The sequence below is a fragment of the Mycolicibacterium brisbanense genome, from assembly GCF_001570425.1.
GTDB classification, from domain to species: Bacteria; Actinomycetota; Actinomycetes; order Mycobacteriales; family Mycobacteriaceae; genus Mycobacterium; species Mycobacterium brisbanense.
In genome coordinates this window covers 286,561-339,930 of the sequence record NZ_BCSX01000035.1, presented here as the reverse complement: position 1 = coordinate 339,930, position 53,370 = coordinate 286,561, and the positions used below count along the sequence as shown (strand labels likewise).

General features: G+C 67.5%; 49 protein-coding genes. 28 read left to right on the top strand and 21 right to left on the bottom strand.

Going from position 1 to position 53,370, the window contains the following annotated elements:
- On the top strand, window positions 1-1,708 hold a 1,708-nt coding region (locus RMCB_RS20555), incomplete at its 5' end, for an HNH endonuclease signature motif containing protein (RefSeq protein ID WP_084388566.1).
- 168 nt (window positions 1,709-1,876) lie between these two features.
- On the opposite strand, the gene RMCB_RS20550 is transcribed toward RMCB_RS20555, so the two are convergent.
- The gene (locus tag RMCB_RS20550) at window positions 1,877-3,112 is read right to left on the bottom strand and encodes a fatty acid desaturase family protein (protein ID WP_062830259.1); all 1,236 of its coding nucleotides are present in this window, start codon (window positions 3,110-3,112) and stop codon (window positions 1,877-1,879) included.
- A gap of 17 nt (window positions 3,113-3,129) precedes the next feature.
- Window positions 3,130-4,200, bottom strand: a complete 1,071-nt coding sequence (locus RMCB_RS20545; protein ID WP_062830258.1) for a ferredoxin reductase — start codon at window positions 4,198-4,200, stop codon at window positions 3,130-3,132.
- Between the two features lie 72 nt (window positions 4,201-4,272).
- Between RMCB_RS20545 and RMCB_RS20540 the strand changes: the two genes are divergently transcribed.
- Window positions 4,273-4,962, top strand: coding sequence for a TetR family transcriptional regulator (locus tag RMCB_RS20540; RefSeq protein WP_062830257.1), 690 nt, complete (start codon window positions 4,273-4,275; stop codon window positions 4,960-4,962).
- Window positions 4,963-5,000: 38 nt separating this feature from the next.
- Here RMCB_RS20540 and RMCB_RS20535 read toward each other — a convergent pair whose 3' ends face one another.
- Together RMCB_RS20535 and RMCB_RS20530 are read right to left on the bottom strand one after the other, a co-directional pair.
- Window positions 5,001-5,603, bottom strand: coding sequence for a hypothetical protein (locus tag RMCB_RS20535; RefSeq protein ID WP_062830256.1), 603 nt, complete (start codon window positions 5,601-5,603; stop codon window positions 5,001-5,003).
- Window positions 5,600-6,370 carry an SDR family NAD(P)-dependent oxidoreductase gene (locus RMCB_RS20530; RefSeq protein ID WP_062830255.1) on the bottom strand — a complete coding sequence of 257 codons (771 nt, stop codon included), beginning with the start codon at window positions 6,368-6,370 and terminating at the stop codon, window positions 5,600-5,602. Before RMCB_RS20530 ends, RMCB_RS20535 begins: the two co-directional genes overlap by 4 nt.
- Window positions 6,371-6,722: 352 nt before the next feature.
- Between RMCB_RS20530 and RMCB_RS20525 the strand changes: the two genes are divergently transcribed.
- Window positions 6,723-8,609, top strand: a complete 1,887-nt coding sequence (locus RMCB_RS20525) for a glycoside hydrolase family 2 protein (RefSeq protein ID WP_072278511.1) — start codon at window positions 6,723-6,725, stop codon at window positions 8,607-8,609.
- A 4-nt stretch (window positions 8,610-8,613) separates the two neighbouring features.
- Here the strand turns inward: RMCB_RS20525 and RMCB_RS20520 are convergent, their stop codons facing one another.
- From RMCB_RS20520 to RMCB_RS20510, 3 genes are all read right to left on the bottom strand, one after another.
- The gene (locus RMCB_RS20520) at window positions 8,614-9,465 is read right to left on the bottom strand and encodes a pseudouridine synthase (protein WP_062830254.1); all 852 of its coding nucleotides are present in this window, start codon (window positions 9,463-9,465) and stop codon (window positions 8,614-8,616) included.
- On the bottom strand, window positions 9,462-11,207 hold the full coding sequence (locus RMCB_RS20515) for a glycerol-3-phosphate dehydrogenase/oxidase (RefSeq protein WP_029371031.1): 1,746 nt from the start codon (window positions 11,205-11,207) through the stop codon (window positions 9,462-9,464). Before RMCB_RS20515 ends, RMCB_RS20520 begins: the two co-directional genes overlap by 4 nt.
- Before the next feature lie 74 nt (window positions 11,208-11,281).
- Window positions 11,282-12,697 carry an NAD(P)H-quinone dehydrogenase gene (locus tag RMCB_RS20510; protein ID WP_062830253.1) on the bottom strand — a complete coding sequence of 472 codons (1,416 nt, stop codon included), beginning with the start codon at window positions 12,695-12,697 and terminating at the stop codon, window positions 11,282-11,284.
- 41 nt (window positions 12,698-12,738) lie between these two features.
- Here RMCB_RS20510 and RMCB_RS20505 point away from each other — a divergent pair, with 41 nt between their 5' ends.
- Complete coding sequence (locus RMCB_RS20505) at window positions 12,739-13,206, top strand: gamma-glutamylcyclotransferase family protein (protein WP_029371029.1); 468 nt, start codon at window positions 12,739-12,741, stop codon at window positions 13,204-13,206.
- A 109-nt stretch (window positions 13,207-13,315) separates the two neighbouring features.
- Here RMCB_RS20505 and RMCB_RS20500 read toward each other — a convergent pair whose 3' ends face one another.
- The 3 genes from RMCB_RS20500 to RMCB_RS20490 all read right to left on the bottom strand — a co-directional run bounded on the left by RMCB_RS20500 (window position 13,316) and on the right by RMCB_RS20490 (window position 16,499).
- Window positions 13,316-14,203, bottom strand: a complete 888-nt coding sequence (locus RMCB_RS20500) for a type IV toxin-antitoxin system AbiEi family antitoxin (RefSeq protein WP_062830252.1) — start codon at window positions 14,201-14,203, stop codon at window positions 13,316-13,318.
- Between the two features lie 193 nt (window positions 14,204-14,396).
- Window positions 14,397-15,338, bottom strand: coding sequence for a hypothetical protein (locus tag RMCB_RS20495; protein ID WP_062830251.1), 942 nt, complete (start codon window positions 15,336-15,338; stop codon window positions 14,397-14,399).
- 105 nt (window positions 15,339-15,443) lie between these two features.
- The gene (locus RMCB_RS20490) at window positions 15,444-16,499 is read right to left on the bottom strand and encodes a pyridoxal-phosphate dependent enzyme (RefSeq protein ID WP_234792194.1); all 1,056 of its coding nucleotides are present in this window, start codon (window positions 16,497-16,499) and stop codon (window positions 15,444-15,446) included.
- A 106-nt stretch (window positions 16,500-16,605) separates the two neighbouring features.
- Between RMCB_RS20490 and RMCB_RS20485 the strand changes: the two genes are divergently transcribed.
- From RMCB_RS20485 to RMCB_RS20430, 12 genes are all read left to right on the top strand, one after another.
- Window positions 16,606-17,520, top strand: coding sequence for a LysR family transcriptional regulator (locus RMCB_RS20485; RefSeq protein ID WP_029371025.1), 915 nt, complete (start codon window positions 16,606-16,608; stop codon window positions 17,518-17,520).
- Between the two features lie 71 nt (window positions 17,521-17,591).
- Entirely contained in the window at window positions 17,592-18,353 is a 762-nt protein-coding gene (locus RMCB_RS20480; protein ID WP_036424850.1) for a LamB/YcsF family protein, read from the top strand.
- Window positions 18,350-18,979 carry a 5-oxoprolinase subunit B family protein gene (locus tag RMCB_RS20475; protein ID WP_062830250.1) on the top strand — a complete coding sequence of 210 codons (630 nt, stop codon included), beginning with the start codon at window positions 18,350-18,352 and terminating at the stop codon, window positions 18,977-18,979. The genes RMCB_RS20480 and RMCB_RS20475 overlap by 4 nt, the downstream gene beginning before the upstream one ends.
- Entirely contained in the window at window positions 18,976-19,857 is an 882-nt protein-coding gene (locus RMCB_RS20470) for a 5-oxoprolinase subunit C family protein (protein ID WP_062830249.1), read from the top strand. Before RMCB_RS20475 ends, RMCB_RS20470 begins: the two co-directional genes overlap by 4 nt.
- A gap of 119 nt (window positions 19,858-19,976) precedes the next feature.
- Window positions 19,977-20,930 (top strand): LLM class flavin-dependent oxidoreductase, encoded by a 954-nt coding sequence (locus RMCB_RS20465; RefSeq protein ID WP_062830248.1) that lies wholly within the window; start codon window positions 19,977-19,979, stop codon window positions 20,928-20,930.
- Window positions 20,927-21,892, top strand: coding sequence for a CoA transferase subunit A (locus RMCB_RS20460; protein WP_084388564.1), 966 nt, complete (start codon window positions 20,927-20,929; stop codon window positions 21,890-21,892). The genes RMCB_RS20465 and RMCB_RS20460 overlap by 4 nt, the downstream gene beginning before the upstream one ends.
- A complete protein-coding gene (locus RMCB_RS20455) occupies window positions 21,889-22,719 on the top strand; it encodes a CoA-transferase subunit beta (RefSeq protein WP_201028319.1) in 831 nt (276 codons plus the stop codon). The genes RMCB_RS20460 and RMCB_RS20455 overlap by 4 nt, the downstream gene beginning before the upstream one ends.
- Entirely contained in the window at window positions 22,716-23,609 is an 894-nt protein-coding gene (locus RMCB_RS20450; RefSeq protein WP_062830246.1) for an FAD binding domain-containing protein, read from the top strand. The genes RMCB_RS20455 and RMCB_RS20450 overlap by 4 nt, the downstream gene beginning before the upstream one ends.
- Window positions 23,606-24,109 (top strand): (2Fe-2S)-binding protein, encoded by a 504-nt coding sequence (locus RMCB_RS20445; protein ID WP_062830245.1) that lies wholly within the window; start codon window positions 23,606-23,608, stop codon window positions 24,107-24,109. The genes RMCB_RS20450 and RMCB_RS20445 overlap by 4 nt, the downstream gene beginning before the upstream one ends.
- The gene (locus RMCB_RS20440; protein ID WP_084388563.1) at window positions 24,106-26,493 is read left to right on the top strand and encodes a xanthine dehydrogenase family protein molybdopterin-binding subunit; all 2,388 of its coding nucleotides are present in this window, start codon (window positions 24,106-24,108) and stop codon (window positions 26,491-26,493) included. The genes RMCB_RS20445 and RMCB_RS20440 overlap by 4 nt, the downstream gene beginning before the upstream one ends.
- Window positions 26,490-27,110: an SRPBCC family protein gene (locus tag RMCB_RS20435; protein ID WP_062830244.1), complete on the top strand. Its 621-nt coding sequence runs from the start codon at window positions 26,490-26,492 to the stop codon at window positions 27,108-27,110. Before RMCB_RS20440 ends, RMCB_RS20435 begins: the two co-directional genes overlap by 4 nt.
- Before the next feature lie 15 nt (window positions 27,111-27,125).
- The gene (locus RMCB_RS20430; protein WP_062830243.1) at window positions 27,126-28,307 is read left to right on the top strand and encodes an XdhC family protein; all 1,182 of its coding nucleotides are present in this window, start codon (window positions 27,126-27,128) and stop codon (window positions 28,305-28,307) included.
- On the opposite strand, the gene RMCB_RS20425 is transcribed toward RMCB_RS20430, so the two are convergent.
- Window positions 28,267-29,925, bottom strand: a complete 1,659-nt coding sequence (locus tag RMCB_RS20425) for a PucR family transcriptional regulator (protein WP_063979644.1) — start codon at window positions 29,923-29,925, stop codon at window positions 28,267-28,269. The two genes, RMCB_RS20430 and RMCB_RS20425, sit on opposite strands and share 41 nt — an antisense overlap.
- 139 nt (window positions 29,926-30,064) lie before the next feature.
- On the opposite strand from RMCB_RS20425, the gene npdG reads away from it, so the two are divergent.
- Entirely contained in the window at window positions 30,065-30,790 is a 726-nt protein-coding gene (gene npdG / locus RMCB_RS20420) for an NADPH-dependent F420 reductase (protein WP_165606302.1), read from the top strand.
- Between the two features lie 6 nt (window positions 30,791-30,796).
- Here npdG and RMCB_RS20415 read toward each other — a convergent pair whose 3' ends face one another.
- From RMCB_RS20415 to RMCB_RS20405, 3 genes are read right to left on the bottom strand one after another with little or no spacing between them, the layout of a single operon-like run.
- Window positions 30,797-31,570: a GntR family transcriptional regulator gene (locus RMCB_RS20415; protein ID WP_131805559.1), complete on the bottom strand. Its 774-nt coding sequence runs from the start codon at window positions 31,568-31,570 to the stop codon at window positions 30,797-30,799.
- Window positions 31,525-32,496: a PDR/VanB family oxidoreductase gene (locus tag RMCB_RS20410; protein ID WP_062830239.1), complete on the bottom strand. Its 972-nt coding sequence runs from the start codon at window positions 32,494-32,496 to the stop codon at window positions 31,525-31,527. Before RMCB_RS20410 ends, RMCB_RS20415 begins: the two co-directional genes overlap by 46 nt.
- A gap of 26 nt (window positions 32,497-32,522) precedes the next feature.
- On the bottom strand, window positions 32,523-33,221 hold the full coding sequence (locus tag RMCB_RS20405; RefSeq protein WP_062830238.1) for a hypothetical protein: 699 nt from the start codon (window positions 33,219-33,221) through the stop codon (window positions 32,523-32,525).
- A gap of 243 nt (window positions 33,222-33,464) precedes the next feature.
- On the opposite strand from RMCB_RS20405, the gene RMCB_RS20400 reads away from it, so the two are divergent.
- Window positions 33,465-34,925, top strand: coding sequence for a purine-cytosine permease family protein (locus tag RMCB_RS20400; RefSeq protein ID WP_062830237.1), 1,461 nt, complete (start codon window positions 33,465-33,467; stop codon window positions 34,923-34,925).
- 14 nt (window positions 34,926-34,939) lie between these two features.
- Here the strand turns inward: RMCB_RS20400 and RMCB_RS20395 are convergent, their stop codons facing one another.
- The 3 genes from RMCB_RS20395 to RMCB_RS20385 form a co-directional block, all read right to left on the bottom strand.
- Window positions 34,940-35,881, bottom strand: coding sequence for a hypothetical protein (locus tag RMCB_RS20395; protein WP_131805558.1), 942 nt, complete (start codon window positions 35,879-35,881; stop codon window positions 34,940-34,942).
- 95 nt (window positions 35,882-35,976) lie between these two features.
- Window positions 35,977-37,152 carry a M20 family metallopeptidase gene (locus RMCB_RS20390; RefSeq protein WP_051243993.1) on the bottom strand — a complete coding sequence of 392 codons (1,176 nt, stop codon included), beginning with the start codon at window positions 37,150-37,152 and terminating at the stop codon, window positions 35,977-35,979.
- A complete protein-coding gene (locus RMCB_RS20385) occupies window positions 37,149-38,333 on the bottom strand; it encodes a M20 family metallopeptidase (protein WP_062830294.1) in 1,185 nt (394 codons plus the stop codon). The genes RMCB_RS20390 and RMCB_RS20385 overlap by 4 nt, the downstream gene beginning before the upstream one ends.
- A 47-nt stretch (window positions 38,334-38,380) precedes the next feature.
- Here RMCB_RS20385 and RMCB_RS20380 point away from each other — a divergent pair, with 47 nt between their 5' ends.
- A complete protein-coding gene (locus RMCB_RS20380) occupies window positions 38,381-39,178 on the top strand; it encodes a purine-nucleoside phosphorylase (RefSeq protein WP_062830235.1) in 798 nt (265 codons plus the stop codon).
- Here RMCB_RS20380 and RMCB_RS20375 read toward each other — a convergent pair.
- Complete coding sequence (locus RMCB_RS20375; protein WP_062830234.1) at window positions 39,124-40,224, bottom strand: AbrB family protein; 1,101 nt, start codon at window positions 40,222-40,224, stop codon at window positions 39,124-39,126. The two genes, RMCB_RS20380 and RMCB_RS20375, sit on opposite strands and share 55 nt — an antisense overlap.
- 104 nt (window positions 40,225-40,328) lie before the next feature.
- On the opposite strand from RMCB_RS20375, the gene RMCB_RS20370 reads away from it, so the two are divergent.
- Both RMCB_RS20370 and RMCB_RS20365 read left to right on the top strand, forming a co-directional pair.
- Window positions 40,329-40,805 carry a MarR family winged helix-turn-helix transcriptional regulator gene (locus RMCB_RS20370; protein ID WP_062830233.1) on the top strand — a complete coding sequence of 159 codons (477 nt, stop codon included), beginning with the start codon at window positions 40,329-40,331 and terminating at the stop codon, window positions 40,803-40,805.
- Window positions 40,802-42,448 (top strand): phospho-sugar mutase, encoded by a 1,647-nt coding sequence (locus RMCB_RS20365; RefSeq protein WP_062830232.1) that lies wholly within the window; start codon window positions 40,802-40,804, stop codon window positions 42,446-42,448. The genes RMCB_RS20370 and RMCB_RS20365 overlap by 4 nt, the downstream gene beginning before the upstream one ends.
- A 4-nt stretch (window positions 42,449-42,452) precedes the next feature.
- On the opposite strand, the gene upp is transcribed toward RMCB_RS20365, so the two are convergent.
- Both upp and RMCB_RS20355 read right to left on the bottom strand, forming a co-directional pair.
- Entirely contained in the window at window positions 42,453-43,076 is a 624-nt protein-coding gene (gene upp / locus RMCB_RS20360; RefSeq protein ID WP_062830231.1) for a uracil phosphoribosyltransferase, read from the bottom strand.
- A gap of 9 nt (window positions 43,077-43,085) precedes the next feature.
- A complete protein-coding gene (locus tag RMCB_RS20355; RefSeq protein WP_062830230.1) occupies window positions 43,086-43,979 on the bottom strand; it encodes an RNA polymerase sigma-70 factor in 894 nt (297 codons plus the stop codon).
- Between the two features lie 132 nt (window positions 43,980-44,111).
- On the opposite strand from RMCB_RS20355, the gene RMCB_RS20350 reads away from it, so the two are divergent.
- The 7 genes from RMCB_RS20350 (at window position 44,112) to RMCB_RS20320 (ending at window position 51,420) form a co-directional block, all read left to right on the top strand.
- The gene (locus RMCB_RS20350; RefSeq protein ID WP_062830229.1) at window positions 44,112-46,877 is read left to right on the top strand and encodes an ATP-binding protein; all 2,766 of its coding nucleotides are present in this window, start codon (window positions 44,112-44,114) and stop codon (window positions 46,875-46,877) included.
- A gap of 104 nt (window positions 46,878-46,981) precedes the next feature.
- Window positions 46,982-47,629, top strand: a complete 648-nt coding sequence (locus RMCB_RS20345; RefSeq protein ID WP_062830228.1) for a sigma-70 family RNA polymerase sigma factor — start codon at window positions 46,982-46,984, stop codon at window positions 47,627-47,629.
- A 48-nt stretch (window positions 47,630-47,677) separates the two neighbouring features.
- Entirely contained in the window at window positions 47,678-47,968 is a 291-nt protein-coding gene (locus RMCB_RS20340) for a hypothetical protein (protein WP_062830227.1), read from the top strand.
- Between the two features lie 2 nt (window positions 47,969-47,970).
- Window positions 47,971-49,089, top strand: a complete 1,119-nt coding sequence (locus RMCB_RS20335; protein WP_062830226.1) for a C40 family peptidase — start codon at window positions 47,971-47,973, stop codon at window positions 49,087-49,089.
- A complete protein-coding gene (locus tag RMCB_RS20330) occupies window positions 49,064-49,252 on the top strand; it encodes a hypothetical protein (RefSeq protein ID WP_062830225.1) in 189 nt (62 codons plus the stop codon). The genes RMCB_RS20335 and RMCB_RS20330 overlap by 26 nt, the downstream gene beginning before the upstream one ends.
- 35 nt (window positions 49,253-49,287) lie before the next feature.
- The gene (gene satS / locus RMCB_RS20325) at window positions 49,288-50,556 is read left to right on the top strand and encodes a protein export chaperone SatS (protein WP_062830224.1); all 1,269 of its coding nucleotides are present in this window, start codon (window positions 49,288-49,290) and stop codon (window positions 50,554-50,556) included.
- Between the two features lie 60 nt (window positions 50,557-50,616).
- A complete protein-coding gene (locus RMCB_RS20320; protein ID WP_062830223.1) occupies window positions 50,617-51,420 on the top strand; it encodes an alpha/beta fold hydrolase in 804 nt (267 codons plus the stop codon).
- 135 nt (window positions 51,421-51,555) lie between these two features.
- Here the strand turns inward: RMCB_RS20320 and RMCB_RS20315 are convergent, their stop codons facing one another.
- The gene (locus tag RMCB_RS20315) at window positions 51,556-53,151 is read right to left on the bottom strand and encodes a BamB-related PQQ repeat family beta-propellar protein (RefSeq protein WP_131805557.1); all 1,596 of its coding nucleotides are present in this window, start codon (window positions 53,149-53,151) and stop codon (window positions 51,556-51,558) included.
- Window positions 53,152-53,370 lie beyond the last annotated feature (219 nt).

Sequence of the window (53,370 nt, the reverse complement as noted above, 5' to 3'; positions counted from 1 at the left end):
CCAATCACGCACCACCGCCCGCGACATCGGCGGCAAAAACTGGGCCGACGTGCTGAGCATCCGGCTGCGGATCAGCCCCACCGAAGCCAAACGCCGCGTCACCGACACCGCCCTGCTCGGCCCGCGGGCCGCCGTATCGGGCGAACCCCTCGACCCAGTGCTGCCCGCGACGGCCGCCGCCCAAGCCGCCGGGCAGATCAACACCGACCACGTCGCCGTGATCAAGAAGTTCTTCGACACCTGCCCGCTGCCCCTCGACGCCACAACCCATGAGGAAATCGACTCGGATTTGGCCCGCATCGCCGCCACCAACTCCCCCGACATCCTGCGACGCTGCGCCGAGCGCATCACCTTCCTGCTCAACCAGGACGGCCCCGAACCCCCCGAGGACATCCAAGCCCGCCGCCGCGGCATCACCATCTCCCCACAGGGCGTCGACGGGACCAGCAAGATCCACGGCTACCTCGACGCCGAAACCACCGCGGTGCTCACCGCGATCACCGCGAAACTGGGCGCCCCGGGCATGTGCAACCGCGACGACGACCACCCCTGCCTGGCGGGCACCCCCAGCGCCGAGGCCATCGCCGCCGACACCCGCACCCACGCGCAACGCACCCACGACGCGTTCCTGGCCATGGGCCGCGCGCTACTGGCGTCGGGGAAATTAGGCCAGCACAACGGATTACCGGTATCAGTCGTGATCTCGACCACGGTTCGAGAGTTGGAATCGTTATCCGGGATCGCCACCACCGGCAGCGGCACCCGATTGTCCATCCCGCAAGTTATCGCCATGGCCGCCCGCGCGCGGCACTACCTGGCGGTGTTCGCCGACCACACAGAAGTCCCGCTGTATCTGGGGCGCTCCAAGCGGCTGGCCTCCGTCGGGCAACGCCTGGCGCTGCACGCCCGCGACGGGGGCTGCACCAAACCCGGATGCCCGCACCCCCCGGATCGCTGCCAAGGCCATCACGCCGATCGGGACTACGCCCGCGGCGGCCACACCGACATCACCGACCTGACCCTGGCCTGCCCGAAAGACAATCGCCTGGTCAGCGAACACGGCTGGACCACGCGGGTCCGCGACGACGGCCGCGTCGAATGGATCCCCCCACCCCTGCTCGACACCGGCCAAGACCGCCTCAACCACTACTGGCACCCCGAAGACCTCTTCCACACCAACACCGACAGCGACGTAGGAGACGTGGGCGACACCAACGTGGGAGACGGGGACGACAGCGACGTGGGCGACGGGGGCGAAGCGCCGGAAGACCACCGAGATCCTGAGGACCGGTGCTGTTCGGACGACGAGACCTTTGATGACGATTCACACAGTGTTACCGGTGAGGCCTCGCAAGACCATCGCGACCCAGAGAACCTGCACTGCCCGGACAATGAGCCACGCAGCGATATGGACGATGCCCCGGAAAGCGACCGGGAGCCTGAGGACCTGTACTACTTGGACGCCGAGGACCTTGCCGACGAGTCATACAGCGATATGGGTGACGCGACCGACCCGGCCCGGCAAGATGACCGGAAGCTTGAGAACCCCGAAAACCCAGACGCCGAGTCAGACAGCAGCGTGGGAGAGGCCGCAGACCCAGCCCCACAAGCCGACCGCGCCCCGGAGACCGCCGCCAACCAGCAGCGCGGCGCACACCCTCACCCCACACACAGCCCGAACAACCGCGACGGGCCCGACGACCCCTAGAGGCCGCGGCGGGCGGAGCGCAACGCCGCAACGGCGGGCATTCGAGCCGCGCCAGCTACAAACACGGGCCGGGGCTCTCGATACCGTGCGGTGCAGCGTGGGCCAAACACCGTGAAAGGCGGAGCCGGTTTCCCGGCCCCGCCCTTCATGGCGGTCAAGCTGTGAGTGTCAGGGCACGAGCACCAGTTCGCGCTCTGCCGTAGCCGAATCATCGTTGTTCACAGGCTCGGTCACGTCGACCACTGACTCGGCCACCGAGTCGATCACCTCAACCGGCTTGTCGGCGGCTTCAGAATCCTTGCCGCGGCCGCCCCACGGGAACGCCAGCCGGACGATCTTGCGCACAACGCTGGCGAACTGCTTGTGCAGCGGGCCGGTGTTGTAGGGCAGACCGTAACGTTCGCAGATCTCGCGGACCTCGACGGCGATCTCCGCATGCCGGTGGGCCGGGATGTCCGGGAACAGGTGATGCTCGATCTGGAAGGACAGGTTGCCGCTGAGGATGTGGAACCACCTGCCGCCGGTCAGGTTTGCCGAACCGAGCAGCTGTCGGAAGTACCACATGCCGCGGGACTCGTTTTCGGTCTCTTCGATGGAGAACTCCTGGGTGCCCTCGGGGAAGTGCCCGCAGAAGATGATCATGTACGACCACACGTTGCGCATCAGGTTGGCGGTCATGTTGCCGGTAAACACGAACGGCGCGAACGGCCCGGCAAGCAACGGGAAGGCCACGTAGTCCTTGAGCGTCTGGCGCTTGGTCTTGGCCCAGATGCCGCGCAGCACATCCTTCTTGTCCTTGATGCTGATCTCCCCGGACCGGATGCGTTCGGTCTCCAGTTCGTGCAGCGCCACGCCGTACTGGAAGAACACCATCAGCAGGAAGGCGTAGACCGGGTTGCCGAGGTAGTACGGCGACCACTTCTGATCCTCGCTCATCCGCAGGATGCCGTAGCCGATGTCGCGGTCCATGTCGACGATGTTGGTGTAGGTGTGGTGCATGTAGTTGTGGGAGTGCCGCCACTGATCGGCCGGGCACGCGGTATCCCACTCAAATGCCTTGCTTGAGATGGCCGGATCGCCCATCCAGTCGTACTGACCGTGCATGACGTTGTGGCCGATCTCCATGTTGTCGAGGATCTTGGCGATCCCCAGCATGGCGGTCCCGGCCAGCCAGAACGGCGGGAAGATCGAGGCGAACAGCAGCGCGCGGCCACCGACCTCCAGCTTGCGCTGGGTCTTGATGATGCTGCGGATGTAGGTGGCGTCGCGCTCACCGAGGTCGGCGATGACGCGCTCGCGGATGGCGTCGAGCTCGGCGCCGAACGCGTCGGCTTGTTCGGGGGTCAGGCTGTAGATCTTTTTCTGCTCGGGGCGAGCAGAGCGACGGAGATCGTTCTGGGACATGAGTTGGTCCTTTCGGGTCAGAGGTCGATGTCGACGTCGCCGACAGGAGCGGTGACGCAGATCTGGATGTCTTCGCAGTCGGCGCTCGATACCGCGCCGGTGATCAGGTTGCGCACGGCACCACGGGTTTTGAACCGCGTGCAGCTGTGGCAGATGCCCATGCGGCAACCGCTTTCCGGTGTCAGGCCTGCGGCCTCGGCCTGCGCGAGCAACGGTTGACCGTCATCGGTCACGGTGATGTTGCTGTTGGTGAAGGTCACAGCGCCTCCCGTCGCTTCGGCGGGCACCGTGAACGTCGGCGGCACGAAGCTCTCGGATTGCGCGTCGGGGCACAGCTCGCGCACGGCGTCGACGAGCGCCGCAGGCCCGCAGACGTAGACCGCATCCGGAGCGGCCCCAGGGAACGCCGCGGCCAGGTGTCCAGCGTCGAAGTGACCGGTCACGTCGCCCTGGCCACCGCGGGTGTAACCGTGCAACACCCGCACACCGCGCATCGCTGCGAGTTCCGACCGGTAGCAGGCCTCATCGGCGTTGCGTGCGTAATGGATGAAGGCCACCTCGCCGGTGAAACCCTCGGCGCGCAGCGTCCTGAGCATCGACAGCACCGGGGTGATGCCGCTGCCGCCGGAGACGAACAGGATGCGACGCGGCCGCACCTCCGGCATCACGAAGTCACCGCCGACGGAGTCCAGCCCCAGCACCATGCCCGGGTAGGCGTGATCGCACAGGTAGTTCGAGACCAGGCCACCGTCGTGGCGACCGATCGTCAGCTCGATGATGCCTGCGCCTTCGGCGCTCGCGGGCGAGTAGCACCGGGTGCGTCGCCGCCCGTTGATCTCGACGGACAGGTTGATGTGCTGGCCGGCCCGGAATCCGGTGAACGCGTCGTTCGGTTCCAGGGTCAGCGTGACGCTGCGCGGCGTCTGGCGCCGCACCGCGATCACCTTGGCGCGGGCGTCGCCGCGCGTCCAGGTTGGTTCCACCAGCTCGGTGTATCTGTCGACACCATGAGGTCCGGTAAGCAGGTTCACCAGCGACGAGCTGGATACCCGCCGGCGAACTCCTGCTGTCAAAGTTTGGGTGAACATGTGTACACAGTACCGCCGGTAACACGGGGTCTGTCAACGGCAAAATTGCTGGTTGTGGTACGCTTCACAACAGTGAACAACCGTACGCCCACTTCACGAACACCAAGGTCACGAACGCGAAGCTCAGAGCCGTCGCGGTCACGGGATGCGCTGACGCGTGAAGAACGCAAAGAAGCCACCCGGCGCGCGATCATCGCCGCCGCGCTCAAGCTGCTGGAGGAACAGAGCTTCAGCTCGCTGAGCCTGCGCGAGGTCACCCGCGAGGCCGGCATCGTGCCTGCCGCGTTCTACCGCCACTTCGACTCGATGGACGCGCTGGGCCTCGTCCTCATCGACGAGTCGTTCCGGTCCTTACGCGACATGCTGCGTGGCGCCCGCGCGGGCAAGCTCGATCCGCGCCACGTCATCGAATCCTCGGCCGAGATCCTCATCGGCAGCGTGAACGAGCGTCGCGAACACTGGCGGTTCATCTCCCGCGAACGCAACAGCGGCGTCTCGGTACTGCGCTACGCCATCCGCACCGAGATCCGGCTGATCACCTCGGAACTTGCGATCGACCTGGCCCGCTTCCCCGGTCTCACGGACTGGAGCAGTGAGGACCTCAACATCCTGGCCAACCTGTTCGTCAACGCGATGATCTCGATCGCCGAGGCCTTGGAAGATGCGGGCGACGCGCAATCCGTCGACGCGATCCACCGCACCGCGGTCAAGCAACTGCGCATGATCGCTGTCGGCGTACAGGGCTGGCACAGCGACCGTTAGGGCGGGCCGACGCCCCTAGGGCGCCGCGCTGGTGGGCGTCAAAACGGCAGTCCGAACTCGCCGATCAGCCACGCGATACCGGCCAGCAGCATGCAGCCGAACCCGATTGTCGCCGCGACGTTGCCGAAGATCTTGGTCTTGCGGGGCGAGCTGACCAACAGCAGGATGCCGCCCACGCAGGCCACGGTCCACAGCGCTGCCGACGAGAGCGACATGCCCCCGACCATCAGGACGACGATGCCGATCAGCGCCGCCGGCGCAAACACCCACGGATACATCCGCTGCGGGATGCCGAGCGGCAGCGTCGCACCGTCGGCAGGCAGGTCCAGATCGGGCCGGTAATGCGTCAGCCAGCGTCCGATCGGTCCGGTCGTCCATTGTTCGTCGAACTCGTACGGGTAGATCGGTTCGGCTGCTCCGCTGATGGCCCAAGCCTTGGCGAGGGCCGACAGGCGCCCTGTCATCACCTGGACCAGGTCGATACCGGTGATGTCGCGCCACGCGACGGAGACCGTCGTGCCGTCGCGCACCAACGTGATGCCGTCGGGCCCCAGTGTGAGCGCCTGCTGGGCGCGGCCGTTGCGTACCCGGGTGGTGTCCACCCCGCTCAGCTCGACCGGTGTCGCGAAGTCCTCGGTCATCGCGGGGTTCCGCCGCCGTCGACGATGATCACCTGGCCGGTCATATAGCTACCCGCGTCAGAACACAGCAGCAGGGCCGCGCCGACCATCTCGTCAGGCGTGGCCAGCCGGTTCATCAGCGTCCCGCCGACCATATGGTCGATGGCCTCCTGCGGGTTGTTGCGCATCATGTCGGTGTCGACCGGCCCGGGCGCGATGGCATTGACCCGGATGTTGAACGGGGTGAACTCTGCCGCCATCGACCGGGTCACCGACATCAGCGCGGCCTTGCCGGAAGCGTAGATCGACAGTGCGGGTGCGAAGTTGAACGCACCGACCGAGACCATGTTGAGCACCGCGGCGTGCGAACTCTCCTTCAGGTACGGCAGCGCGTGCTGCACCAGAAACACCGGGCCGCGCAGGTTGACCTCGTAGGACTTGGCCCACGCCTCCGGCGTCATCGACCCGAGCGGTTGTGCCAACGCATTGGCAGCGTTGTTGACCACCACGTCAACGCCGCCGAACTCGGACACGGTGCGGTCCACCAGTGCGCCCAGGTCGTCGATATTGCCGCTGTGGGTGGGCACACCGATGGCGTCGCCGCCCAACTCGCGCAGGTGCGCCGCTGCCGCCTCGCACGCGTCGGGTTTCCGGCTGGCCACCGCGACTTTCGCGCCCGCGAGCACGAACCCCTCGGCCAACGCCAAGCCGATGCCGCGAGTTCCGCCGGTCACGATGACGCTGCGGCCGGTCATGTCGAACAGCTGGTCAAATTTCTGACGGTCCACCCCGTCAGTAGAACACGTACCAGTTCGGCACCGGACGCATCTGCTGCCGCTGGTCGGAAGGTCGCAGTGCCGGCAAGCACCGTCACGCCGCCCAGCACGGGAATCCGCTTACCGGCCTTGATGATTGGCAGCTATGGGCCGTCACCTCCGGATGTGGCATTCGGTACGGTGGAGGTTGTAACGAACGGTGCTGTGCCGCCGATTCATGTATCGGCGGTCGAGCCGCGGGTGTTGTCCCGGTCTCACCATGGGTCGCTCGATTCGTTCGGTATGTGCGGCGGGGATCTGGCCGGCACTACACCAGCAGCGTTGCTGATGGGGACACTGAACGTCGATCTGTGGGGGAACGATCATGGACGCCGGCGCATGGGCGTGGCATCTGCGCGGGGCATGGCTGCTGCGGCTGCTCGTGGCGGTACTCGTGCTGTGTGCCTGCGTCGCCTTGCCGGTGCCCGCGCACGCGGTGGACAGCTGGCAGCACCGGCAATCGCCGTTGTCCACCCCGTGGACGCAACTGGTCGATCTCGCACACGCGCTGCCGGAATACCCACGCCCCCAGATGGTCCGCACGCACTGGCGGAACCTCAACGGCGGTTGGGACTACACCGGTTGGTCGGCGCCAAATCCCCCGGGGCCCAACGACTATCACGAGCGCATCCTGGTGCCCTATCCGACGGAGTCCGCGCTGTCCGGCATCCAGCGTCACGACGACCAGATGTGGTACCACAAGACTCTGAAAATCCCGCGCACCTGGTGGGGCCAGCGGGTGTTGTTGCACTTCGGTGCCGTCGATCAGGTCGCCACCGTGTGGGTCAACAATCATCAGGTCGGCTACCACGAGGGCGGCTACACCAGTTTCACCGTCGATATCACCGATGCCCTGCAATGGCCCGGCCCACAGAACCTGTCGGTCCGGGTCGAGGATCACAACGAGAACAGCCCTTACGCGGTCGGCAAGCAACGGAACCAGCCGCATGGGCTCACCTACACCGGCGCGTCGGGGATCTGGCAGACGGTGTGGATGGAGCCCGTGCGGGCGACGCACGTCAGCAAGCTGGACATCACACCGGACCTGACCAGTTTCGCCGTCACCCCCGCGATCACCGGTCCTGATCCCGGGCACGTGGTGGTGGCCGTCGCCACGCGCGACGGCCGAGAGGTTGCTCGCGCATCCGGCAAGCCCGGTGACACAATTCGGGTCCCGGTTCCCGCGCCGCACCTCTGGACCCCCGACGATCCCTACCTGTACGACATCAAGGTCTGGCTGATCAACCGGTCGGGGAAGATGGTCGACGAGATCTCCAGCTACGGCGGGCTGCGCACTATCGGCATCGTCAGGGACTCCCAGGGCCGTCCGCGCATCGCGCTGAACAACCAGATCGTCTTTCTGCAAGGCGTTCTGGATCAGGGCTACTGGCCCGACGGCATCTACACCGCGCCCACCGACGACGCACTGAAATCGGACCTCGAACAAGTGAAGAAGTTGGGGCTCAACACTGTTCGCAAACACGCCAAGGTCGAGCCGGCCCGCTGGTACTACTGGGCCGACAAGCTGGGCTTGATGGTGTTGCAGGACATGCCGTCTCTGGGCGTGCCGATCGGCGGCCCGTGGGGCCCTGACCCCGACCCGCCTGCCGACGCGAAAGTGCAGTTCGAGAAGGAGTTGTCGCAGATCGTCGATCAGTTGCACGACGTCACGTCGATCGTCGGCTGGGTGCCGTTCAACGAGGGCTGGGGCGAATACGACACCGCGCGAATTGCCAATCAGGTCAAGGCCCAAGACCCGACGCGGCTGGTGGACGCCGAGAGCGGGGTCAACTGCTGCAAGTCGCGCCCGGACAGTGGCGCCGGTGACATCTACGACGACCACACCTACGTCGGGCCGGGAGCTACCGCCGTGCACGACGCGCGGGCGGCCATGATCGGCGAGTACGGCGGCATTGGGCTGGTGCTGCCGGACAATCGGTGGCCGGGCCCGCCCGAGGCCTATGAGATGACCAGCGACCAAGCACAATTGACCAAGCGCTATCTCGACATCGGCCGCGATCTGGAACGGCAGGTCCGCGTCGGTGGCCTCTCGGGCGCAATCTACACGCAGACAACCGATGTCGAGAACGAGGTGAACGGCTACCTCAGCTACGACCGCAGGCTGGTCAAGGTCGACGTTGCCGCCGTTGCCGCTCAGAATCGTGCGGTGATCGCCGCCGGTGGCGCCGGGCCCGCACCGGGTCGCAGCTGAGCCGTCACAAGGTGCGGCCGCTGACGAACTCGCGCGGCCGGCCTGTCACCGGGTCGTCGAATTCCAGCCGCTGCGCCAGCAGCTGCAGCGGCGCGCTGAAGTCATCGGGCGCCACGTCGATCACCTTGGGGTACAAGGGATCACCGAGGATCGGCACACCCAGGGAGGCCATGTGCACACGCAGCTGGTGGGTGCGGCCGGTATGTGGGGTCAGTCGGTAGAGGCCGTCACCGAGCGCCTCTACGAGGGTCTCGGCGTTGGGCTCGCCGGGACCCTCGAAAGCCTGTAACCGCCCGCGCTCCTTGCTGATCCGACCGCGCAGCACGGCGGGAAGCGCGATGTTGGGTGTGCCGAGCGCGCGCGCCACGTAGGTCTTGCGTACCGCGCCCCTGGCGAACAGCGTCTGATACCGGCCCCGCAACTCACGGCGCGTGGTAAGTAGCAGCACCCCGGCGGTGAGGCGGTCCAGCCGGTGCGCGGGGCTCAGCTCCGGCAGGTTCAACTCCCGGCGCAGCCGCACGAGCGCGGTCTGCGCGACGTGTCCACCACGAGGCATCGTGGCCAGGAAGTGCGGCTTGTCGACGACGACGATGTCGTCGTCGCGGTACAGCACCGGGATGTCGAACGGCACGGGTATCTCGTCGGGCAGGTCGCGGTAGAAGTACACATGCGCCCCTGCAGGCAGCGTCGTCGTCGCATCGACGATCGTGCCGTCCGCGCACACCACTTCTCCGGCAACCACTTTCGCGCCGATCCCGAACCGCGTCTGCAGCTCGTCGAACACGTTGCCGCCCCACAACCGCAACCGGGCCGGGCCCAGACCGTCGCGCACCGGCAGCGGGGCGGGCCTCCTCAATTGAGCGGCACAGGCTCGAGAATCTCGGCGCGCGCCTCGGGTGCGGCCTGGCGCAGCGCATCGGCGGACTCGTCGTCGGGCTGCGTCTGCGACAACACCTCGGCTTCCACCCGCGCGAGATACGTGGCGACCTCGCGGTCGACGTCCTCGGCGCTCCAACCCAGCACCGGCGCAACGACTTCGGCGACCTCGCGAGCACAGTCCACCCCGCGGTGCGGGTATTCGATCGAGATCCGCATGCGCCGGGCCAGAATGTCCTCCAGGTGCAGCGCACCTTCAGCGGCCGCGGCGTACCAGGCTTCCACCTTCAGATACACCGGCGCCGCGGAGATCGGTTCGAGCAGGTGGGGCCGTCCCTCGGCCATCTTGAGCACCTCACCGATCAGCGAGCCGTACCGGTCGAGCAGATGCCGCACCCGGTACGGGTGCAGGCCATAGTGCGCGCCGACATGCTCGGTCTGGTTGATGAGCGCGAAATATCCGTCGGCGCCCATGAGAGGAACCTTCTCGGTGATCGATGTCGCCACCCGGGTCGGGACGAATTCGGCCGCCGCATCGATGGCGTCCTCCCCCATCACCCGATAGGTGGTGTACTTGCCGCCGGCGATCGCCACCAGCCCGGGTGCGGGCACCGCGACGGCGTGCTCACGCGACAACTTGGAAGTCTCCTCGCTCTCGCCGGCCAGCAGCGGACGCAGCCCGGCGTACACACCGTCGATGTCGTCGTGGGTCAACGGGGTGGCCAGCACCGTGTTGACGTGGCCGAGGAGGTAGTCGATGTCGGCCTTTGTGGCCGCCGGGTGGGCCAGATCGAGGTTCCAATCGGTGTCGGTCGTCCCGATGATCCAGTGCGTGCCCCACGGTATGACGAACAGCACCGACTTCTCGGTGCGCAGGATGATCGCGACCTCACTGACGATGCGGTCGCGCGGCACCACGATGTGCACGCCCTTCGACGCACGCACCCGAAACCGGCCGCGCTGCTTGGAGAGCGCCTGGATCTCATCGGTCCACACGCCCGTCGCGTTGACCACCACGTGGCCGCGGACCTCGGTGACCGCTCCGTTCTCCGAATCACGCACCACCACACCGGTGACCCGGTCGCCTTCGCGAAGCAGCGCGACCACCTGGGTCGACGTGCGCACGACCGCACCGTAATGCGCGGCGGTCCGGGCCACGGTCATGGTGTGCCGAGCGTCGTCGACGACGGTGTCGTAGTACCGGATCCCACCGATCAGTGAGCTGCGCTTGAGGCCGGGCGCCAGCCGCAGCGCCCCGGCTTTGAACAGATGCTTTTGTGCCGGAACGGATTTCGCGCCACCGAGCTGGTCGTACAGGAAGATCCCGGCGGCCACGTACGGGCGCTCCCACCACCGGTTGGTGAGCGGGAACAGAAACGGCAGCGGCTTGACCAGATGTGGTGCCAGGGTCGTCAGGCTCAGCTCACGCTCGTGGAGGGCTTCGCGCACCAGCCCGAACTCCAGCTGTTCCAGGTAGCGCAGGCCCCCGTGGAACATCTTCGAGCTGCGACTGGACGTGCCCGATGCGAAATCCCTGGCCTCGACCAGAGCAACCTTGAGCCCACGGGTGGCCGCGTCCAAGGCCGCACCCGCGCCGACAACACCGCCGCCGATGACGACGACGTCGAACTGCTCGTCGCTCAGTTGCTGCCAGGCTTGCGCACGTTGTTCAGGTCCGAGGAGGGTTTGCCCGTCGCCCGGTGCAGAGATCGGGTCAGTCACGGTCCCCAGGCTACGTGGGGTCGAAACGATCTGCGCGGTTCCGCGGTACCAGGGTGACGCGCGTCGCCTCGCGGCTAATCCAGATCGTCGTGTTTCATCAGCTGACGAGCCGCCTCGGTGATCGAGCCGGACAGCGACGGATACACCGAGAAGGTCTGGGCCAGTTCCGCGACCGGGATGCCGTTCTGCACAGCCAGGGCGATCGGCAGGATCAGTTCCGAGGCGATGGGCGCGACCACCACGCCGCCGATCACCACACCGGTCGCGGGGCGGCAGAAGATCTTGACGAAACCGTGCTGCAGGCTCGACATCTTGGCCCGTGCGTTGGTGTTCAACGGCAGGGTCAACGTGCGGGCCGGCACCGAACCGTCGTCGATCTTGGCCTGGGGCACCCCCACCGCGGCGATCTCGGGCCGGGTGAACACGGCAGCGGCCACCGTCCGCAGCCGGATCGGCGCGACCGCCTCACCCAGCGCGTGGTACATCGCGATGCGGCCCTGCATGGCCGCCACCGAAGCCAGCGGCAGCAGGCCGGTGCAGTCGCCGGCCGCGTAAATGCCTGGCACCGTGGTGCGCGAGACCCGGTCGACGGTGAGGTAGTTGCCCGGCCCGAGTTCGATGCCGACCCGTTCCAGACCGAGCCCGCCGGTGTTGGGCACCGAGCCGACGGTCATCAGCGCGTGACTGCCCTCGACGGCTCGTCCGTCGGCCATCGCCACCCGTACGCCCGTATCGGTGCGGGTGACCGAATCGGCGCGCGCGTTCTTGATCAACGTGACGCCGCGCTCGGAGAACACGGCTTCCAGCACAGCCGCGGCATCGGAGTCCTCGTGCGGCAGGATCTGATCGCGGCTGGCCACCACGGTCACCGTGACACCGAGCTCGGTGTAGGCGTTGACGAACTCGGCGCCCGTCACACCGGAACCCACCACGATGAGGTGCTCAGGCAGGACGTCCAGGTCGTAGAGCTGCCGCCAGTTCAGGATGCGTTCACCGTCCGGGGCCGCGTTGGGCAGCACCCGCGGGCTCGCACCCGTGGCGATCAGCACCACATCGGCAGTCAACTGGCTCACGCGACCGTCGGACCCCGTGACCTTGACACGATGCTGAGCCATGCCGGGGCGGTCGTCGATCAACTCGCCGCGACCCTCGATCAGGTCGATGCCCTCGCTGCGCAGCCGCTCGGCAATGTCCGCAGACTGGGCCGTGGCCAGCCTCTTGACCCGCTCGTTGATCTGGGTCAGCGAGATCTTGGCGTCATCCAGATCCAGCGAATAGCCCAGGTTGGGCGCCCGCCGCAGCTCGGTGCGCACCCCGGTCGACGCGATGAACGTCTTCGACGGCACACAGTCCCACAGCACGCAGGCGCCACCGATGCCGTCGCTGTCGACCACGGTGACATGAGCGACCTTGGGGCCGCGGGCAGCGGCGACCAGAGCCGCCTCATAGCCGGCGGGGCCACCGCCGATGATCACGATGCGCGTTGCCACCGCACTAACCTAACGAACTTCGCGCATTAAGCTGTCTTACCGTGCCGCTTTACGCCGCCTACGGGTCGAACATGCATCCAGAGCAGATGCTCGAGCGGGCTCCGCACTCCCCGATGGCGGGAACAGGCTGGTTGCACGGCTGGCGGCTGACCTTCGGCGGGGAAGACATCGGCTGGGAGGGAGCGCTGGCGACCGTCGTCGAAGACCCGCTCTCGAAGGTGTTCGTGGTGCTCTACGACATGACCCCGGCCGACGAGCACTCGCTGGACCGCTGGGAGGGCTCCGAGCTCGGCTTCCACAAGAAGATCCGGTGCCGGGTCGATCGACTGTCCTCCGACACCACCACCGACCCGGTGCTCGCCTGGCTGTACGTGGTCGACGCGTGGGAAGGCGGACTGCCCTCCGCCCGCTACCTCGGGGTGATGGCCGACGCCGCCGAGATCGCCGGGGCTCCGCCGGAGTATGTCCACGACCTGCGGACCCGGCCCGCCCGGAACATCGGGCCGTAACCCTGAACCACCCTGCACCAACTCTGCACCAGCCCTGCACCCACCCTGCACCGCGAGCGTGCGTGTCTGTTGCCCGGCACGCCGTGCGCCGTCGGCACTCTGCGCACCCTCACGCCGCGCGAGCGCGACGCAGTTGCCCATTGATCCGCGCAACCATCTCCCCCTGCCGCTCGCGCAGGTCCTCGAACACGATCGAAATGACGATCCAGCCGATGGCCAGCAACGCCGCGGTTCGCCTGCGGTCGTCGCGCAGCGCGTCGGGATTACCGTGCCAATCCAGGCTGTCGTACTCGACCGCCACGCGCTGCTCAGGCCAGGCGAAGTCGAGTCTTCTCCTCTGACCGTTGCCGTCGATGACCTCGTACTGCAGCTTGGGAGCCGGAAGACCCCCGTCAAGCATCACAAGCCGCGCTTCGCTCTCCATCGGCGACTCGGCACGCGCGTCGGCCAATGCGATGAGATTCCGCACGTTGACGATGCCCCGACGCCCGGCCTGTTCGATGGCGGCGCGCCACAGGCCGGCCCGGCTGCACGTGCCACTGCGCAGCGCGGCGTCTAGAGTGGCCAGGGCCCGCGGCCGCCGCAATGCCCGCGCGACCTCTATGGCGGTCCATGCCGGGGCGGTGACGTATCTGCCGTCGACAAACGTCAGTGGCGCGTCGTCGCGACGGTGCACGACCAATCCGTCCGTCGATCGCATTTGACCGCCCGGCGGATTGAGGATCTGCAGGTCGGGAGGGCCTTCTGTGTCGAACCCGTGCACCGCGGCCGCAGTGCCGAGACACAGCGCGACTTTCCGGCCGCAGGACAGGTCCAGCCCGCGCAGCCTCAGGTCGTCGGTTGACTCCCCCAGACAGTAGATGCCCTGCCACATCCGTTCCAGCAGACCGGTATCCACGGCTTTGTCGAACGCATGACGGGTGATCACTCCGAGGATCTGGGCACTGGTGGCGACGCCACGTTGCGTCGTGAACAGCTCTGCGAGTTGTGAGTCCATGTCGACGAGAGTCGACACTGGAACCGCTTTCCGGAAGGTGGTGGTGCCCAAATTGTGGATAAACGACAGATTGTGGATAACTTCGCCGCGGTCGGGCGCCCGCGAAGGTGCGTGAAATGCCTACGCCGGACGGCGTGTTGGGCAACAGACACGCACGCTCGCGGTGCGGGGGTCAGCGGGAGGTCAGCAGCGGTCACCGCGAGGTCAGCAGCGCCGTTCGCTCCGCCTGCAGCCGGGCCAACTCGTTCGTGCGCTCATGCTTGCGGTCATCGAGCCGGGCCAGCACGGCCTCGACGCCTTCGATCGCCTGGCTCACTTTCTGCTGGGCTTCGATGATCTGGTCACGCACCATGAGATCGGTGAAGAAGTTGTCGAACCAGACGTCGAGAGTCCTTGTGAAAGAGCTTATTTCGAGGCTCTGGACACCCTGCATGTGGACGTCGGCCAGCTCGGTGGTGAACGTCCGCAGCTCCCTGTCGGCTGACCGCAGACAATTCACCACCTCGTCGAGCCTGTCGTTCTTGATCATGCTCGCGATCACCCCGCCGTCGAACCACGTGTCGTAGGCCGACCAGGACCGTGCACTGTCGATCCGTTCGGCCGCCGTGCGCAGATCGGCCATCGCTCGCTTTCCCGCAGTCCTGGCCTCAGCGATCTCGGCGAGTTCGGCCGTCAAATGCCCTCGGCGCTCGGCGATTTCGGTCAACCGCGCCGCCGACGGAGCGCCCGTCTGCCGCAACCACTGTTCCTTGGCAGTCAATGCCTTGGCGTGTCGCGCCGACACGTCGCCCATACCGTCGAGCCGACGCTGGAGATCGTCGACATTGCGTTGGTCGGCGGCCGCTCGGGCTTCGCGGACCCGGTATTCGTATTGCGCTGCTTCCTGTTCCGCCGTTTCCCGGGCCAGGTCGTCGGCGTGTGAGCCTTTGAGCCGCGACAGGATGCCCGTCAGGGAAAGGGATTCCAATTTTCGAACGTCCTTGGTCTCCTCGGCAATGCGTCGCTTGGCTGCCTTGACGGCAGCGGCAGAACCTTCGGCTTTGCTGCGTGCCGTCGACAACCGCTGCTGCAGCGAGGTGGCTTCACGCAATGCTGCGGTCGCCGCGGCCAGTTCATCGTCGGGAGTATCGGTCACATCAGCAGCTTACGAGCGCTCACGACACCGCGAACGCGGCAAAAATGCTGACGACGCACGGCGTGTTGGGTGACAGACACGCACGCTCGCGGTGCGAGGCGACAGCTACCCACCGGACGCGCTGGAACCCTCGGTGTTGAGTAGCAGGACAGTGGAATCGGGGCCGAGGCCGAGGTGCGAACGTACGGGATCGGCTGCCAGGATCCGCAGGGCGGCCAGGCTGGCAGCGCCACACGGGCCCGCGTCGACGCCGAGGGGAGCCAGGTCGGCGGAGGCATCGGCGGCGGCCTGGTCGTCGACCACCACCGCTCCCGCGAGTCCCTTCTGGAGGTCGGGCCATGCGAGATAGGACGGGGTACCGCAGTTGAGCCCGGCCATGGTGGTCTGGCCGGTCGGGACTGTGGTGAGGGCGCCTGCGGACAGGCTGGCCCGCACGCAATCGGCGACGTCGGGTTCGACTGCGACGATGCGGCAATCGGGGTGTGACCGACCGAAAATCACCGCGGCGTGGGCCAGTGAGCCGACACCGGCAGGAACGACGATGAGGTCGAAGCCGCCAGAGACCGCCGCGGCCTGTTCGGCGGCCTCGTCGAACAGCGTGGCGTACCCGTCGACGATCCACTGTGGGACCTCTTCATACCCGGGCCACGAAGTGTCTTGTAGCAGAAGCGAATCCGGGTCGGTGTCGGCAAGCGTGGCGGCGTGCTCAACCGCGCGGTCGTAAGGCATGTCGAGGACGCGAACGTCGGCACCCTCAGCACGGATCAAGTCGACTGCGCGTGCGGACACCCCCTCGGGGACGACGATGGTCGCGGGCAGTTTCAACAGCGCGGCCATGCGGGCCACCGCTCGGCCGTGGTTGCCGTCGGTCGCGGTGACCAGTCGGGGGCGGGCGTGGACCGACGAGCGCAGTGCGCGGTGGACGGCCCACGAGGCGCCCAGCATCTTGAACGCGGGCAGGCCGAGTCGTAGCGACTCGTCCTTGACGAGCACTGTGCCCAACCCCAGCGTGTCGGCGACCGTCGGCAATGCGACCAACGGCGTCACCGCGTAGTTGGGCAGGGTTTCGTGAAACCGCCGGATCTCGTCGGTCTGCCGCGGCGCGGCAGCGCCCCCTGGAGCCCACTGGGGATTGAGCACAAACGGTTCGGTCGTCAGCACGGCACACCTCCTGACTCGGAACAGTAGGCACTGCGAAGGTCGGACAACATCACCGATTGCTGCCGTCAACCCGGCAGCATTACTGATGTTTTCTTACACTGGGGTGATGTTGGACGTTCGTCGGCTGCGGTTTCTGGTGGAACTGAGCCATCGCGGCACGATCGCGTCGGTGGCCGAGGCGCTACACATGAGCCCGTCGGGCATCTCCCAGCAATTGGCACTGCTCGAACGTGAGGCCGGCGCCCCGCTGCTCGAACGTGTCGGCCGCGGCGTGCGGCTCACCGAGGCCGGGCAGCGCCTGGCCGATCGGGGCGCCGACATCCTCGCCGCACTCGAACTCGCCCAGGCCGAACTGCGTTCCGGCGAGGAGCCGCCGACCGGGACGTGCCGGGTGGCCGCCTTCGGAAGCGCCGCCCGCGCGCTGGTCCCCGCGCTGCTGGAATGCCAGCACCGACATCCGGGACTACGCGTCGAACTCGTCGAATCGGAGCCCGAGGTCGCAGTTCCCGCGCTGCTCAGCGGCGAATTCGACCTGGTGGTCAGCGAGGAGTACCCCGGCGCCGCCCCGGCGCTGCCCGGGTATGTGCACCGCGAGGTGCTGGCCGACGATCCGCTGGAGGCCGTGGTCGCGGCATCGGTGTTGAAGGGCCGCGACTTCATGCAGGCGGCCGGCGCACTGCCGTGGGCGCTGGAACCGGTCGGTGCCGCCTCGCGCACGTGGGCGGTGCAGCACTGCCTTGGCCTCGGTTTCACCCCGACCGTGCAATACGAGTCCTACGACCTCGAACTGCTTCTGCTCATCGTCCGCCAAGGCGCGGCGGCCAGCGTGCTCCCGCGGTTGGTGCTGCCCCCGCAGCGCGAGACCGCACCGCTGGTCCGGGTGCCGACCGGGTGGTCGCGGACGCTTGTCGCGCTGAGCCGCCACGCCCGCACGGGCGATCCGTCGGTGCGGGCCGTTCGGCGGTCGTTGCACGACCGATTCCAGGAATCGGCAGTTTCGCTGACTGATGAGCGTCAGTGACCGGCGCTGTTCGCGGGTCATTCCGCCGGGGATACTCGGAGCACGACGACCCGAAGGAGGGCACGAGAACCATGGCGCCACGCGTAGCTTTGACCACCGACATCGGCGAAGGACTGGGCCGCTGGAGCCTGGGTGACGACGATGCCCTGCTCGAGATCGTCACCAGTGCCAACATCGCCTGCGGCTTCCACGGCGGAGACCCGGGCATCATGCGCCGCACCTGCGCGATCTCGGTGAAGAACAATGTGGCGATCGGCGCCCAGGTGAGCTATCGCGACCTGCACGGTTTCGGTCGACGCTACATCGCGATCCCCGGTGCCGAACTGCGGGACGATCTGCTCTATCAGATGGGCGCGCTGGAGGTCTTCGCGCGCTTGGCCGGCGGGAAGGTCGATTTCGTGCGGGCACACGGCGCACTGTGGAATGTCGCCACGAAGGACACCGAGCACGCCCAGGCCCTCGTCGACGCAACTGTCGAATTCGGCGGCGACATCCCGCTTCTCGCGGCCGTCGGCACGGAGGTGTGGCGGCTCGGCAAGGAGGCCGGGCTGCGCATGATCGCCGAGGCGTTCGTCGACAGGGCCTACACCCCCGAAGGGCTTTTGCAGTCCCGCAGCGAGCCCAACGCACTGCTGACCGACGCCGATGCGGCCGCGGCGCGGGCCGTGCAGATGGTCACCGAAGGTCACCTGACCGCCAACGACGGCAGCGAGGTCGACGTCACCGCCGAAGCACTCCTCGTGCACTGCGATACGCCCGGCGCCGTCGACATCGCACGTAAGACCCGGGCAGCGCTCGAGGCTGCGGGGGTCGAACTCTTCCCCATTCGGTGACGGTCGATCCGGTCCCGGTGCGGGCGTGCGGCGAGAATGCGTGGCTGCTGGACGTCGGGGACAACCGATCGGTGCACCGCTGGGCAGCGGCCGTCCGGCAAGCCGACCTGCCCGGCGTGCAGGAGGTGGTCCCGGGCCTGACGACCCTGTTGGTCACCGTGGATCCGGAGGTGACGAGCGCGGCCCCGCTGCGCAGCGCCCTGGAAAGACTCGCGCCGGACGCTGACGACGTACTCGACGAGGAACACCACATCATCGACGTGCGTTACGACGGTGCGGATCTCGCCGACGTGGCACGGCTGACCGGGTTGACCGTGGACGAGGTGGTGGCCGCCCACACCGGGACGCCGTGGCGGGTCGCGTTCTGCGGATTCGCTCCCGGCTTCTCCTACCTCACCGGCGGTGACCCGCGGTTGCAGGTACCGCGGCGCGACGAATCCCGCATCCGGGTACCTGCCGGCGCAGTCGCCATCGCGGGCCAGTTCTCGTCGGTCTACCCGCGCGTCTCCCCCGGCGGTTGGCAGCTGTTGGGTCACACCGATGCGGTGCTGTGGGACTCCTCTGCCGATCCGCCTGCGATGTTGCGCCCGGGTGCGGTCGTGCAGTTCCGTGATGTGGGCCGATGAAGCACCTCACCATCGAGTCGGTCGGAGTGCTTGCGCTGCTGCAAGATCGCGGCAGGCGCGGGCTGGGTCACCTCGGCGTCGGGCAGTCCGGCGCGGCCGATCGCGCGTCCTACGACCTGGCGAACCGTCTGGTCGGCAATCGGGCCGGTGCGCCGTGCATCGAAGTCACGTTGGGCCGCATGGCATTCAGTGTCGATGCTCCCGCGTTGATCGCGGTGACGGGCGCGTCGGTCCCGGTGTCCTGCCGTGGCCGCTCACCGGGCCTCAACACGGCGTTCCCGGTCGGCGCCGGAGACCGCGTCACGCTCGGCGTGCCCGCTGCCGGGCTCCGGAGCTACGTCGCGGTGCGTGGCGGTGTGCTCGGCGAATGCGTACTCGGGTCGATGTCATGGGACACCATGGCCCAGCTGGGCACCCCGCCGCTGCGCGCTGGGCACAAACTGAGCATCGGCGCGTTTGAAACAGACTGGCCCGCGACAGATTTCGCACCGATGACGGAGCCGCATCACAACACCATGACCCTGCCGCTCACGCTGGGCCCGCGCGACGACTGGTTCACCGACGAGGCCCTGGACCGGCTCGGCCGCCACGAGTTCACCGTCACGGCCGACGCGGACCGTGTCGGCATTCGCCTGGACGGACCGGAGCTTCCCCGCCGGCGCAGCGGCGAGCTCGCCAGCGAGGGCGTGGTACTGGGCGCGCTGCAAGTGCCGACCAAGGGACGTCCGACCCTGTTTCTCGCCGACAGACCGGTGACCGGCGGCTATCCCGTCATCGGCGTCGTACCCGGCACGGCGGTCAACTCGGCCGCCCAGGCCGTGCCGGGCACCCGCATCCGCTTCGCGGTGCGTCGCCCGGAGCTGAATGGCAATCAATGACAAACAGCAGCCGCTGAGTTGGCTAGCGCTGCCATAGAAGGGCACGGCTGAGTGGCATAACGTGACGCCTCACCAGGCCTCAGACGTAACAGCTGCGACGCAACAGAGAGGACGGCCCCATGCCCGCAACTTTCGGGTTAGCCGTGGAGAATTTCACCTCAGCTCAGAAGACACCCCGGATCGACGAGTTGCTCAGCACCGCCCGTCGCGCCGAACAGCTCGGGTTCTCCTCGTTGTGGGCGTGGGATCACCTGTTCCTCGGTAGTCGGCAGCCCTTCCCCCAGCTGGAGGCGCTCACCACGCTGGCGGTGCTGGCCAGCCACACCAGCACCATCGAACTCGGGACCGGGGTGCTGGTGCTGCCGATCCGTGACCCCGCGCTGCTGGCCAAGACCGCCGCGACCATTCAGTCGATCTCGAACGGGCGGCTACGCCTCGGCATGGCGGCAGGCTGGTATGAGCGCGAATTCGACGCCACAGGAACACCATTCAAGGGGCGCGGACGCATCTTCGAGCGTAACCTCGAAATCTGCATGAACCTCTGGACTCAGGACGACGTGACCGGCACCTGGGACGATCTGTCCTTTCGGCGCGTCAAGATGCTCCCCCTACCGCAGCCGCGACCGCAGGTTCTCATCGGCGGATACGTCGACAGGGTGCTCAAACGCGTTGCGACCCTTGGCGATGGTTGGCTGACGTACTTCTACACCGCTGAGGCATTCACCGAATCCTGGTCGAAGATACGGAGATTCGCCGAAGAGGCGGGCCGCGACCCCGACCGGCTGCACTCCCTGAACCAGCTGCCGATCTGCATCGGCACGTCGCGGGAGCAGGCGCAGGCGCTGACCGGTCCATGGCTGGCGTCGTATTTCGACACACCGGAGTGGAGCAACGCCACCCCGGAGAGTGCCATCTGCGGGACGCCCGAGGACTGCGCCGAGCAGATCGCGGCGCACCTCGACGCCGGTGTACAAGAGATCTGCCTGGTGCCCCACGCCTACGATCCCGAGCAGGTGGAACGGTTCGCCGCGGAGGTCCGCCCGTTGCTGGGCAGCCTGGTCGGTGTGGCATGAGCGGGCGGTTGATGACCCGCGACATCGCCTCGGCGCGTCGAGAACTCGAAGGGCACGACCGCAACAGCGACGACAAGGTCACCACTGCAGCCGAAGCCATACAGCGGCTGGTCGGCAACGACGCGGTGATCGGAGTGGGCGGCACCAACCACGCCCGCACCCCCATGGCCCTGCTGATCGAGATCCTGCGCCAGGGCCGCACCGGGCTGACGATGACTCGGCCCCTGTCATGTTTCGAGGCAGAGCTCATGCTGGCCACCGGCACCGCCGAGCGCATCATGACCAGCTGGGTCGGCATCGGGCACGGCTGGGGTCTGGCCCCTGTGGTGCGGACGCTGGTCGAGGACGGCCGGCCGGTCTTCGAAGAGTGGAGCCACCTCGGAATCGGCTTGCGCTACAAGGCCGGAGCCATGGGCGTGCCGTATCTTCCCACGCTGAGCATGCTCGGCTCCGACATCGACGCACAGTTGGGGCTGGCGAAGGTGACCTGCCCCTACACGGGTCAGCTGCTCAACGCCGTGCCCAGCCTCAACCCCGACGTGGCGCTGCTTCACGTGCAACGTGCCGACGCCCTCGGCAACGCCCAGATCGACGGCTACCAGCTGATGGACGCCGATTTGGCGCTGGCCGCCCGCCGGGTCATCGTCACCGCCGAGGAGATCGTCGCCACCGACCAGCTCCGGCTGGATCCGGGACGCACGGTGATCCCGGGATTCGCGGTCGACGCCGTCGTGCACCAGCCGATGGGTGCCTATCCGCACGAGTGCTACGGGCACTACGAAGCCGACCTCGACGAGTTCACCGCGTACATGCAGGCCGTCAAGAGCGAAGGCATCGAGGGCGCCCGGTCGTACGTCGCGGCGCTGACCGCCCATCGCGACCACGACGCCTATCTCGGCTCGATCGATCCCACCCGGCTGGCAGCCGTTCGGCGCACCGCGCAGGAGATGCTCCCCCGATGACCGAGTCCATGACGCGCGAGCGCGTACATCCCGTTCAGCACCCGGACAATCCTGCTCCTCACGTGCGCGACGCCAAGCCCGACGAGATCATGACCATCGCCGCCAGCCGGCTACTCGAGGACGGCAAGGTGCTGTTCGCCGGGATCGGCCAGCCGCTGGTGGCCGCCGCGATCGCCAAGCGTCGCCAAGCCCCGTCGCTGACAGTGCTCCTGGAAGGCGGCATGATCGGCATCGAACTGCTGCCCGGTGAACTGCCCGCGTCGACCAATGAGGTACGTGCGGCGGTCGGTGCTCAAATGCTCACCACGGCAACCGATATCTTTCTGATGGCCCAGCGCGGGTTCTTCGATTACGGCCTGATCGGCGTCGCCCAGGTGGACCAGTACGGCAACGTCAACACCAGCGTGGTCGGTGACCCCGCGAAACCGTCCGTGCGACTGCCCGGCCCGGGCGGCGCCAACGACATCGCCTCGATGTGTAACCAAGTGATGGTCGTGACGCAACACGAGCCGCGCCGCTTCGTCGAACACGTCGACTTCATCACCAGCCCAGGGTTTTTGACCGGAGGAACGAGCCGGCACGACAGCGGTTTGCTGTTCGGCGGACCTCGGTGGGTGGTCACCGATCTGGCGTTGCTCGACTTTCACCCCGAATCCCACCGGATGCGGGTGCGCGCACTACAGGCCGGCGTTACCCTCGACCAGGTAAGGGCCGCAACCGCATTCGAGTTGCTTGTGCACGACCAGATCGAAGAGCTGCCGCCGGTGGACGCCGCAGAGCTCACGCTGCTGCGCCGTCTCGTCGGCGGCGAGGAGGAGATGGCATGACGGTGCAGGAGACCGTGCCGACGCCCGCGGGACGCACCCCGGCGACGTGCTTCGAATATCAGCGCGCCGAAACATGGTCCGATGCAGTCGAACTCCTCGAATTGTGGGACGGCGAGGCCAAGATCCTCGCCGGCGGACAGAGCCTGATCCCGATGCTGAACCTGCGCCTGGCCGCTCCGGCCGCCCTGATCGACATCAACCCCATCCCGGCCGCCGCCCCTCGCATCGACGGCGGCCACATCGTCATCGAGGCCAACACCCGCCACCGGACGTTGACCACGTCGGAGGTGATACGCACCCACGCACCGTTGTTGGCGCACGCCGTACAGTTCGTCGGGAATGTGCGGGTGCGTAACCGCGGCACGTTCGGGGGGACGCTCGCCCACGCCGACCCGACCGGCGAGATCGCAGCCGTCACCATGGCCATGGGCGGCGAGATCATCGTGCAGGGCCCTGCCGGAATCCGCGCCATCCCCGCCGAGGATTTCTTCATCACCTACCTCACGACCGCGATGGAACCCAACGAGGTGGTTGTCGGTGGCCGCATCCCGGTCGGGGACGGCGGTCGGTGGGCCTTTCACGAAGTCGTCCGCCGCTATTCGGATTTCGCGACGGTCAGCGTGACGGTCATGGCGCGGGCAGCCGACTATGTCCGCGTCGTCCTGGGCGGCGTTGCCGTCCGCCCGGTGCTGGTCGATCAGGATCTGCTGGCACCGGCGCTGTCCGACCCGGGCAACCCGGACCGGGCCAGGGAAAGTGCCCAAGCCATCGCAGCGTCGCTCGACCCGGACACCGATCTGCACGGGACCGCCGACTATCGGCGACGACTCGTCGCCGTGCACACCCGTCGCCTACTCCAGCAGGTCCTCACCGAGGGAGGCACAGCATGATTCGGACTCAGGTGCTGCTTCGCGTCAACGACCGTGACCACGAAGTGTGGGTGCGCAACGATCGCACCTTGCTCGATGTCCTGCATGACGACCTCGGCATGCCCGACGTCCGCTACGGCTGCGCCGAAGGGGTCTGCGGCACCTGCACGGTTCTGCTGGACGGCGACCCGGTGAGCGCCTGCTGCGTCTATGCCGTTCAAGCCGAGGGGCATGAGATCGTCACCCTGCGCGGTTGGTCGGATCCCCAAGACGACGCGCATCCGCTGCAAAAGTGCTTCCTCGAACGCGGCGCATCCCAGTGCGGGTTCTGTACGCCCGGGATGTTGCTGACCGCAGCCACGCTGGCCGAACGCAATCCGGCGGCCACACGTGAAGAGATCCGCCATGAATTGGTCGGAAACCTGTGTCGCTGCACCGGATACCAAGCCATCGTCGACGCGGTCGAGGACTACCTGCACGCGCCGACCACCCCGCAGGCCGAGATGGGAGGTGCCCAGTGACGACGGTCGAACCGGGAACCACTCCGGATACCACGGAACCACCAAGCGCCCCAGCCGAATTCGATCCGGACGCCGATTCGGGCCCCGAGGAGCGCGAACGCAATTTTCGGGTGGTCGGGCAGTCACCCGCCCACCACGACTTCGTCAACAAGGTCCGCGGCACGCTGCTGTACGCCGCGGACTGGAATCTGCCGGGAATGGTCCACGGGAAAGTCGTCCGGTCGGACATGGCCCCGGCGAAGATCGTCCGGATCGACACCTCGGCCGCCGAGCGGCTCGAGGGTGTGGTGGCCGTCCTCACCGCAGCCGACGTGCCGCACAACGCGATCGTCGAGCACGCCAGTGGCGGACTGGGCGAACTGACCGTCGAGCAGCCCGTGCTCGCGCGCGACCGGGTGCGTTACGTCGGTGAACCCGTCGCGGTGGTCGCCGCCGTCGATCCCGAAACTGCCGCGGAGGCAGCCGATCTCGTAGAGATCGAATACGAACCACTGCCGGGCGTATACCGCCCGGAGGATGCGTTGGCCGACGGCGCGCCGCTCGTGCACGACGAGGGCAACGTCCTGGTCAACTGGCACCTGGAACGCGGCGACATCGACGCCGCGTTCGAACAGGCCGATGTCGTCGTCGACCACACCTACCGCAGCCAGCATGTCGAGCACGCCTACCTCGAGACCGAGGCCGGCGTCGGGTGGATCGAGAACGACGTTGTCACCCTGCGAATCTCGACCCAGGTGATCGAACACGCCGTCGAGATCGCCGCGATCCTCGGGTTGCCGCAGAGCCAGGTCCGGGTGATCGCGTCCTACATGGGCGGCGGCTTCGGCGGTAAGGAGGACATGACCGTCGAGCCCTACATCGCGCTGCTGGTCTGGCGGACCAGACGGCCCGTGCGGATGATCTGGTCGCGGCAGGAGTCGATCCTGGCGAGCACCAAACGCCATCCGTTCACCATGCACTACCGCACCGCGGCCACCAAGGACGGCAGGATCCTCGCCGTCGATGCCGACATCGTCGGCGATGCGGGCGCCTACCCGTGCCTGAGCGCACGTGTCCTGTTCGCGGGGGCGGCACTGTCCCCCGGCCCGTACAAGGTGCCCGTCGTGCGGATCAGGTCGCGAGCCGTGTTCACCAACAACGTGCCCACCAGCGCGTTCCGCGGATTCGGCGCCATGCAGGTGACACTCGGCTATGAGTCCCAGATGGACGCTCTCGCAGCCGAACTGGGCCTCACGCGCGAGGAGATCCGCGACCGCAACTACATCGAGAAGGGTGATCTGCTGGCCGGTGGCGAGCCGCTCACGACGGCCGTCGCGGTTCGCGAAACCCGGCGCGCCGCGCTCGACATGCTCGGCGCGCCCAGCCAGCCCAGTGGCCCAGACAAGGTTGTCGGCCAAGGCTTCGCATGCGGCATGCAGCCGTACGGCCGCTCCATCTGGTTCCGCGACCACGCTGCCGCGTGGGTCACGCTCCAGGCCGACGGCACGTTGCTCATCCGCAGCGGTGTCACCGATCTGGGCGCGGGCCAGGCAGCGAGCCTGTGCCAGATCGCCTCGGAGATCCTCGGTGTCGCGCTGTCGGACATCAGCGTCTACATCGGGGACACCGCACTGACCCCGCCCGCGGGCGGCACGTACGCCACCCGTCAGCTCTACATGTCCGGCAACGCGATCCTGCGCGCGGCGCGCAAGCTGCGCGACCAACTGACGCCCGTCGCCGCGAAAGAACTCGGGGTACCCGAAGACGCTCTGGTATGGGTCGACGGGATGGTGCGGACCGAATCAGGCGGCACCGGACTGAGTTTGCCCGAGCTGGTCCGCGCGGCCAACGAAGCCCGCGTGGACACCTCGGTGCTCAACACCTGGCGCGCCCGCTCCGGCGGATTCGACCCGCAGAAGGGCCAGGGCCACACCTACCCCGACTACACGTTCGGAACCCACGCCGCCGAAGTCGAGGTCGATCTCGAAACCGGTGAGGTGCGGCTGCTCAAGTACGCCGCGTGTCATGACGTCGGGCGGGCGATCAACCCGACCCGCGTGCGTGGGCAGATCATCGGCGGCGCCGCCCAGGGCATCGGGTATGCGCTGACCGAAGACTGCGTCACCGACGCAGGCCATCCGCTGTCGTCGCTGTTCGCCGACTACCTGATTCCCACGGCGATGGACCTGCCCGACATTCAGGTCGCCGTCGTCGAAAGTGGCGAGGGCCGCGGCCCACTCAACGCGCGCGGTATCGGCGAACCACCCATCGGACCGCCGGCGGCGACGATTGCAAGCGCCGTCGAAGCCGCCATCGGCGTCCGGCCCACCCAGTTACCCATCACCGCCGAACGCGTGCTGGCACTGCTCGATCAACGCGAGTCCGAGAAGGGAATGAGTGCATGAAGCTTCAGCATCAGACCGACGTCGAGGCCCGCCCCGACGATGTGTGGGCGTTCCTGCAGGACACCGCAGGCGTGGTGGAATGCATGCCCGGTGCCGAACTCGTCGATGATCTCGGCGACGACCGCTACGAGGGTGTGCTTCGTGTCGCGATCGGACCGCTGAAGATGAACTACGCGGGACGCGCTTCGGTCGTCGAGCGTGATGCGGCAGCGCGGCGGATCGTGTTGGACGCCACCGGACGTGACAAGCGCGGGTCCGGTTCGGTCGTGGCTCATGTCGCGTTGCGCGTCGAGCCCATAGCGTCGGGTAGTCGTATCGATGTGGTGTCCGACATCGATCTCACGGGCCGGATTGCGTCGCTGGGCCGCGGGATCCGCGACGTGAGCAACCAGATGTTCGTCTCGTTTGCCGGCGAACTCGGCAACCGCATCGAACATCCCGGCCGGCCCGCCGCCACGTCCACTGCGACGCCCACCGCGCCGGTGACACTGCTCGAGCCCGCCACGAAGAACACCGCCGGCGGTGAGATCAAAGTGCTGCCGCTGATCTGGGCCGTCACCCGGGAGCGTCTCGCCAACTTCCTGGAGCGCCTCAGCACCAAGATTCGACCGAACTGAGGGCCGGGGTCGGCCGTGCGTGACGTGCTGGGCGAGTTGGTCAAGTGCTGGCGGGCCGGCGAAAGCGTCGGTCTCAGTACGGTCGTCGCGACGTTTCGTTCCGCGCCGCGCGCCCCGGGGGCGTCGATGATGGTCGGCCCCGACGGGTGCGCGGTCGGATCGGTGTCGGGCGGTTGCGTCGAGGGTGCGGTATACGAACTGGCACAGTCGGTGACGGTGACGGGCCGACCGGTGCTGCAGCGATACGGCGTGTCCGACGACGACGCGTTCGCGGTCGGGCTGACCTGCGGCGGCATTCTGGATGTTTACGTCGAGAAGATCGACCGGACAACGTTTCCCGAGTTGGGCGCGATCGCCGAGGATGTCAATGCGGGCCGTCCGGTCGCGGTGGCCACCGTCGTCGAACATCCCAACCGGTCATGGGTCGGCCGGCGGCTGGTGCTCCGTCCCGACGAAAACCTGTCTGTACAGGGCACTCTCGGATCCACCCGGGCCGACGACGCGGTTCGTGACGATGCGCTCGGTCTGCTGGCCAACGGCACGAGCGCCACCTTGACATACGGCGCCGACGGCCAACGGCGTGGCGAGGGCATGCGCGTCTTCGTGTGGGCTTTCGCTCCCAAACCGCGGCTTCTGGTCTTCGGTGCGATCGACTTCGCTGCCGCCATGGCTCGGATGGGCACATTTCTGGGCTACCACGTGACGGTGTGCGACGCGCGGCCGGTGTTCGCGACCCGCAGCAGGTTTCCCGATGCCGACGACGTGGTGGTCGACTGGCCGCACCGCTACCTGGAGGGTGAATACCGCTCGGGCAGAATCGATTCGCGAACCGTCGTGACGGTGTTGACGCACGATCCGAAGTTCGACGTTCCCCTGCTGCAGACCGCGCTGCGGATCCCCGAGATCGCCTACGTGGGGGCCATGGGTTCACGTCGCACCCATCAACAACGCCTGGAACAGTTGCGCGACAACGGGTTGACCGACGCCGAATTGGGGCGGCTCTGCAGCCCGATAGGGCTTGACCTCGGGGCGCGCACACCCGAAGAGACGGCCGTCTCCATCGCCGCCGAGATCATCGCGAAACGCTGGGGCGGCAGCGGCAGGCGGCTCACCGACACCGTCGGGTCGATTCACGAGGGAATGCTTGTGCCCCAGGTCATGTCGGTCGGCTCGCAAGGATCTTCTGCATCTCGTTGATCTGCAACGCCACCCCGATCTGGATGGCCACGGGTGTGCTTGTGCTGAACGGCCCGAGGAGCCGTTCCAATTTGGCGAGGCGGTAGCGCAGCGTGTTGTAGTGGTAGTGCAGATGCCGTGCCGCCTCGGCCATGTTCATGTTGTGCTCGATCAGGGTCTCCAAGGTCTGGAACATCTCCGACCGTTCGGGCTCGCTCATGCGCAGGACCGGCCCGAGTTTCTCCTCGGCGAACGCCCGCAGGTCATCGTCGCTGACCTGCGCCAGCAGCCGAAACAACCCCAAATCGCCATAGGCGGTCACCGCGCCACTGCCGGACACCCGCGGACCCAACCGCAGCGCGGTGCGGGCCTCCTGGTACGCCGTCGAAACTCCGGCAGGCCCCGGATAATTGCGGCTGACCCCGATGGCGTACTGCGCGTGGGTGAAATGCGCCACCTCGTCCTGCACCGCGCGAGCGACAGCGAGGACATCCTGGTCGGCTCCGACGACCGCGACCAGTTCGGAACCCAGCCCGGCAGCCGCCGCCAACCGGTCCCTGCTGCGCACCGCTGAGGCCCAGAATTCGATGGCACGATCATCGGCCAGTCGAGAGCGCCGCCTGCTGTCGTGAGAGTCGTCGGCGGTGCCCTCCCGGCGGCCGACCAGCACGACGATGTCGCGCTCCAGGTCCCACCCGAATCCCGAACCCAACGATGCGTATTCGGCGGCTTCGAACTCACTGCCCGAGATCAGCTCGAACAGGGCATTGGACGAGAACCGGCGCTCGACGGCACCCACTGCGAGATCGCGCGTAACCTCCAGTGCTGCAACGATTGCCGCTTGCCCGACCGCGACGAGGCTGAATTCGCCGAAGGGCCTTTCGGCTTCGACGGCGACGACGAATCCGTGGTGCAGACGGCCCGCGCGGATCTCCCGTGACGCCCACCGCCTGCCGGTGCGCTTGTCGGTGTGCAAGCCCGTCATGCCCAGCCGCAACAAGTCCGCTGACTCCGCCTTCATGAAATTGAGGTCGATCAGCGGAGCTTCGTCCCCGGCGAGCCCCAGCACGGTCCCCTGCGGGTCGGTGATCACGACGCTGGCGTCTCCCAGCAGACCCGAGAGGCTGCTCGCCAGTTCGTTGAGCCCTCCCCCGGACAACGTGATCGCGAGAAACGAGTGATGGATCTCCTGGGCCTTGGCCAACGCCGACGCCTGGCGGTTGACGATGATGGCGAACGCCCTGCTGAGGATGTCGTCGAAGCGGATGTGTTCGGGTATGACGACCAGCGGCAGCCCGAGACGTTCGGCGACGTGGATCATCTCCTGCCCGAGCTCGGGCATGTACCGGTCGAGTTTGATGCCGATTCCCGCCAGGCCCAGCCGGTGCAGGTCCGTCAGCAACTGTCCTTGATCGGCGTCGGCACGGGGCAGCGGGTATCCGGTGGCCAGCAGAAACTCGTCCTGCCGAACCCATTTGCCGATATCGGGAACCGTCATCACATTCACGGCGCTGATGGCCCGGTCCAACCCGGCGCCGCCCGCGATCAACTCGGCACCGGCCAGCACCTCGTCGTCGAGTAACTCTCGGAGAGTAAGAGTTTGGCTCGAACTGGCACTCGCCGGATCTGGCGTGTTCATCGGCGGCAAGCTTAGCGCTGATCGACAACGACCGCCGCATTCTTTGGCATAAATAGCCATGGGTCGTGCGATGGCCGTCTTCTTATGGTTGCTACACGCCGGACATCAGCGCCCGGTCGACCCGATGAGGAGGAACACCGTGACACGACGCGGGAAATCCCGTGTTGCTGAAGGCAATGCGAAGGAGACGGTGTCCATCCTGGGCGGGACGGGCAATTTGGGCTTCGGCCTTGCCCTGCGACTCGGGGAGGCGGGATACGCCGTCTGTCTCGGCTCGCGGGATACGCACCGGGCCCACCGCGCCGCGACGCACGCTCGTGAACTCGTCGAAGGCGGCACCTTCGTCGGCTGCCTCAACGGCGAAGCCGTCACCCGGGCAGATCAACTGGTGATCATCGCCGTCCCGTTTGCGAGCCATGTGGCGACGTTGACGAGCGTCGCCACGCACTGGCGGGCAGGCCAGGTCCTCCTCGACACCACCGTTCCGCTGGCCACTGCGATCGGCGGGCGCCCCACCCATCTTGTCGAGCCCTGGCACGGATCGGCTGCGCAGCAAGCACGTTCGGCGATCGGCGACGAGATCGGCCTCGCCTCGGGGCTGCACACCATCAGCGCCTCGGCACTGCGCGACCTCGCGCATCCGCTCGATCACTACACTCTCATCTGCGGTGACCCCCACGCCAAGGTTGCGGTGACCGCGGCGCTGGAACGCATCCGGGGTCTGCGCGTCGTCGACGCGGGATCACTTGAGATGAGCCGACTCCTCGAAGGGCTCACCCCGGTTCTGATCGGAATCAATATCCGGCACAAGACGCATGCCGGTATCCAGGTCACGCATCTGCAGGCGCGGCCGGCCCTGGCGTGAATCCGATCAGTCGGACGACGAGCTTTCCGGGAGTTCCGCGTAATCCCACTGATGCTGACGCGCCATCGCACAAGCCGCCTCGACGTCACCGGCAGACAGGGAATCCAGGAGTGCCTGGTGGTCACGGGCTATCCCGGTGAGGTCCGGCGTGCGCGCCATGATGGTCACCGAGGTCCGAGCCTCGATGTGCAGGTTCTCCCACGAGCGTTTGATGAGGTCGTTGCCTGCAGCTTCGACAATGTGGCGATGGAATGCCACGCTTTCCAGGCCGACCGCTTCGGTATCGTTCGCCCGCGCGGCATCGTGCATCCGCTTGACGTCATCCTTGAGCTGTTCGAATGGAACGTTGCCTGCCATGAGCACCAGCCGGGTGGCGGTCTCCTCAAGGGCGGCGCGAAGAACGTAGCTTTCGCGCAGCGTCTCGCGAATGAACGAGCGGACGAATGTTCCGCGCCTCGGTTTGATCTCGACAAGTCCGAACGTCTCCAGCTCGCGCAACGCTTCCCGCACGGGCGCCTGGCTGGTACCGAACGTCGCCGCCACCCGGGTCTCCACCAGCCGCTCGCCGGGCTCCAGTTCGCCCGACACGATCTGGCGCACCAGGGTGTCCCGGATTCGGTGACTGAGCGTCTGGCCAACATCCATCTGGTCGTGCGCGGGCATGATCTGAAGATACGGACTCTTTGCCGCGGAGACACGCACCTGGCGATACTCCGCCGTCAGCCGCGCACCGGCTAGAGGTCGATGACCAGCACGGCACTCTTCGACCGCGAAACACACGGCAGTATGACTCGATTCGATGCCCGCTCAGCGTCGCTGAGAACGTCGTCGTTGTGCTCCGGGATGCCGTCGGCAACGGCCAACTCGCACGTGCCGCAAATGCCGGCGCGGCAGGAGTTGTCGATGTCGTAGCCGGCATCTTCGAGCACTTCGAGAAGCGTCCGGTCACCGGGCACCCGCAGACACTCCCCCGAGCGAGCGAGTTGCACATCGAATTCGCCATCGACGGAACTGCGTGGTACTTCCTTCGGCGCGAAGCGTTCCAGATGTAACGCACCGACCGGCCATGCGGCGCAGCGTACTTCGACCGCGTCGATCAGCGAGCCCGGCCCGCAACAGTAGACGGCAGTGTCAGTACGAGGGGTCCCCAGGAAGTAGTCGAGATCGAGCAGGCCGTATTCATCTTGCGGTATCACGCGCACGTCGCCCGCAGGTATGTTTCTCAACTCGTCGACGAACGCCATCGACGCGAGGGTTCGTCCGCCGTAGACGAGCGTCCACGGCTTGCCGCTGCGCGCGACATGCCGGGCCATTGGCAGGATGGGCGTGATACCGATTCCTCCCGCCACGAACAAGTATCGATCCGCATCGACGATCCCGAAGTTGTTGCGGGGTCCGCGAACCGAGAGGACGTCCCCCGGTTCGACGCTGTCGTGGATGAACTTCGAGCCCCCGCGACTCGCAGCCTCGCGCAGTACGGCAATCCGCCAGCGGGTCGAGTCGTCAGCGGCGCCGCATAACGAGTACTGGCGTACGAATCCGCCCGGCAAGTCCACCTCGATGTGCGCCCCAGGAGTCCACGCCGGGAGTGCGGATCCGTCGAGTGCTCGCAGTTCGAGGGCCAGAACACCGTCCGCCTCTCGTCGAACCGACGAAACGGTCAGGGGTTCGGCAACCGCCGTGCGTGCCTTACTCGATACCTGCATGGCCCAACCTCGCTGCCGGATATGGCTTATCGCTGGGTTGCCAGCAGTCGCGTCGCCGAGTCCGGCGAGAACATGTTTGCTGCGATGTCACGCATGCCGCGCATCGCACGTAGAATCTCGTTCCGATCGTCGTCGGTTTCCGCATAACGCGAGAGAATCTGCCGTCCGAGTCCGACGTGGAATTTCTCGTCAATCTCGATCTTTCGGTGCACGCGGACCACTTCGTCGAAGCCGTGACGTTCTCCGGCAAGGAAAGTCGGCTCAAGGCTTCCCGTTGCCGAGGTCTCCGAGGCATTCCATGCTGCGACAGCCGCGAGCGGATGACGGTCGAGGCACTCCCAAAGGAATTCGCTCCAGACTCGAGAATCCGCGGGAACAGTCGTAGGCGCAATGCCACCCAGTGATTCGACTGCACTGCTCACCGCCTCGTAGTGTTCGGCCTCCTGGAAGGCCTGCTTCGCCAACAGGGTGATGTGCTTACGCTCGAAACCCAGCCCGTACCGGCGAATCTCCTCGTTGAGCAGAAAGACATAGTCGATCTCGCGCCACGCCCGGGTGGCCAGCCACTCGGCGAGAATGATCGGCTGAGGGTCCAACGCGAAGGACTCGAAGAATTCTTCGCTGGTGCGCTTGGCAGTCGCGAAGATCGAATCGAGGATGGCGTCGACCTCCTCTTTGATGGGGTCCAGACCTGTCCCGCCGCGAACGTTCCTGACACTGACCACGTGAAGCACCCTTCCACCGGTAATTATCGATAATCGATACTAGGGTGAGAGTTGTGTCACAGTCAAGGCCGCTCGGCGCCCGCCACCTCGTCGGGTCAGCAGCCCACCGCCGGCCCCCACGGGTTGGCACCTTCCGCCAAACAGACCCTGCGAAGATTGGCTCCTGGTCATGTGTGCATCCGACACCCCCGAACCTAGCGTGATGGGCCTCAGAGTCTTCCTGTCCACGAAATGAGGACTTGCATGAAAGACAGCGACGCGCAAGCGGTTCCGCCCGTTGTGCAACCGACCCGCACGGAAACGTCTGACAGCGCGTTGATGCTCGAACGACGCGGCATCGCACACATCCCGGCAAGCCAGCGTTATGGCAACCCTCGAAACCAGTTCACTGTGCGGTTCGCACCGGTGATCTACCTTGCCGGCATCTATCTCGGCGCCAGCGGCGGCCCACTGGGCCTGGGCCTGACAGGCAGCATCACCGCGATCGTTCTCGCCAACATCCTCGGTTCGATCGTGACCGGTTTGTGCGCGGTCATGGGGCCCAGGCTCGGTATGCCGCAGCTACCGATGGGGCGGGCTCCGTTCGGCTACTTCGGGAACTTTCTTCCTGCGTTCCTGACGCTGCTGATGTGCATCGGCTACTACAGCGTCGGTACGGTGCTCGGCGCCAAATCACTGGCGAGCCTCCTGAATGCGCCGTATGCCCCGACTGTCGTTGTCGTTGCGGCAGTGAGCATTCTGATCGGCATCTTCGGTTACAAGATCCTGCATGCGCTGGGAAAGATCATCACCAACGTGAGCATCGTGGTGCTCACCGTGGTCTCGATAGTCCTGATCGTCCACGGCGGCGGGCCAGGCACCGACGCCACGGTGACGGGTGTTGACTACTGGCTTGCATGGTCGGTTCTCTTCACCGCCGTATTCGGCTACACCGCGAGTTGGGCGCCCTACGCGTCGGACTACTCTCGCTATCTGCCCGAAAACAGCAAGCCCTCATCGATATTCGCGGCAGCTTCCACAGGCCTCTTCGCGTCCACGACCTGGATGATGTGCCTCGGCGCGGGGCTCATCACGCTCATGCCCGGCGGTGACGTGATCGATGCGTTCGGCGTCGCCCTGCCTGAGTGGCTGCGCTACGTCGTGCTGCTCACGCTCGGCTTGTCTGCCATCCCGCACAACTCGGTGAATCTGTACAGCGGGGCGATGAACACGCTGACGTGCGACGTGAAGTTGCCGCAGTGGGTGACCGTGACGATCGCAGGCCTTGTGGGTCTCGTGATCGCGCTGGTGTTCGGCGGTGACCAGTTCCAGTCGAATTTCCTGCTGTTCCTGCATGTCCTGTCGTACTACATCACGCCGTGGGTCGCGATCCTGCTGGTCGACTACTACGTCGTGCAGCGCGGCGGGCGAAACGTGTTGCCGTTCGAGAACTTCTACACTCCCGCCGGAGCATTCGGGCGGTTCAACGTGGCGGGCCTGGCGGCACTGGTCGTCGGTGTGGTCGTGTCAGTACCGTTCATGGCCAACGACTTCTACACGGGTCCGATCGGTATCAGCCTCGGCGGCGCCGACCTGAGTTACTTCGTCTCCGCGATCGTGGCGGCTGTTGTCTACCTCGCCGCGCGGCGCAGGTTCGCGCCGCATGGCGACGCTGTGCGCCTGGCCGGCCACCCGGAAGCGTCGCGGCTGGAGAAGACGAACTAAGACGCTCGGGCGGGTCAGGCGCGCAGCACCAACGCGTCGCGGCGCGCCTTGAGCTCCGCGAATTCGGTGGCGTGCCGCAACCTGCGTTCCTCGAGATTGATCCAGATCCCGTTGGTTGCAGCGATGGTCGCGGTGACAGTGGCGTGCGCTTCGCTGATCCGTTGTCGCACAGCCCGATCGGTGAAGATGGCGTCGAGCCATATGGCGAAGTACGTGGTGAACTCGTCCAGCTCGGCCAGCCGCAGACCATCGGCCTTGATGTCGGCCAGCTCGATCGTGAACGTCTTGAGGGCAGCGTCCGCCGCCCGCAGTTGGTCGGCCGCGTCGTCGAGCATCTGCCACTTGATCGCTGCACCGAGGTATTCGCCGTGGGCCACCGAGTCGTACGCCGACAGATGTCCAGCGTCACTCAGCAGGTCGGCGGCAGCCTGCGATTCCCGCAGCGCCGCCTCGCCTGCGGCCTGGGCTTCGCCGATCTCCTTGAGCTCGGCGATCAATCGGCCACGCTGCTGGGCGAATTCGAGCAGCTGGAATGACGTCGCCCCGCCGTTGCGCTGCAACCAGTTCTCCTTGATCGCCAGCGCCCGCTGGTACGCCTCGTCGACGTCACCGAGTGCGGCGAGCTGATTCTGCAGCGCGTCGGCGATGCTCTGGTCGACGTCGGCCGCGGCCTGCCGGGCAGCGTACTCGTACTCGGCGACCTGTTGTTCGGCCGTCTCGCGGGCGAGATCGTCGTCGTACGAACTGTTGAGGTGCGCCAGGATCTTGGTCAGCGAAAGCGATGTCAACTTCCGGACATCGCGGACCTGCTCGGCGACGTGTTGCTCGGCCTCTGCGGCGGCCGTGGCAGACGCTTCGGCCTTGCTGCGCGCCGCCGCCAACCGCTGCCGAAGCGAGGCCGCTTCCCGCAATGCTGCGGTGGCCGCGGTCAGCACCGCGTCGGGAGTATCAGTCACATCAGCAGTTTATGAACGCTCATGCAGCCGCGAGCGCGGCAAAAATGCTGACGACGCACGGCGTGTCGGGCAACAGACGCGCACGCTCGCGGTGATTAGCAGGATGAGGCAGCGACGATGTTGACCAGGGTGCGGACGCCGACGCCCAGCGCCCGCTCGTCGAGGTCGAAAGTCGGCTGGTGCAGGTCGAGTTGGGGGCCTTGGCCGCTCCACACGCCGAGCCGTCCCATGGCGCCGGGCACTTCCTCGAGATACCAGGAGAAGTCCTCGCCGCCGCCGGACTGGTGGGTGTCGGCAAGGGTGTCAGGGCCGACGGCCTCGATGGCGTGGGTGAGGATGCGTGTGGAGACTTCTTCGTTGACCACCGGCGGCACACCCCGCCGGTAGTTGAGGCTGTGGTCGATGTTGAGAGGTGCGAGCAGCGACGAAACGACTTCTTCGACAATCGATTCCAGTGTCAGCCAGGTGTCGCGGCTCGCGGTGCGGATGGTGCCTGCCAGGGTCCCGATCTGCGGTATGGCGTTGGCGGCGACACCGGCGTTGACCGCGCCCCAGACCATCACGGTGTTGTGCCGCGGATCGATGCGGCGCGAGAGCACTCCGGGCAGGCCGGTGATGAGCGTGCCCAGGCCGTACACCAGGTCACCGGTCAGGTGGGGCCGCGACGTATGCCCACCCGGTGAGTGCAGGGTGATCTCGATGGAATCCGCCGCCGAGGTGATCGGCCCCGGCTTGGTGGCCACGCGGCCCACAGCCAGGCGCGGGTCGCAGTGCAGCGCGTAGATCCGGGAGACCCCGTTGAGCACTCCGGCCGAGACGGCGTCGATGGCGCCACCGGGCATCAATTCCTCGGCGGCCTGGAAGATCAACCGGACCCCGACCGGAAGTTCGGGCGCCGAGGCCAGCGCCAAGGCGGTGCCCAGCAGCACCGACGTGTGCGCGTCGTGCCCGCAGGCGTGCGCGACGTTCGGCACCGTCGACGCATATGGCGCACCGGTGCGGTCGGCCATCGGCAGCGCGTCCATATCGGCGCGCAACGCGACGCGCAAGCCGTCGTCGGGGCCGAAGTCACAGGTCAGTCCGGTGCCACCGGGCAGAACCTTCGGGTTGAGCCCCGCCTCGGCGAGGTGCTTGGCGACGAACTCGGTGGTGGCGAACTCTTGGCGGCCCAGTTCAGGATGGGCATGCAGATGCCTGCGCCAGGCGACCAGATCGTCGTAGTGGGCAGCCAGCCAACTGTCGGCGATCTGGGCAAGATTCACCGCAGTCATGATGCCGTCCGCCTTTCCTGGGCCTGCAACACGCGGTCCCGTTCGCCGGGAGTCTCGGCCAGCCGAACCACGGTGCGGGCCAACATGATTGCCCCTTCCACCACAGCCTTGTCGGCGCTCGGGCCGACGGCCGCCGCGGTGAACGCGGGCTGGTGGATCGCCGCGCCACCGGAGTCGATGCCGATGACCGGATGTATGCCGGGCATCACCTGGGTGACGTTGCCCATGTCGGTGCTGCCCATCGGCACGCTGGCTTCCACGCTCGGCGGCAGCGGCTCACGGCCGAGGCTCACCATCTCCGCGCGGACGGTCTCCGAAAGCCACGGGTCGGGCACCAGCTCGGCGTAGGCGGGTGCGGTCTCACTGATCTGATGCGTGCAACCCGTCGCGATCGAGCCGGCCGAGAAACAGCCGGCCATCCGGCCTTCCAGCTCATGCAGCGCCGTCATGTCGGTGGCCCGCATGGTGTAGCGCAGTTCGGCATGGCCAGGGATGATGTTGGTGGCCTGGCCGCCGTTGGTGACGATGCCGTGCACCATCTGCCCCGGCAGCAGCTGTTGGCGCAGCAGCCCGATGGCCACCTGTGCGACAGTGACTGCGTCACCGGCGTTCACGCCCATGTACGGGGCCACCGCGGCGTGCGATTCCCGCCCGGTGTAGTCGACCGTCACCTCCGAGAGCGCGAGCGAGCGGGCCGCGGCGATGTCCACCGGACCGGGGTGCAGCATGACCGTCGCGGCGATGTCGTCGAAGGTTCCGGCGCCCAGCATCAACACCTTTCCCCCGCCGAGCTCTTCGGCCGGCGTGCCGAGCAGCACCACCGTGAGGCCGAGCTGGTCGGCCACCTCGGCGAGCGCCAGTGCGGTGCCGACCGCGGAGGCCGCGATGATGTTGTGGCCGCACGCGTGCCCGATCTCGGGCAGGGCGTCGTACTCGGCGCAAATCCCCACCACGAGCGGACCGCTGCCGTAGGACGCCCGGAAGGCCGTGTCGAGGCCACCCGGCGCGGCGGTCATCTCGAACCCGTATTCGGCCACCAGCGCCTGGGTTTTGGCGCAGCTGCGATGCTCGGCGAACGCCAGCTCGGGCTCGGCGTGGATGGAGTGGGACAGCTCGATGAGGTCACCACGGCGCCGGTTGACGGCGTCTTCGACGCTCAGCGAGGCAGCGGCGGTGGGCATCATCGCAGTATCGCATTGCCTGTTTGCGCCGGTTAAGCTCGGCCACCGTGACCGATCGGGAGCACACGTCCGCACTCGCATCCGCAGAAGCCGTCGCCGAGCGCACCGGTGTCGACCACCACGACGTCGCGGTGGTGCTGGGCTCCGGGTGGGCGCCTGCCGTCGCCGAACTCGGCGACCCGGTCGCGGTGGTGCCGATGGCCGAGCTGCCCGGATTCACCCCGCCCAGCGCGGCCGGGCACGGCGGGCAGGTGCTGTCGGTACGTATCGGCGCACACCGGGTCCTCGTGCTGGTCGGACGGATCCACGCGTACGAGGGCCACGACCTGCAGCACGTCGTGCACCCGGTGCGGACCGCGGCGGCGACCGGGGCACACACCGTGGTGCTGACCAACGCCGCAGGAGGCCTGCGCGCCGAATATCAGGTCGGCCAGCCCGTGCTGATCAGCGACCACCTCAACCTGACGGCCCGCTCGCCGCTGGTCGGGGCGCAGTTCGTCGACCTGGTCGACGCGTATGCGCCGCGGTTGCGCGACCTCGCCCGCGAGATCGACCCGACTCTGACCGAGGGTGTCTACGCGGCGCTGCCCGGACCGCACTATGAGACCCCGGCCGAGATCCGGATGCTGCGCACGCTGGGTGCCGATCTGGTCGGCATGTCGACGGTGCACGAGACCATCGCCGCACGAGCCGCCGGAGCGCAGGTGTTGGGCGTGTCGCTGGTGACGAATCTGGCGGCGGGGATGACGGGCCAGCCGCTCAGCCACGCGGAGGTGTTGGAGGCGGGCCGTCAGTCCGCGACCCGGATGGGCTCGCTGCTGGCCGGCGTGATCGCGCGTCTCTGATCGCTGAACCTGGCCAAGGCTCGGGCCATCAGCGGCGCGGCGAACAGCATGAGCAGCATGCGGACCACCTGGACCGCGATGATGAACGTGACGTTCGAACCAGTTTCCACGGCGGTCGCCAGCACGGCGTAGACGCCGCCCGGGCTGGTCGCGAGGTATCCCTCCAGTTGGGTGATACCCGTGACCTTCGCCAGCACGACGCCGAGCCCTGCGGTCACCGCTCCCAGCATCACGATCAGCACGAGTGCCAGGGGCAGGATGCGGCCGATGGCCCGCACCGATGCCAGCGTGAAGGACAGCCCGGCTTGCCAGCCGATGAGCATGTATGCGGCCTGCACCAGCACCATCGGAACGGTGAGGCCGAACGACAGGCCGGTGAGCTGCAGCGTGATGGTCAGCGCCAACGGCCCGAGCAGCCCCGCGCCGGGCAGCCGGATCAGCTTGCCGCCCGCGGCACCGACGACGACCAGCGCGGCCAGCATGGCGAGACTCACATACCAAGGGGCCGAATCGGTTTGCGCCGGCGATGAACCCGGGTGCGACGTGTCTGCGTGATAGACGACGGTGACCATCACCGGGATCGTTGCGGTGACCAATGCCACGCGGAGATATTGCACGACCGACACCACGCGCTCGTCGCCGCCGAGTTCGCGGGCGATGGCCACCAGCCCGGAGGCGCCGCCGGCCACCAGCGCCAGCGAGCCGGTCAATGGGCTCACGTCGCGATGCAGGCCCAACAGTGCACCGGCGACGACGCTGAGCAGCAGCGTGGCCACCGCGATGGCCAACACGATCAACCAGTCGGGCTTCAGCGCGTCGACCGCCTCCGGCCGGACCATGGTGCCGATGTAGACGCCGAGCACACCCTGCGCCGCGAGGCCGGTGTACGGCGGTAACCGGGCGGGAGCCAGGGCGGCCAATGCCAGCGCGACGCCTACGACGAGCGCGGCGAACAGTCCGGCGGACGGTACGCCGATGGCGGTGAGGGCAATGGTCGCGGTGACGGTCAGCATCACCAGAACAACCCAGCTCAGCATCCGCCGCATGCAACCTCCGATCCCGATAGTGCCAAGTATCGACTTGTTAATTACTGAGCGCAACCTCGGTGATAACCGATACAATGTGCCAGATACCAAGGTATAACTTGGTTATGACCAGAACGTCATCGAAACCGCCGCAGATACCGGTGAGCACCGCCACCGAACTGCGGGAGTCGATGATGGCGGTGGCGCGGCAGATGCGCAGGCACCGTCCCGATCACGGTCTGACGCTGAGCCAACTCGAGCTGCTGGGCGAGATCAGCCGCACCGGGACCACCACCCCCGCCGAACTGGGCGCCAGGCTGCAGGTACGGGTGCAGTCGCTGACCGACGGCATCAACGAGCTCGTGAACCGTCGGCTGATCATGCGTCGCCCCGACGAACACGACCGCCGACGCCAACTCATCGAGCTGACCGCACAAGGCGCCGAGTTACTGCAGAGCGACCGGGCCGAACGCGATGCCTGGCTGCATACCGCGATGCGTGACAACCTCACCGATCTGGAGCTCGGCCTGCTGACGCTCGTGGCGCCGGTGCTCCGCAAGCTCGCGTACGCCGATGCAAAAGCAGGCACACTTGACTCATGACGCAATCGGCGATTTCGGCGGTGGCTCAGACGTGGATCACCCACGACCCCGATCCGGACACCGCGGCCGAACTGTCCGCATGCGACCCCGATGAGCTCGCGCGGCGGTTCAACAACCCGTTGACGTTCGGCACAGCCGGGCTGCGCGGACCGGTACGCGGTGGACCCGACGCCATGAACCTGGCCGTCGTGCTGCGGACCACCTGGGCAGTCGCACAGGTGCTCAAAGACCAACTCGCCCAGGACGGCACCGGGTTCACGCCCAGCGAGACACAGGTGGTGGTGGGGCGCGACGCGCGGCACCGGTCCGATGAATTCGCTCTCGCGGCCGCAGAAGTCCTTGCCGCCCAGGGGTTTCAGGTGCTGCTGATGCTCGCAGCCGTGCCCACGCCCGTGGTGGCGTTCGCCGTGCGGCACTTGAGCGCCACGGCGGGCATCCAGATCACCGCGTCGCACAACCCACCGGCGGACAACGGGTACAAGGTGTTCGGCAAAGGCGGCATGCAGATCATCTCCCCCACCGACCGCGAGATCGAGGCGGCCGTCGCGCGCGCACCCCATGCCGACGAGATTCCGCGCGCGACCGTGCAGACCGGAGGCCTCAAGGAGATCCGCCACTATCTGGAACGGGTTGCGCACGTGCGTCACACCACCGGTTCACTGCGGGTCGCGCTGACCCCGTTGCACGGAGTCGGCGGCGAATTCGCGCTCGACGCACTGGCAATGGCCGGCTTCGACGATGTCTACGTGGTGGAGAGCCAGTTCGCGCCCGATCCGGACTTCCCCACCGTGGACTTTCCGAACCCCGAGGAACCGGGAGCCACCGACGCGCTGCTGACCCTGGCCGCCAAGGTGTCGGCCGACGTGGCGATCGCGCTGGATCCCGATGCCGACCGCTGTGCCGTCGGAATTCTCACCGCCGACGGCTGGCGCATGCTCTCCGGCGATGAAACCGGTTGGCTACTGGGCGATTACATTCTGTCGCAGGTCGAGCCCGGCCCGGTCAGCGAGGCCACGGTGGTGGCCAGCACCGTGGTGTCATCGCGCATGCTGGCCGAGATCGCCGCCGCGCACGGAGCCCGCCACGCCGAGACGCTGACCGGATTCAAGTGGCTGGCACGCGCCGGAGGTCCCGGCACCACGCTGGCATACGCCTACGAGGAGGCCATCGGGCATTGTGTCGACCCGGCGGCAGTGCGTGACAAGGACGGCATCAGCGCCGCGATCCTGTTCTGCGATCTGGTGGTCGCCCTGCGCGCTCAGGGCCGCACGGTGCCCGATGCGCTCGACGCGCTGGCCCTGCGCCACGGTGTGCACGTGACGGGTGCGGTGTCGCGGCCGGTCGAGGACGCCGGGGCCGCGATGTCCCGGCTGCGTACCACCCCGCCAACCGAACTCGCTGGTTTCCCCGTGAGCGTCGAGGATCTGCTGGAGCGACCCGGCGAGCAGCGCACCGACGCGCTGATCCTCACCGGCGGTGACGCGCGGACCACGGTGCGAGTCGTCGTGCGCCCTTCGGGTACTGAGCCAAAGCTGAAGTCCTACACCGAAGTTCGTTGTGCGCCGACCGACGACCTGACCATGGCACGGGCCCGGGCGAACACACTCAACGACGAACTCGCCACCGCCGCCGCACTGTTCTGACGCCTCAGCGCGGTCCGAACTGACGGTCCCCCGCGTCGCCGAGACCCGGGACGATGTAGGCGATCTCGTTGAGACCGTCGTCGATGGTCGCGGTGATCAGCCGGATGCCGGGGGCGATTTTCTCCAGTGCCGCAATGCCTTCCGGTGCGCACACCACACACACCGCGGTGATGTCGACGGCGTTGCGGGCCTGCAGCAGGTCCACGGTGTAGGCCATCGACCCACCCGTGGCCAGCATCGGGTCGAGCACGAAAACCGACCGGTCACTCAGATCGTCGGGCAGGGACGCCAGATACGGCGTCGGCTGGTGTGTGGTTTCATCGCGGGCCATGCCGACGAAACCCACCTGAGCCTCCGGGATCAGCGCGTGCGCCTGGTCGACCATGCCCAGCCCGGCGCGCAGCACGGGTACCAGCAGCGGCGGATTGGCCAGCCGGGAACCGGTGGTGTCGGTCAGCGGTGTGCGCACCGGGATCTGCTCGCATGGCGCGTCGCGGGTGGCCTCGTAGACCAGCATGAGCGTCAGATCACGTAAGGCCGCACGGAACCCCGCGTTGTCGGTGCGCTCGTCACGCAAGGTGGTCAGCCGGGCAGCGGCCAGTGGGTGCTCGACGACACGTACGTCCATGCGCCGACCTTAAACGGTCTCCGCCGGATCAGGGACCGCAGTGGCGATGTGCGCCAACTTGTCCGGGCTGAGCACCCACAACAGCTCTTCGATGCCCTCCGCCGACACCGTCACCGTCAGAAACGCCGCCAACCTGCCGTCCTGCGAAATCAGCGCGCCGCCCTGCCCATTCGCGGTGATCCACGTGACCGTGGAGTTGCGCCAGAACCTGCGACGGAATGCCAGTACGAACTTGGAGACCCGCTCCCGGCCGACGACGGGCACCGGCGCGGCGTTGCGCATCCCGTTCCCGTCGGTGTAGCTGGCCACATCGGAGGCCAGCAGCTCCTCCAGATCCGACATGTCGCCGGTCTGCGCCGCGGCCACGAACGCCGTCAGCAACCGCCGCTGCGCCTCGGTGCTGGCGGGTTCGCCCCGCCGGGCCGCCAGATGCCTGCGGGCCCGGCTCACCAACTGACGCGCGTTGACGTCGCTGACCGCGATGGTCTCGCCGATCAACTCGTACGGGTAGTCGAACGCCTCGCGCAGGATGTAGGCGGCCCGCTCGGGCGGCGCGAGTTTCTCCATCAGCATCAGCGTCGCCACCTGCAGAGCCTCGCCGCGTTCGGCGCCGAGCGCCGGGTCGGCACTGGTATCGACCGGGTCGGGAAGCCAAGGCCCGATGTAGGTTTCGCGCCGGACCCGGGCCGACTGCAGCACGTTGACGCACATCCGCGTCACCATGGTGATCAAGAATGCGGCTGGCTCACGCACGTCGTCGCGGTCGGTGGCCTGCCAGCGCACCCAGGCATCCTGCAGTACGTCCTCGGCCTCGGCGACACTGCCCAGCATCCGGTACGCCAGCCCGAACAGCCGCGGGCGGACCTCGGTGAAGACCTCCTCGGCGTCGGCAAGGTCGGTCATGAGCGCTAGTCAAACACACCTCTGACCACCGCATCCGGTGGTGCGGCGCTGTGACACATCGCACTGTCACAGATCAGCGGGCGGCCCGGTCTACCTGAACGACACCGCCCGCAGCACGCACGAGGAGTATCGATGCGCCGAACAGGACGCCTCTACGGTCGCGACGCCGAATGTGCCGCGCTCGACGAGCTCCTCTCCGATGTCCGCGCGAGCCGTAGCCGGGCGCTGGTGCTGCACGGCGAGCCAGGCATCGGCAAGACCGCGCTGCTGACCTACCTGCACAACCGCCGAGCCGATACGCGTGTACTGCGGGTCACCGGCGTGGAGTCCGACATGGAGCTGCCGTATGCCGGCCTGCAGCAGTTCTGCGCCCCGCTGCTGGACCGGCTCGACCGCCTACCCCAGCCCCAGCGTGACGCGATGAGCGTCGCGTTCGGCCTGGCCGCCGGGCCGCCGCCCGACGCATTCCTGGTGGGGCTCGCAGTGCTGAGCCTGCTGTCGGAGGCCGCACGTCTGCAACCGTTGCTCTGCCTCGCCGACGACGCGCAGTGGATCGACCTGGCCTCGCTGCAGGCACTCGCCTTCGTCGCGCGGCGGCTGACCGCCGAACCGGTCGGCATGGTGTTCGCCGCGCGGGCCACCTATGATCACGACGCCGCGCTGGCGGGTCTCCCGGTGCTGGCGCTGCGCGGGCTGACCACCGAACACGCCGCACGGCTTCTCGACTCGGTCGTGCCCGGGCTGCTCGACCGGCGGGTCCGTGACCAGATCGTCGCCGAGACCCGCGGTCTTCCCCTCGGGCTGCTGGAATCGGTCCGAAACCGCACCGCCGCCGAACTCGCCGGAGGATTCGGAGACCCGGGCCGCCCCGGGCCCCCACTTCGGCTCGAACTGACCTACGCGCACCGCATCGCGGCCCTACCCCGCCCGACCCGCCGGCTGCTGCTGGCCGCCGCAGCGGATCCCGTCGGCGACCCTCTCCTGCTGATGCGGGCGGCGCAGCGGCTCGGTATCCCCGCGAGTGCCCTGGTTCCCGCCGAACGCGAAGGCCTGATCGAACTGACGGGACGCGTCGTCTTCGACCATCCGCTGGTGCGATCGGCGGCGTACCGGTCAGCCGACCTCGCCGAGCGCCGCGCGATCCACCGCGTGCTGGCGGAGGTCACCGATGCCGATGTCGACCCCGACCGCCGGGCCTGGCATTCGGCGTACGCCACCACCGGGCCCGACGACAGCGTCGCCGCCGAACTGGAGGCGGCGGCCGGGCGTGCGCAACAGCGCGGCGGGGTGGCCGCCGGCGCCGCGTTTCTCCAGTGGGCTACCGCACTGACCCGGGATCCGGCCCGCCGCGGCGCCCGGGCACTGGCAGCGGCGCGCGCCAAGAGCGATGCCGCGGCCCCCGGCGAGGCAGAGGACCTGCTCGGCATCGCCGAACTCGGGCCGTTGACCGATCTGGACCGCGCCCGCGCCGCACACCTGCGAGCCCGGTTGTCGGTGGCCCGCGGCAACTTCCAGGGTGCTCCGGTCGCCGAATTGATCGATGCTGCACGGCAATTCGAGAACTTGAACGACGCGGCTGCCGGTCCGACCTACCTCGAGTCGCTCGCCGCGGCCATGCATGCCGGCCGGCTCGGTGATTCCTCCGCGCTGCACACCACTGCACGGTCCGCGCGGGCCGTCACGACGCCAACGTCCGCCCCGCCCCATCCGGCTTACCTTCTGGTGAGCGGCATCTCGCGGCGGATCGGCACCGACGACGGCAGCGGGCACGCCGAACTGCGTGCCGCGGTGGCCCTGCTCGACACCATGCTGCACACCGATCCTTGCCGCATTCACTGGCCGGGTGCGGCATTCCCGATCGCCCAGGAATCGGCCGTGCACGAGATCTGGGACGACGAGGCATGGCACCGGCTCGCGACGCGATCGCTGCAGCTGACCCGCGACACCGCCGCGCTGGCCATCCTGCCCCGGGCCCTCGGCTACCGGGCCGGCGCGCACCTCCAGGCCGGCGAATTCACCACCGCGGCCATGCTTCTCGACGAAGCCGAGTCGATCAGCGCCGCCACCGGGCACCCGTCGATGACCGACCACGCGCTGATCCTGGCCGCGTGGTGCGGTGACACCACCGAGGCCACGCCCCTGATCCAAGCGGCCGCCGAGAGGGCCACGGCGCGTGGTGAGGGCCGCCTGCTCGGGCTGGCCGCTTACGCCAGAGCTGTCCTGCACAACGGTCGGGGCACCTACGACCAGGCGTACGCCGCCGCGCGTGAAGCTTGCGAATACCCGGACCTCGGCCTGTTCGGCTGGTCGCTCACCGAACTCGTCGAATCGGCATCGCGATGCGGCGAACCCGATGCGGCCAAGAGTGCCCTGCGGCAGTTGGAAGAAAGCACCCTGCCCAGCGGAACCGACTGGGCGCTGGGCACACTCGCCGGAGCTCGTGCCCTCCTCGCCGACGACCAGCTTGCCGAGGAGCTGTACGTCGAGGCGATCGAGCGCTTGGATCGCACGCGCATCGTCGTGCAGCAGGCACGCGCCCGGCTGCGTTACGGCGAATGGCTGCGCCGGATGAACCGTCGTTCCGACGCCCGCACGCAACTCGGCGCCGCCCACATCATGTTCACCCGCATGGGCGCGCAGGCCTTCGCCGAACGGGCACGCCGGGAGCTGATGGCCACCGGCCAGAAGACCCGGAGACGGCCCATCGGCGGCGGCGATCGGCTGACCCCACAGGAAGCCCAGATCGCCGAGCTGGCCGCCGCAGGCCTGACCAATCAGGAGATCGGCGCGCAGTTGTTCATCAGCACCCACACCGTGGAGTGGCACCTGCGGAAAGTGTTCGTGAAGCTCAACATCACCTCGCGCAGGCAACTGCGGGGGATGTCGTGGGCTGATTGAGCGGCCACGGACCACGGACTGTCAAGGGTCCGCCGCCCGGCGCGGACGGCAACGCTCTAGGTGGTACGCGTCCCACCATTCCCACCCCACATTGGAGGCCCCACATGCTGCCGCAGTCCGATGGCCGGACCCGCATCCCGCCGGGGACGCCCGAGACGTCCGCATGCGAGGTGGAGTCCGAGGCAGAGCTGGCGGCCCGGTTCGAGCGCAACGCCATGCAGTACCACGCCGTATTGCTGCGCGGAGCACGGCGATTGACCCGCAGCGAGGCCGACGCGGAGGACCTGCTGCAGGACACCCTGATGAACGCCTACGCGGGATTTCGGCGATTCCAGCCCGGCACCAACATGCGGGCGTGGCTGTTCCGCATCATGCACAACCGCTGGGTCAGCTTGCACCGCACCAAACAGCGCAGGCCCGACGTGTTCACCGTCGAGGACATCACCGACAGCGACCTGGCCGCCAGCTCGGTACACATGTCCGCGGTACACCGCTCCGCCGAGGACGAAGCGCTGGACATCCTGCCGGACAAGGTGATTCGCGAGGCGCTGAGCGATCTGCCCGAAAGCTTCCGCCTCACCGTGTACTACGCCGACATGCAGGGGCTCACCTACGCCCGGACCGCAGCACTGCTGGGTGTGCCCATGGGCACCGTGATGTCGCGGGTCGCCCGCAGCCGCCAACGGTTGCGGACCTCGCTGGCAGACCTGGCCACCACCGGCCGCGGGCCCGGTGAGCAATGCGTGGCGTGACGGGCAATCGACACGGAACCGAACGAGGCCTGCCGACGTCCTAAGGACATGTTCGCCGACACCGACCTGATCCGTGCCCTCGGCAGCGCGTACGCCACGCACGCCGCCGATCTCACCGCCGCCGCCGCGCTGGTGCGCTCGGCGGACACCCCCGCCTCAGCGCTCGGTCCGGTCGGCGCCGACTTCCTGGCTGCGTTGCGCACGGCGCTCGCCGACCACTCGGCCGCCATCACCGCGCTGGGCGTCCACGCCAGGGCCGCCTCGGTGTCCGCCGCCGGGACCGCCGCCGATTTCGACGCCGTGGGCCGCCGGGCCGCCGACCTGCTGCCCCGGGTATAGCGATGCCGGGCCCGCTCGTCAGCGCGCTGGTTGCACCGCTGCGTGAGGTAGCGGCGCTGGTCGGCCCGGGCTGGGCCGCGCCGGGGAATCCGGACGCGGTGCCCGGCGAGGTGCGCGACGCGCTGCGCGCCGTGGCCGCGGCCTCCCGCAGCTCGTGGGCTGCGCTGGGCGACTGGTCGGGTGCCGCCGCCGACGCTGCCGGACGGGCTGCGACCATGACCGCCGACACGGCAGCTGCGCTCGCCGACCGTGCGGAAACCCTCGGCGCCGCCGCACGGCAAGCGGGCGCTGCGGTGCAGTCCGCCGCCGCCCGCTTGCGGGCCATCGTGGCCGGCTTCGAGGAACGGGCCGCAGCGCTCGAACCTCGCCTCGACGAACCGGGGGTGGCCGAGGCGCTGCTGGCCGAGGCACAACAGGCGCTGCGCGACGCGATCGCCGTCGTCGACGAGTTGCGCACCGAATTGGGCGACCACGCCTCGGCCGTCAGTGCCGAAGGTGCTGCGGCACCCGCTGCGACCGTTCCGGCCGGGCTGGGCACACCGTCGAGTCTGGGGGCTGCGCCGGGGTCGGGGACGTCGCCCGCGACGTCGATGCCATCAGCTCCCGGCGCCCTCTCGGGACTGGCGGCCCCGGCGGCCGCCTTGGTCGGACGGCATCGAAGCGGCCGACCGGCCGGCTCGGCACCCGAGACCGCGATCGGCACCCGCGATCCCGGCATGTTCGGCGAAGGGGTGGCCGTGCGGCTGCCCGACGGCAGCACCGCGCGGGCTCCCAATGCGGTGGCGGCCGATGCCGTGCGCAACGCGTTGACGCAGCTGGGTGTGCCCTACCGCTGGGGCGGCACCACACCCGGCGTCGGCCTGGACTGCAGCGGTCTGACGCAATGGGCGTATCACGAAGCGGGGCTGGACATTCCCCGCCTGGCCCAGGAACAGGACGTCGGCGCCGCGGTGTCCGCGGATGCGCTGCGACCCGGTGACCTCGCGGTGTGGGACGGCCACGTCGCGATGGTCGTCGGCGATTCGACGATGATCGAGGCGGGCGATCCGGTACAGCTCTCCCCGATTCGCACCACCAACGCCGGGCAGGGTTTCCATGGTTTCTTCCGCCCCACCGCGTGACGTCGCAGCCACGATGACCTGGGCGCGGGCCTGCCTCGCGGCACTCGAGCGGGCCGGTGACGACCTGGGCGCACTGCGCGAGGGCGCCGACGCGGCGAAACGTCGACGACGGCTGCTCGATGACCTCGCCGCGGAGATCGACCGCCAACCGGAGACGACGTGACAGGCCGCGCAGGGTGCGCCGTTAGGCTGTGCCGCATGGCTGCTGACATCGTGCCGGTTCGGCTGGCACTGACCAAGGGCGACCTCTACACCTTGTGGGCTCCGCGGTGGCGGGACGCCGGCGACGAGTGGGAGGCGTTCCTCGGCGACGACGAGGACCTGTTCGCCTTCGAGTCGGTCGCCGATCTGGTCGCGTTCGTGCGCACCAACTCCGACAACGACCTGGCCGATCACCCCGCATGGGAGAAGCTGACCGAGTCCTCGGCCCATAAGCTCGACCCCTCCGAGGATCGGCAGTACGACTTGGTCGGGGTGCCGGAACTGGTGGCAGAAAAGCCCACCGAGGAATCGGTCGCGAGCCTGCACCGCACCTTGGCGATCGTGTCGTCCATCGGCTCGGTGTGTGAACTGGCGGCGATCAGCAAGTTCTTCAACGGCAACCCGGTGCTCGGCACCCTCGGCGGCGGACTCGACGAATTCACCGGTCGCAGCGGACGCAAGCGCTGGGCCGATATCGAAGGTGTGATCGACCGCGGCTGGGACGGGGTCCTCGACGCCATCGACGAGATCGTCACCATCCCCGAGGACATCGACGCCGATGCGGTGAAGAAGGCTCAGGAGGAACTCGACGAGCCCGCACCGGAGCCTGAGGAGGACGAGGCAGAGGTCGAGGAGACCGAAGCCGAGGACACCGACGAGGCTGACGAAGCCGAAGAGGCCGAAGAGGCCGCCGACGACAACGCCGTGCTCGGCGGTGACGAGGACTTCTGGGTCAAGGTCGGCATCGATCCCGTGCGGCTCATGACGCGGTCCGGCACGGTGTACACGCTGCGCTGCTACCTCGACGACGAACCGGTCTTCCTGGGCCGCAACGGCCGCATCAGTGTGTTCAGCTCCGAACGCGCCCTGGCCCGCTACCTGGCCGACGAGCACGACCACGATCTGTCCGACCTGGCGACCTACGACGACATCCGCACGGCCGCCACCGACGGGTCGCTGCGGGTGGATGTCTCCGACGAGAACGTCTATGTGCTCACCGGCATCTCCGACGACATCGCCGACGGACCCGATGCGATCGACCACGATCAGCTCGAGCTCGCCGTGGAGCTGCTGCGCGACGTCAGCGACTACGCCGAGGACAAGACCGTCGAGGAGACCCTCGCTCCCACCACGCCGCTCGGCAAGTTCGTCGGCCACGTGCTCGACCCGGACAAGGTGAAGGCCCCGGCCGCGCCGTACGCCGACGCCGTCGAACAGTGGGAAACCCTCGAGCGCTTCGTGGAGTCGCGGCTGCGACCCGAGTAGCGCACGAGCGGTGCCGCCGGTTGCCGATGAATTCTCGGCAGCCCGGCGGTCTACCCGCACATGACCTCAACGCGCCTGTCCACCGTCACCGTCCCCGGCGCCCGACTCCACTACGAGGTACGTGGAGACGGCCCACTGCTGTTGATCCTCGGCGCCCCGATGTCGGCCGCCGAGTTCGTACCGCTGGCGCACGCGCTGGCCGCCGATCACACCGTCGTCACCACTGATCCACGCGGCATCGCCGCCAGCGTCGTCGACGATCCGGACCAGGACTCCACCCCCGAACTGCGGGCCGACGACGTGGCCGCCATCCTCCACGATCTCGGCGCGGATACGGCCGACGTGTTCGGCTCATCCGGCGGAGCGGTGACGGGCCTCGCGTTGCTCGCCCGGCACCCCCACCGGGTGCGCACCCTGGTCGCCCACGAGCCACCGCTGCTGGAACTGCTGCCCGACGCCGCCGCGCAACGGGCTGCCACCGACGAGATCGTCGCGACGTTTTACCGCGACGGGTATCACGCGGCGTTCGCGCAGTTCATGATCACCGCGGGCTTCGACCTACCCGACGGCGCCCCGACCGGCCCGCCGGGGGAACCCGATCCGAAGGAAGAGGCCGACGCGACGCACTTCTTCGCCCATGAATTGCTGCCCACCACGCGGTATCTGCCTGACCTCGAGGCGTTGCGCAATGCACGGGTGATACTCGGGCTCGGCATGGATTCGGGGCGGCTACTCACCCAGCGCACGACCCTCGCGCTGGCCGAGCTACTGGGCAGCACGCCGGTCATGTTTCCCGGCGATCACGGCGGATTCCTCAGCGAGCCAGGTGATTTCGCGGACGCTCTGCGGCTGGCGCTGGCATGAGGATCAGACGGTGAGTAGGTGACCCAGAAACCGGTAACCGCCGTCACGAGCGTGAATCGTCTGCGAATCTCCCGCCGATTTTTCGCAGAGGGTTCACGTTCGTGACGCGGCTGGGTCTGATCACTCGGCGAAAGATCAGGAGACCCGCGACACCCTTCCAAGCGATGTGCTGTAGAGCGCGTCGCCGACCAACGTGAAGGTTCCGGCATCTCTGCCCAATTGCCACAACTGCTGACCGGTCGCAGCGTCGTACGCCGTCGTCGAATCGGAACCGAGACCGCCGACGACGGTCTGGTCGCCATTGACGGCTACCAGACCTGGGCCACTACTGCCCTGAGTATCGCCGACGAGCGCGCCGGTTCCGTCCGTGCATTTGCGCACCCGCACCCGCGGCGCACCAGCGCCCGGCTCGGCAGTCGGGATCACGACGATGCAGAGGTCGCCGATGCCGGACAGGCTGGGGACGGTGTGCGGCACCAGTGACACCTGCTGCGACCAGCGGATGTCACCGGTGGCGTCGTCGACTCCGGCGATCTCGCCTTTGTCCTCGCTGTACACGACGGGCAACGCGACTCCCGACGTCGAGTTCTCCACCGACGACGGCAACGTGTAGGAGGTGATGATCGCGGTCTGCGGCAGGCGATAGTGCGCATCTTCGGGAATGCTCCACGCTTTCTTCCCGGTGAAGGAGTAGAAGTCGATCCGCTGCTTCGGGTGCCGGTCCTGCTCGACATCGATGGAACTTCCACGCACCGACACGGCAATGCCGCGTCCGGTTGCGATCAAATCGTCGACGATGCCGATGGAGAACAGATCGTCTCCCGTCTTGGCGTCATAGAACTTGGTGCCCATGGGCGCCTTCGCCGCAATGATGCGCTGGTCCAGGAACGGCTGGACGACACCCGTCATCGGCTTGGTCCAGAGTTGCTGTCCGGAATCGTCGAACACCGTGACGCCCTTGGTGTTGTCCACATACGCCAACAGCCCCGAACCACTGTGGCCGCTGCTGCCGGACTGTCCGGACACTGTGCTCTTCGTCGTTCCGGTCTTCATATCGACGATCGCCGCCATCTGCTGGCCGACGCACATGGCCGTGTCGCCTGACGTGCCGACCACGCAGTAGACATAGTCACCGTTCGACTTCGGCCATGGCTGTTGCCACAACTGTGAGCCGCTGGCCGCGTCGAGTCCGATGATCGAGTCCCCGACCTTGACGATGACGGTCTTGGTGTCGCCGCCCAGGACACTCATGTAGTCGCTCGAGGCCCCGCCGGGCGGGTAGCTCCACAGCGTGGTGGGCGCGGCGCTCAAGGAGGGCAACTTCAGTTCGGTAGGCGGACGCGGTGCCTCCGCCGCGACCTCGGCCTTGCCTGCGGTGGTGTCAGTGCCGGAATCTCCGGAGCCGAACTTCCACACCACGACCGAACCGATCACCAGCGCGAGGACGACCACCACCGCGGAGACGACGATTCCGATGACCTTGCCGCGGCGACGCGGACCGGCCGGCGGCTGCTGGGGGTATTGCTGCTGGGGGTATTGAGGTGGGTACCCGTAGCCCGGCGGCTGTCCCCAGCCCTGCGTTTGCGGATAGGTCGGAAAACCTGGGCCGGCGCCGAACACCGGTGGCGCCTCCTGACGGACCTCGGGTGCGTCGAACGGCGACTCGGTCGATCCCGATGCCCCTGGCTGACCGTCATTGTCGCCCCACGGCGAGCTCCCCCACTGGTTCACGTGGGGAGTGTATTTCAGGTTGCCGCCCAACCCCCGCAGCTCGTTGCTGGCCCCGGAAATCGGCACATTCCATCACCAGAACGCTATGCACGGCGCAAATCGTTGTTTTCGGGCGACTCTTGTCCTGATCAGTCATTCCTGATACTTTTCTGGCCCATAACAACATTGTGATGGGGATCTCATCAGGCTCGGAGTGTTACGACCGGCACCTGCGCGATG

What these genes read in the sequence shown, in the direction of transcription:
- RMCB_RS20370 (WP_062830233.1), top strand. Translation starts at nt 40,329, where the DNA reads ATGACCAGAACGTCATCGAAACCGCCGCAGATACCGGTGAGCACCGCC.
- RMCB_RS20340 (WP_062830227.1), top strand. Translation starts at nt 47,678, where the DNA reads ATGTTCGCCGACACCGACCTGATCCGTGCCCTCGGCAGCGCGTACGCC.
- RMCB_RS20435 (WP_062830244.1), top strand. Translation starts at nt 26,490, where the DNA reads ATGAAGCTTCAGCATCAGACCGACGTCGAGGCCCGCCCCGACGATGTG.
- RMCB_RS20365 (WP_062830232.1), top strand. Translation starts at nt 40,802, where the DNA reads ATGACGCAATCGGCGATTTCGGCGGTGGCTCAGACGTGGATCACCCAC.
- RMCB_RS20385 (WP_062830294.1), bottom strand. Translation starts at nt 38,333, where the DNA reads ATGCCCACCGCCGCTGCCTCGCTGAGCGTCGAAGACGCCGTCAACCGG.
- RMCB_RS20470 (WP_062830249.1), top strand. Translation starts at nt 18,976, where the DNA reads ATGAAGCACCTCACCATCGAGTCGGTCGGAGTGCTTGCGCTGCTGCAA.
- RMCB_RS20410 (WP_062830239.1), bottom strand. Translation starts at nt 32,496, where the DNA reads ATGCAGGTATCGAGTAAGGCACGCACGGCGGTTGCCGAACCCCTGACC.
- RMCB_RS20545 (WP_062830258.1), bottom strand. Translation starts at nt 4,200, where the DNA reads ATGTTCACCCAAACTTTGACAGCAGGAGTTCGCCGGCGGGTATCCAGC.
- RMCB_RS20450 (WP_062830246.1), top strand. Translation starts at nt 22,716, where the DNA reads ATGACGGTGCAGGAGACCGTGCCGACGCCCGCGGGACGCACCCCGGCG.
- satS (WP_062830224.1), top strand. Translation starts at nt 49,288, where the DNA reads ATGGCTGCTGACATCGTGCCGGTTCGGCTGGCACTGACCAAGGGCGAC.
- RMCB_RS20465 (WP_062830248.1), top strand. Translation starts at nt 19,977, where the DNA reads ATGCCCGCAACTTTCGGGTTAGCCGTGGAGAATTTCACCTCAGCTCAG.
- RMCB_RS20345 (WP_062830228.1), top strand. Translation starts at nt 46,982, where the DNA reads ATGCTGCCGCAGTCCGATGGCCGGACCCGCATCCCGCCGGGGACGCCC.
- RMCB_RS20350 (WP_062830229.1), top strand. Translation starts at nt 44,112, where the DNA reads ATGCGCCGAACAGGACGCCTCTACGGTCGCGACGCCGAATGTGCCGCG.
- RMCB_RS20400 (WP_062830237.1), top strand. Translation starts at nt 33,465, where the DNA reads ATGAAAGACAGCGACGCGCAAGCGGTTCCGCCCGTTGTGCAACCGACC.
- RMCB_RS20330 (WP_062830225.1), top strand. Translation starts at nt 49,064, where the DNA reads ATGGTTTCTTCCGCCCCACCGCGTGACGTCGCAGCCACGATGACCTGG.
- RMCB_RS20480 (WP_036424850.1), top strand. Translation starts at nt 17,592, where the DNA reads ATGGCGCCACGCGTAGCTTTGACCACCGACATCGGCGAAGGACTGGGC.
- RMCB_RS20455 (WP_201028319.1), top strand. Translation starts at nt 21,889, where the DNA reads ATGACCGAGTCCATGACGCGCGAGCGCGTACATCCCGTTCAGCACCCG.
- RMCB_RS20535 (WP_062830256.1), bottom strand. Translation starts at nt 5,603, where the DNA reads ATGACCGAGGACTTCGCGACACCGGTCGAGCTGAGCGGGGTGGACACC.
- RMCB_RS20500 (WP_062830252.1), bottom strand. Translation starts at nt 14,203, where the DNA reads ATGGACTCACAACTCGCAGAGCTGTTCACGACGCAACGTGGCGTCGCC.
- upp (WP_062830231.1), bottom strand. Translation starts at nt 43,076, where the DNA reads ATGGACGTACGTGTCGTCGAGCACCCACTGGCCGCTGCCCGGCTGACC.
- RMCB_RS20375 (WP_062830234.1), bottom strand. Translation starts at nt 40,224, where the DNA reads ATGCGGCGGATGCTGAGCTGGGTTGTTCTGGTGATGCTGACCGTCACC.
- RMCB_RS20485 (WP_029371025.1), top strand. Translation starts at nt 16,606, where the DNA reads ATGTTGGACGTTCGTCGGCTGCGGTTTCTGGTGGAACTGAGCCATCGC.
- RMCB_RS20425 (WP_063979644.1), bottom strand. Translation starts at nt 29,925, where the DNA reads ATGAACACGCCAGATCCGGCGAGTGCCAGTTCGAGCCAAACTCTTACT.
- RMCB_RS20445 (WP_062830245.1), top strand. Translation starts at nt 23,606, where the DNA reads ATGATTCGGACTCAGGTGCTGCTTCGCGTCAACGACCGTGACCACGAA.
- RMCB_RS20525 (WP_072278511.1), top strand. Translation starts at nt 6,723, where the DNA reads ATGGACGCCGGCGCATGGGCGTGGCATCTGCGCGGGGCATGGCTGCTG.
- RMCB_RS20335 (WP_062830226.1), top strand. Translation starts at nt 47,971, where the DNA reads ATGCCGGGCCCGCTCGTCAGCGCGCTGGTTGCACCGCTGCGTGAGGTA.
- RMCB_RS20460 (WP_084388564.1), top strand. Translation starts at nt 20,927, where the DNA reads ATGAGCGGGCGGTTGATGACCCGCGACATCGCCTCGGCGCGTCGAGAA.
- RMCB_RS20390 (WP_051243993.1), bottom strand. Translation starts at nt 37,152, where the DNA reads ATGACTGCGGTGAATCTTGCCCAGATCGCCGACAGTTGGCTGGCTGCC.
- RMCB_RS20355 (WP_062830230.1), bottom strand. Translation starts at nt 43,979, where the DNA reads ATGACCGACCTTGCCGACGCCGAGGAGGTCTTCACCGAGGTCCGCCCG.
- RMCB_RS20320 (WP_062830223.1), top strand. Translation starts at nt 50,617, where the DNA reads ATGACCTCAACGCGCCTGTCCACCGTCACCGTCCCCGGCGCCCGACTC.
- RMCB_RS20550 (WP_062830259.1), bottom strand. Translation starts at nt 3,112, where the DNA reads ATGTCCCAGAACGATCTCCGTCGCTCTGCTCGCCCCGAGCAGAAAAAG.